Raw genomic sequence first — 50,556 nt, forward strand, 5'->3', positions numbered from 1 at the left:
TCACCACCAGGGTGAGCAGGGTGGAGACCAGGATCCCGAAGATCAGGCTGATGGCGAGGCCATTGAAGATGGGGTCATCCAGGATGAAAAGCGCCCCTATCATGGCCGCCAGCGCCGTCAGCATGATGGGTTTGGCTCGCACCTGCGCCGCCTCGATCACCGCCTGCTCGAACGCCATGCCACTCGCCCGCTGCTGCTCGATGAAATCCACCAGCAGGATGCTGTTGCGCACGATGATCCCGGCCAGCGCAATCATCCCGATCATCGAGGTGGCGGTGAACTGGGCCCCCAGCAGGGCGTGACCCGGCATCACCCCGATGAGGGTGAGCGGAATGGGGGCCATGATGATGAGCGGCACCAGATAGGAGCGGAACTGGGCCACCACCAGCAGGTAGATGAGGATCATCCCCACCCCGTAGGCCAGCCCCATGTCGCGGAAGGTCTCGTAGGTTATCTTCCACTCCCCGTCCCACAAGAGGGCCACCTCCCCCAGCTTGTCGGGCTGATGCACGTAATACTGTGGCAGCGAGATGTCGGCACCGGCGGCAAACATGCCGTAGAGCGGGCTGTCGGCATGGCCGCCCATGTCAGCCACCACCATCACCATGGGCTGCATGTTCTTGTGCATGAGGTAACTGGGGGCGACCTCGTCACGACGGCTCACCAGCTCGGAGACCCGCACCAGCTGGCCGCTCTGGCTGCGCACCTTGAGAGCCAGGATGCCGGTCAGATCCCGCTTGTCACCGGGGGCGAGCTCGATGCGGATCGGCACCGGATACTTGGCGCCTTGCCCTTGCAGCCAGCTCACATCCTGATAGCCCACGCCCCCGTTGAGGGTCGCCACCAGATCCCCGAGATCGACCCCGAGCAGGGCCGCCTGGGCGCGATCCACCACCAGCCGCCACTTGGGCTGGGGGGCGGTCAGATAGATGTCCACGTCCACCAGATCCGCCGTGGCCACAAAGCGGGCCTGTACGGCGCGGGCAGCGGCTTCACGGGCGGCCTGCGTCGGGCCATACACTTCCGCGACAATGGGCGACCAGACAGGCGGTCCCGGGGGCACCTCCACCACCTTGAGGTTGCCCCCTGCCGCACTGGCGATGGCCTGCAAGGGCGCACGCACCGACCGGGCAATCTCGTGACTGCTGCGATCCCGTTCATGCTTGTCCACCAGATTGACCTGAATATCACCCACGTTGGCGCCGCTGCGGATGAAGTAATGGCGCACCAGCCCGTTGAAGTTGATGGGGGCGGCGGTGCCGGCGTAGATCTGGTAATCCTTCACCTCGGGCACCCTGGCAAGCTCCCGACCCACCGCCAGCAGGGTGCGCTCGGTCTGCTCCAGGGTCGCCCCCTCCGGCATGTCGAGCACCAGCTGGAATTCCGACTTGTTGTCGAAGGGGAGCATCTTGAGCACTACCCACTGCACCATGGGCATGGCGGCCGCCCCCGCCACCAGCAACAGGATGGCCAGCCAGAGCTTGTGTCTCGCTCTTTTGGCACCCGCCCCCATCAGAAAGGGGGTCATCAGCCGGTGAAAGAGCCCGGCCTTGGCCTCCCCGTGGGCGACATGCCCCTCGCGCTTGAGCAGGTGATTGGCCAGCCAGGGGGAGAAGATGAAGGCCACCAGCAGGGAGATGAGCATCCCCATGCTGGCATTGATGGGGATGGGGCTCATGTAGGGGCCCATCAGGCCGCTGACGAAGGCCATGGGCAGCAGGGCCGCGATGACGGTCAGGGTCGCCAGAATGGTCGGCCCCCCCACCTCGTCCACCGCGCCCGGAATGAGATCCTTGAGGGACCCCTTGCCCAGGCCGCGATGGCGGTGGATGTTCTCCACCACGACGATGGCGTCATCCACCAGGATGCCGATGGAGAAGATAAGGGCAAAGAGGGACACCCGGTTGAGGGTAAAGCCCCACGCCCAGCTGGCAAACAGGGTCAGTGCCAGGGTGATGACGATGGCGACCCCCACCACCAGCGCCTCGCGCCACCCCATGCTCACCAGCACCAGCAGCACCACCGCCGTGGTGGCAAAAATCAGCTTGCCGATCAGGGTGTTGGATTTGGTCTCGGCGGTGACGCCATAGTCACGGGTCACCGTCACCTCGACCCCGGCCGGGATGAGCCGATTCCTGAGGCTCTCCACCCGTGCCTCCACCCGCTTGGCCACCTCCACCGCGTTCTGCCCCGGCTGCTTGCCGATGGCCAGGGTCACCGCCGGGTAGCTGGCTTGCCCCTGCCCCATCCAGCTGCGCTGCACCGGGGTCTCCTCCCCAAGGGACACCCGGGCCACCTCACCGAGATAGACGGGCTTGCCGTCGTGCAACCCCACCACCAGCTCGCGGGCCTCCTGCTCGCTTTGCAGGAACTGCCCCACCTGCACCTTGATTTCCCGGTTATCCTGCACCACGGCCTGCTCGCTGCCTACCCGGTTGGCGGCCGAGAGACGCTGGCTAAGTTCGCCCCAGCTGATGCCATGGGCGCTGAGGGCCGCCGGGTCCGGGATCACCCGCAGCACGGCGCTCTGGCTGCCCAGCGGGTAGATGTCGCGGGTACCGGGAATGCGCTTGAGTTCGGTCTCCAGCTCATGGGCAACCCGGGTTAGCTCGGGGGCCCCCAGCTGCTTGCTCCCCTCTTTGCTCCAATCCTTGCTCCATAAGGTCAGACTGACGATGGGCACATCATCGATCCCCCGGGGTTTTACCAGTGGCTGGCCGACCCCGATCCCCTGTGGCAACCAGTCGCGGTTGGAGTCGAGCTGGTTGTTGAGATCCACGATGGCCTGCTCCCGGCTCACGCCCACCTTGAACACCACCACCAGCAGGGCACCATCGGGTTGGGAGAAGGAGTAGAGGGTATCTATCCCCTTTATCTGGGAGACCACCTGCTCGGCAGGGGTGGTGACGAGGGATTCCACCTCTGCCGGGCTGGCACCCGGGAAGGGAATGTAGACGTCTGCGAAGGTGACATCGATCTGGGGCTCCTCCTCCTTGGGGGTCACCAGTACGGCAAAGAGGCCGAGCAAGAGCCCCACCAGCGCCAGCAACGGGGTGATGGCCGAGCCCTGAAACAGGGCCGCCAGCCGACCCGCCGGCCCCAGGCGGCCATGGCTGCCGTTCAGATCGCTACTCATGGGGCACCTCCTGTTGACGGGTCCAGGCATCGGGGGCCAGGGTGTCACCGCCCTTGAGACCCGCCAGGACCTCGCACAGCCCAGCCTCGCAGTGGCCGACCCGCACTGGGGTCAGGGCCCAGCCCTCCCCCTCTTTGAGGTAGACGCCGTTGAACTCCCCCTGCCGCAGCAGGGCGGGCTCCGGCACTTGCAACACCTGACGCTCACCCCGTTTGAGCTGCACCTTGAGCCACATGCCGGGCAGCACCCCTGCCGTGTTCGGCGGCAGATCGAGGCGCAGCCGGAAACTGTGGCTCTGGCTGTCGGCGTAGTTGAAGCGGGTCAGCTTGACGGGAGTCACGGCCTTGCCACCGGGCAGCAGCACCTGCACATCCGACGGTTGGCCGGCGAGAGCCAGTGCGGACTGGGGCAGCTCCAACTCCACCCTCAGCTCGCCCAGGGAGAAACCGGAGAGCAGCGGCGTGCCGGGGGCCACCGTCTCCCCCAGCTCCACCAGCCGCCTGGTCACCACCCCGGCGTAGGGGGCGAGGATACGGGTATAGCCGTAGGCTTCCCGGGCCTGGATGAGGGCGGCCTCGGCGGCATTGACCTCGGCGCGGGCGGCCCGATCCGTTGCCTGGGCGTTGTCGAGCTGGGCCCGGGTGATCACCCCCTTGGCGATGAGGGCCTGATAACGGGTGAGCTGGCGCTCGGCCTCCACCTGCTGGGCCTGGGCCCTGGCCACCCGCGCCTCGGCGCCGGTCACTGCGGCAGACTGCTCCTTGCCGCTTATCTCGAGCAGGGGCTGCCCGGCCTGTACCTCGTCGTTCACATCCACCAGCATGCGGGAGACGCGGCCACTGGTCTGGGCCGCGACCGTCCCCTGATGAATGGCGCTCACGGTACCGCTCAGGGTGAGCCAGTCGGTGACGCGCTGCGGGGTCAGCGTCAGCGGCCCCTTGACCTCCTCGGCCGCCACCAGGGTGGATGTCATGACCAGCAGGGTGGTCACCAGCAACCGGATTGTGTTCATCATGATTCTCCTTCCCTGGCTCATTGGCACCTTGAAAACTCAGGCAGTACGGTGCTGGCGAGCCTTCTCCAGCACCCTGTTCCAGACCTTGTCCACCAGCAGGATCCCGGCCGCCATGGCCCCGATGAACAACAATATCACGGGCTGTCCGCTGGAAATGAGACTCAAGGCAGGCCCTGGACAGATGCCGACCAGGCCCCAACCGATCCCGAACAGTGCGGCCCCGCCAATCAGGCGGCGATCCAGTACGGGAGCGGGAACCCGGGCCATGGGTTCCCCCAGCAGGCTCAGACGACGGGGCTTCACCAGCAGGAAGTAGCCCGGCATGAAGACAGCCAGGCCCCCCCCCATCACGAAGGCCAGGCTGGGATCCCAGGCACCGGCCAGATCGAGAAACCCGGTGACCCGCGCCGGATCCATCATCCCGGAGAGGGCCATTCCCAGCCCGAACAACAGACCCGCAAACACACTCGTCAGCAATTTCATGGCAATCAACCCGTCAAAACATGTGGTGAGTAAAGAACACGGTCACCACGCCCATCCCCATAAAGGTGAGCGTCGCCACCACGGAGCGCGTCGACAGCCGCCCCATGCCGCAGATGCCGTGACCGCTGGTGCAGCCATTGCCAAGGCGGGTGCCGATGCCCACCAGCAGGCCGGCCAGCAGCACCACGGGCCAGCCGGGCAAGGCATCAAAGGCGGGCATGGTGGCCCAACCCAGGGTCAGCGCCAGCCAGGCCCCCAGTCCCAATCCCAGCAGAAACAGCACCCGCCAGGGGGTCTTGTACTGCATTGCACCGGCCAGAATGCCGCTGATCCCGGCCACCCGGCCGTTGAACAACATCAGGATCAGGGCCGAGAGCCCCGCCAGCATGCCGCCCCCCAACGAGAGCAGCCATTGGCTTTCCATCATCGAATTTCCTCATCTGAGTGACAAAAATGGGTTTGCAGCGCCGCCAGCACATCGGCCGCCGCCTCGCTCACCAGGGAGTAGTAGATCTGCTGGGAGACTTTGCGCGAGCGGACAAGGCCCTGGCGCTTCAATACCGACAGTTGCTGGGAGAAGGCCGACTGCCCGAGCTGGCTGTGGGCCAGCAGCTCCCCGACCCCCTTCTCCCCTTCCACCAGCTGGCAGAGCACCATCAGGCGTTCGGGATGAGCCAGCGCCTTGAGCAGGCCGGCGGCGGCTGTCGCATGTCGGTTCATCTCGTCGAAGTGGCTCATAAGATTAAATTAGCAATTTCTGATATTTGTCCTATTGTATAAAACAACTCTAAATTAGCAATCACTAAACAAAAGGAGACGAGAAATGACCGTCGATAACGGAGTCAGAGTGGTCGCAGGTGGCATGTTGCTGCTGTCGCTGCTGCTCACGGCCTGGGTCCACCCGGGTTTTGTCTGGTTGAGCGTCTTTGTCGGGGTCAACCTGATCCAGAGCGCGTTCACCGGGGTCTGTCCCGCCGCCGCCGTGCTCAGGCGAATGGGGCTCAAATAGGCAGGTGGACATATTGGCTCACAGGAGCCGTGTAATAGAGCGGAGGCTCATTATGGCAACCATCATCATCATCGGGGCAGGGTTGGGGGGCATGTCGGCCGCCTACGAGCTCAAGGCCGAACTCGGCAAGCAGCACGACGTCATCCTGGTGAACGACAAACCCGACTTTGAATTCAACCCTTCGAACCCGTGGATTGCGGTCCGGTGGCGAGAGCGCAAGGATATCTCCCTCCCCATAGAGCCTCATGTGAAGAAGAAGGGGATCCGCTTCATCCACGCCGCCCTGACCGGGTTGCAACCCCTCGAACAGCAGATCCGCCTCTCCGATGGCCAGCACCTGCACTACGACTTTCTGGTGCTCTGCACCGGCCCCGCACTCGCCTTTGAAGAGGTGCAGGGAGCAGGCCCGACGGCGGGCGGCACCGCCAGCGTCTGCACCCTCTCCCACGCAGAGGAGTGCCTGCACAGTGTCAACGGGCTGCTCGACGAACCGGGTCCGGTGATCGTCGGTGCCATGCCCGGCGCCTCCTGCTTCGGCCCGGCCTACGAATACGCCTTCATCCTCGATCGTCACCTGCGCGACAAGAAGGTGAGAAAGAACGTGCCCATGACCTTCGTCACCAGCGAACCCTACATCGGTCACCTCGGCCTCAACGGCGTGGGGGATTCCAAGGGCATGCTGGAGAGCGAGCTGCGCATGCGCGACATGCAATGGATCTGCAATGCCCGCACCGTGGCAGCCAGGGATGGGGTGATGACGGTGGAGGAGCTGGATGAAGATGGCAACGTCAAGCGCACCCACAGCCTCCCCTACAAGCATGCCATGATGCTGCCCGCCTTCGCCGGCATCAGCCCCCTGCGGGGCCTCGAGGGGCTGGTCAATCCCCGCGGGTTCGTCATCGTCGACGAACACCAGCGCAACCCTGTCTTCCCGCAGATTTACGCCGCCGGGGTCTGCATCGCCATCCCGCCCCAGCACAAGACGCCGGTACCGACCGGGGTGCCCAAGACCGGCTACATGATCGAGGCCATGGTGCGCACCTTAAGCCACAACATCAAGGCGGAGCTGGACGGCCAACCCCCGGTCACCCGGGCGGTGTGGAATGCCATCTGTCTGGCGGACATGGGGGACACAGGGGCCGCCTTCGTGGCCATGCCGCAGATCCCGCCGCGTAACGTCGCCTGGTTCAAGAAAGGGAAGTGGGTCCACCTGGCCAAGATAGCGTTCGAGAAGTATTTCCTGCACAAGATGCAGGTGGGCGACACCGAACCCATCTATGAAAAACTGATGCTCAAATACCTGGGCATCGACAAGACCCGGTAACCCCCCAAGGACCCGCCGGTGAAGGGAAGAGGGCTCCCTTCACCGGTGCTTTCATCTCTTTTTTATTATGTTTCAATATGTTGCTATCAATGGTTCGGGGTTTACCCAGGCCGCCGTATCGGCTACCATGTCGCCTCTTTATCACTAGCGGAGACCATCGGTGGGCAACTCATCAAGTGACAGACGCACGCCGACCCTCGTCGTCGGCACCCTGGTCGCGAGCTAGCCGCAGGTTATTCTCTGCCGCGACTCGCCACCCTGCGAGAAGTGGATCCCTCTTTTCCCCGCTTTTCACACTTGACGTCAGGTGACGCGGACTCATCCCCCGACACCTTGCCTGCATAGTTTCTGCTTCCCAAAAGGAGGCTGCTATGCGCTTGATTTCAAACAACCCTGTCGCTGACAAATCCCCTTCCCTGCTGAGCAGACTGGGACGGGGCCTGCGACCACTCTGGCAACGTGGCAGACGGCGTCAGCACCTCTATCGGCTGCACATCCGCTGCGAAGACAGAGCCGACATGGAGCAGGTGCTGGCGGCGGTGAGCCACACCCTGCAACCGGCCGGACTCAGTCCTCTGCAGTCCATGCAGCCCGGGCGCGGTGAAGGCCGCGTGCTGGTGCTGAGCCTCTACTGCACGCCGCCCCAGCGCCGCTACCTGGTGCAGTTCATCCACCAGGTCGGGGCTATCCACCCGGTACGCTGGGAACTGCGCCCCCGCGCCGGGGACGACGCCACCAGGCATTGACCCTCGAACGAGGCGAGGTCCTTCCCGGGCAACCGTGAAGGGCCTCTTCCCTGTTCTGCGCCATCCCGCCCCGTCAGGAGGCGGGTCGCGCCCTTGCATTCACCACGATGTCGACCTTGCCCCCCGTCTCTCACGCAACCCGGGGGCGAAGGCTGGTCGGCATCCCCAGAAGGAGACCCTTCATGAGAATGTGGCAACAACTCGATTTTCTCGCCCTGCTCGACACCCTGTCCAGCCTGCTGCTCGCCTTCGTGCTGGGCAGCCTGGTCGGCCTCGAGCGCCAGTACCGCCAGCGCACCGCCGGCCTTCGCACCAACGTGCTGGTCGCCGTGGGGGCGGCCCTGTTCGTCAACCTGGCCCAGCGCATCTATGACCTGCATGGTGGCAGTTACGGGGTCCTCCACGTGGTGGCCTACATCGTCTCCGGCATCGGTTTTCTCGGCGCTGGCGTCATCATGCGCGAGTCCGGCAACATCCGGGGCATCAACACAGCGGCCACCCTGTGGGGCGTGGCCGCGGTCGGGGCCGCCTGCGGCGCCGGGTTCGCCCTGGAGGCCATCCTCGGCGCCCTCTTCGTGCTGGCCGCCAACACCCTGCTGCGCCCCCTGGTCAACCAGATAAACCGTGACCCGGTGGACAACATGGACACCGAAGTGACCTATCACGTGACCGCTCTCATCGGCCGCGCTCACCAGAAGGAGGTACTGCCCTGGCTCGAGCAGATGCTGGAGCAGGCCCACTACCCCCTGAGCGAGCTCGACATCACCCCCTTCGGCGATCAGGATCTCGAGATCTCGGCGGCGCTGCTCGCCACCGCCATCGATGGCACCAAGCTCGATGCCCTGATGAACACGCTCGGGGAGCACCCTCACATCAAGCAGATCTTCTGGCGGGCCAGCATCACCGATTGACGCCCTCATACCAGACGCAGCACAAAAAGCCCCGCCGGATCCGGCGGGGCTTTTTCACAGGAAAGGGAAGCCGTGTGCCTAACGGCGGCTGCGCCAGCGCACCCTGGGGTTAATGACCTGGGCGGTCTGGGCTGGGGGATTGCCCGCGATGAGTTGCTGCATCATCTCGAAGGCGGCCCGGGCCAGGGCCGGGCAATCCTGGGCCACGGAATCGATGCGCATGGGGATGCAGTCGAGCAGATCGTGATCGTCGAACGTACACAGGCGCATGCCGGTCTCCATCAGGCCCGCCTCGTTGAGGTAGCGCAGCACCCCCTCCAGCAGGGTGAAAGAGGCGGTAAACAGCCCCTTGGGCGGCGCCCCGAGTTCGTCCACCAGCTCAGACATCAGCTGATAACCCGAGCTCGGCTGGTAGTCACGGTGGCGGACCCGGTCTGAAGTGGCCTCCAGCCCGGCCCGGTGCAACCCGAGCTCGTAACCCGCCAGCCGGTGGCGGCTGGGGGAGAGATCCAGCAGACCGCCGAAGTAGTAGATCTCCTCCCCGCAATCCTCGGCCATATCCTGCACCAGCTCGGCGGTAGCCTTGCAGGCGTCCGAGATCACCATGGGCAGGCGCGACTCACCGATGTGGCGGTCGAGCTGCACCACCGGCAAGCGGTCGTGGATACGGGCATAGATGTCGTCACTGTGGCCGCTGGAGGCGACGATGAGGCCATCCACCTGACGGCTGATGAGGTTGTCCACCACCCGCTGCTCCAGGGTGGGGTCATCCTCGGAGCAGGCGATGAGCAGCTGGAGGCCCGCCTCCCGACAGCGGGCCTCCAGGGCACGGGCGATGCTGGCGAAGCCGAAGTTGGTGAGGTCGGGGATCACCAGCCCCCAGGTGTAGCTGCGCACCTCCCGCAGGGAGCGGGCGTGGATGCTCGGCTGATAGTGGCACTCGTCCGCCACCGCCTGGATCCGCTTGCGGGTATCGTCGGCGATGCGGTATTCCGCACTCTTGCCGTTGAGCACCAGGCTGGCGGTGGCCTTGGAGACCCCCGCAAGCGTGGCTATCTGGGCAATCGTGATCCGTTTCTTCTTCTCCACCTGACCTCCCGGCAAACTGACACCGGGCTATTGTACTAGGCAGGTCGCCAGCGGCCAGTGATCGAGACAAATTTTGCTGCCATCACCACCGCAACGTGCGGAAAGTACTGGGTTTTCGCCGGGGAAGTAACGGGTCGACAAGCTCTGGCGCCCGCCATCGACGAAGCACTCCAGGCTGGAGCGATCACACAAGACGGTGATCTTGCCCCCAAGCCAGGGGGCGCTTCGCTCCTCCCACTCCCCGCTCTGCCAGTTCTGGCGCCGCAGCACAAGACGCCCCGGCTGCCACACCAGCTCGACCACGGCCCCGAACCCGAGGCGCCCTTCACCGCACAGCGCCAGATCGAGCCAGGCCGAGTCGATGGCCAGGGCAGGCAGCTCGTCCGGCGCCCCCTCGAAGCGGGTCTGCTCCCCTTTCAGGGCGCCCAACTCTGCCACCGGCCGCTGGCAGAGCCACTCATCCTGCCAGAACAGCTCCCGCGGGCAGCTCATCTGGTGGATCCAGCCGTGCTCGAGAGTGGGCTGGCTCATCTCGTTCTCCTCCGGCAAGCCCAGCCAGCCGAACAGCAGGCGCCGCCCTTGGTTGTCCTGAGTGGTCTGCGGCGCATAGAACTCGAAGCCCCTGTCCAACTCGTGGAAAACCCCGTGGGCGAAATGCTCGCCGTCGAAGTCACCCGCCAGCCAGCCGCACTGGTAGAGGTTGCGATAATCCTCTCCCTGCGGGGCAATCCCCTGCGGGCAGCTGATCAGCACATGGCGATCTCCCAGGGGGAAGAGGTCCGGACACTCCCACATGTAGCCAAACTCCCCGAGACCGCCGCGCCCGCTGCCGGCGATGGGGCCCACCAGCGTCCAGACATCCAGGGTGTCACCGCGATAGAGCAGCACCTCACCCCGATCGTCCAGGGTGCGGGCCCCCAGCACCATCAGCCACTGCCGACCGTCGTGCCACACCTTGGGGTCGCGCACATGGCCGCTGTAGCCTGCGGGCAGGTCCAGCACGGGTCCCAGCTTGGCAAAGCCCCCCGCACCGTCGGCGTGGGCCAGACACTGATAGGCGGTGCGGCCGCCATCCGGGTATTTGACGTTGCCGGTATAGACGAGGGTCAGACGCCCCTGCTCGTCGCTCACCGCCGAGCCCGAATAGCAGCCGTGGCTCTCATAGGGCTCGGTGGGCAAGAGCGCCACCGGCTCGTGCTGCCAGTGCAACAGATCGGTGGAGGTGACGTGGCCCCAGCCCTTGTTGCGATGCTCGCAGCCGAGCGGGTTCCACTGGTAGAAGAGGTGATAGCGCCCGTCGTGCTCGATGAAACCGTTGGGGTCGTTGAGCAGCCCCACCGGGGCTGCCAGGTGCCAGCGGGGCCGATGGGGATCGGACGCCGCCTTGAGCTGTCCGGCCAGCAGGGACCGGACAATCTGGTTGAGGAATTGGGTTTCCTTCATCACTCCACCTTGTACTTGAGCAGGTAGGAGGCGACGAAAGCGGCGCCAAAGGCGATCACCAGACCGATGACGTAGTGGATGAGACTCATGGGCTGGACGATGGCCATGCCCGGGATGCCGGTCAGGCCCACCGCCGTCATGCCGACCTTGGCCGCCACCACGTAGGCGCCGCCGCAGGCCCCGCCGAACAGACCGGCCAGGAAGGGCTTGATGTAGCGCAGGTTGACCCCGAAGATTGCCGCCTCGGTGATGCCGAGCAGGCAGGACATGGCCGCCGGCACCGTGATGGCCTTGATCTTCACGTCCCGGGTCTTGAAGTAGACCGCGAGGCAAGCCCCACCCTGGGCCACGTTGGCCATGGCCCAGATGGGCAGCAGGAAGTTGACGCCGATGGCAGGGTTGGCCAGCAGCCCCGCCTCGATGGCGTGGAAGCTGTGGTGGATGCCGGTGATGACGATAAGGGAATAAGTCCCGCCAAACACCAGACCCGCCAGCCAGCCTGCCTGCTCATAGAGGGCGCTCAGACCGAACGAGATGCCATCCCCCAGCACCCGCCCGGCGGGGCCGATGAAGAGCAGCGCCACGAAGCCGGTGATGATGACGGTCAAAAACGGGGTGAGGATGAGATCCAGGGCGTCAGGGATGCGCTTGCGCAGCTGCTTCTCCAGGTGGGACATGAACCAGACCGCCAGGAGCACCGGGAAGACGGTGCCCTGGTAGCCGATCATGGCGACATCCAGGCCGAAGAAATCCATGGTCTTGAAACCCCCGGCCACGCCCCAGGCGTTGGTCAGGGCCGGGTGGGTGAGAATGCCCCCCAGCGTCGCCCCCAGATAGGGGTTGCCGCCGAATTCGCGCGCCGCCGTAAAACCGATGAGGATCGGCAGGATGATGAAGGCTGCCGAGCTGAACATGTCGAGCATGACGAACAGGGCGCTGTCGGCGTTGACCCAGCCGTAGGTGCGCACCATGCCGAGCAGCCCCATCAGCAGGCCGGAGGCGACGATGGCCGGAATGATGGGCACGAAGATGTTGGAGAGGGTCCGCGCCAGACGCTGGGCCACGTTGAGCTTGGCCGTCGCCATGTCGGTCAGCTCCGCCTTGCTGGCGGTGCCGGTCCCGGTCAGCGCCACGAACTCCGCATAGACCTTGTTGACCAGGCCGGTGCCGAAAATGACCTGGATCTGGCCGGCGTTGCTGAAGCACCCCTTGACCCCCTCCAGCTTGTCGATGGCGGCCTTGTTCACCTTGCTGTCGTCCGCCAGCACCAGCCGCAGCCGGGTGGCGCAGTGGGCGGCGCTGACGATGTTCTCCTTGCCCCCGAGCAGGGGCACCAGATCCTGGGCTATCGCACTGATATTCATATTCTTCCTCTTATGACCCGCCACGCTGGCGGGCCCTTGTCACATGAGAGTAGGGGCTGTCGAGCCGGGCTTCTAGCCGCAGATCAACAGCCGTCTGCGCCTGATCGCAAAAATTCATCCAGCCGGGTGCGGGTCGGCAGTGCCGTCATCGCCCCCTTGGCGGTGGTGGCGAGCGCCCCGCAGCCGTGGGCCTGGGCCAGAATGGCGGGCAGCTCGGCCAGCGTCGGCAGCGAGGTCCGTTCGGCCAAGGCCGCCAGCAGTCCGGCGACGAAGGCATCCCCCGCCCCCGTGGTATCGAGTGGCGTCACTTTGGGCCCCACCCACTCCAGCAACTCGCCACCCAGACGGGCCACCACGCCCCCCGCTCCCCGGGTCACCAGCACCAGTGCCGGGCCTGAAAGAGTGGCAAGCCCCGCGGCCAGGTCGTCCAGACCGCTCAGCAGTTGCAGCTCCTCCACCGAGAGCTTGACCACGTCTGCAAGGGCCATGGCCTCGCGCACCACGGGCAGCATCTCGGCAGGGTTGCCCCACACCTCTGGCCTCAGGTTGGGGTCGAAGCAGACCCGCCCCCCGACGGCCCGGATGGTCGCCATGGCTTGCAGGCAACTGCTGCGCACCGGCTCGTTGGCGAGCGCAATGGAGCAGGTCAGCAGCCACTGCCCGGCCTGGAAGACCGGCAGATCGGCGGGGCTCAGGAACTGATCGGCGCTCGGGCGCACCATGAAGGTGAAGCTGCGCTCCCCCGCCTCATCGAGATCCACCAGCACCGTGCTGGTGCGATGGGCCGGATCCTGGATCAGGTGGCGAATGTCGACCCCCTCCCTGGCCAGGGTCTCCCCCATGAAGCGGCCGAAGGGATCCGCGCCAACCCGGCCGATGAAGGCCGACTCCCCGCCGAGCCGGGCAACGCCCACCGCCACGTTGGCCGGTGCGCCACCCGGACACTTGAGGTAGTGCTGCTCCCCTTCCGGGATCAAGTCCACTACCGCATCCCCCATTACCCACACACGATTCGTCACCTTGTTGCTACTCCACTGCTGCACAGGATTTGCCGGGGTCAGCCCCGGGTTCTGGGTCCGCATTATCAGCTAAACCGTTTTAGCTAACCAACAGATCCCGGGGCCGCCTGCCATTTTTGTGATCGGGATAACGAACTAGAACCAGGTTTCCATCTGCACGCCGAAGTTCCACTCGCCCCCGGCGGTGAAGTTGCTCTGGCCCATGGCATCGGAGCTGGCGTAGTTGTCGAGCTCGGAGGACCAGTCCATCCAGGTGGCGAACACCCGAAGCTCGGGCCGCTCGAAGAAACCGGCGGTCTGCGCCTTGAAGGTCGGCGCGAAGGTGAGCTTGGTGAAATCGCCGCTCACCGCCTGACGACCCTTGTAGCCCTTGGGATCGAGGTCCATGTACTGCCAGGTCGCCTCGTAGACCAGCTCGACGTTCTGGCTCAGTACCTGGGCCAGGCGGCCATTGAGGGTCACCCAGCGGTACTCGTCCCCCTTCACGTAACGATCCTGGCTGTGCTCGGCCAGCAGGGCCGGGGCCACACGCCAGCGAGGCGCAAGATCGGTGGCACCAAACACGGCGACCCGCACCGCATCGGCATCCGGCAGCAGCTCGCTGTCGGAGCCCAGCCCCTTGAGCTCGGCACCCAGACCGTGACCATACAGCACCGCCGCCTTGGAGAAACCGGGGTTGATGCCAAAGAAGCTGTCGGCGTGGTAGGCCACCAGGGTGTGGGCCCCCTTGTTCGCCGCTTCGCTGCCCGCGCCGCCGTCATTGATGCGCGCCTCGTTGTCCTTGGCGGAGAGGCCGTTCAGCATCCACTGCCAGTTGCCAACGCGGTTGTTCATGGTGAGGATGTAGCTTTCGATGTCGGAGAGACCGCTCGCGCTGATGTCGCCGTAGTCGCGCCCGTAGAGGGAGAAGTTCGCCTTCCAGCTGTCGGCCAGCTGCACGTCGTAGACGCCGCCGCCGGTGCCGGCCAGGAAGACCACGTCCGAGTCGAGCCAGTGGATGTCGAAGTTGTCCCGGTCAAAGCGCTTGCCCGCCCAGAGCACCGAGTGCTGGAAAGGACCGCTGAAGCTCGCCAGATCGCCGATTTCGGCAAACACCTGGCGGGTGTTGAGACTGGAATCGCTGGCGGTCCAGTCGTTGCTGGTCTCCACCCCGTCCGCCAGCATCAGCTTGTAGCGGGCCCAGCTGCCATCGTCGAAGGTCTGGGTCTTCAGCAGGTTGGCCTCCATGTAGGTGTCATCCTCGTTGCCAAGGCGACCCACGGCGCCGCCCACCGAGCCGGCCGGGGTGATGTAGGGGCCGCCGCGGCCACCGTTGCCATTGCCGTTCACCAGCAGGCCCGAGCGGGCATAGCCGTGGAACTCGAAGCCCTGGGCCCCGGCGGTCTGCTTGTCCACCTTCTCGCTCTGGGCCTTGGCCACGGCGGCGGTCTCGCGGGCTTCGCTCGCCTTGCTCTGGGCCTCATCGGCCCGCGCTTCGGCAGCGGTGGCGCGCGCCTCGGCTGCCTGCACCCGCGCCTCCAGCGCCGCCAGACGAGCCTCGATACCACCATCCGCCGCCCACAGCGGGCTGCTCATTCCCAATCCCAGCGCCACGGCCAGCGCCAACTTGCTCTTGAACATCGTCATCGTCCTCACCTGTCTTCTGTCGCCCGTCCGGGCTCTGTTGTTGTTGACGAGCCGAGGATAGCTAAACCGCTTTAGCTGACTCAATACACCAGCTAAACCGTTTCAGCAGGAGTGTGAGCGGGATAACATTTGTACAGGGGGAATTGGTGGAAGTTGTGAGGAGGATCCCTCATCGGGATCCACTCAATAAGGGGGGATCCAGGCCAGATGGCGGGCAAAAAAAAGCCGGCACATCCGTGCCGGCTTGGGTAACGCGGGTCGCGTTTATTTGGTCAGGTCGTCGAAGAAGCGTTTCACCCCTTCGAAGAAGCCTTCGGATTTCGGCTTGTGGGTCTTGGCAGCGGCGCCGCTGAAGGAGTCGTCCAGCTGGCGCAGCAGATCTTTCTGGGTCTCGGTCAGCTTGACCGGAGTCTCGATCACCACCTTGCACATCAGATCCCCCACCTGGCCGGAGCGCACGGACTTGACGCCCTTGCCCCGCAGGCGGAACAGCTTGCCGGTCTGGGTCTCCGGGGTCACCTTGAGCTTGACCCGACCATCCAGGGTCGGCACTTCAATCTCCCCGCCGAGCGCCGCCGTGGTGAAGCTGATGGGCACTTCGCAGTAGAGGTCGTTGCCGTCACGGACGAAGATCTCGTGCTCGCGCACATGAACCTGTACGTACAGATCCCCCGCCGATGCGCCGGTTTCCCCCGCTTCCCCTTCGCCGGAGAGACGGATGCGATCCCCGGTATCGACCCCGGCCGGGATCTTGACCGACAGGGTCTTGGTCTTCTGGTAACGCCCTTCCCCATGGCACTTGCGGCACGGATCCTTGATGATCTTGCCGCGACCGTGACAGTGGGGGCAGGGCTGCTGCACCGCGAAGAAGCCCTGGCGCATCTGCACCTGGCCGGAGCCGTGGCAGGTGGGGCAGGTCTGGGCGGAGCTGCCGGTATGGGCACCGGAGCCGTTGCAGACTTCGCAGTGGACCTGGGTCGGGATCTTGATCTCCTTGGAGACCCCGCGCACCGCCTCTTCCAGCGTCAGCTCCATGTTGTAGCGCAGGTCAGAGCCACGGGCCGGGCCGCGACGACCGCCCCCGCGACCACCGAAGATGTCGCCAAACACGTCGCCGAAGATGTCGCCGAAATCGGCGCCACCGCCAAAGCCGCCGTGGCCGCCACCCTGGCTCGGATCCACCCCGGCATGACCGTACTGGTCATAACGGGCACGCAGGTTCTCGTCGGTCAGGACCTCGTAGGCTTCCTTGACCTCTTTGAACTTCTCTTCAGCCCCGGCATCACCCTGGTTGCGATCCGGGTGATACTTCATGGCCAGACGCTTGTACGCCTTCTTGATCTCGCGCTCGTCGGCACCTTTCGACACCCCGAGCACTTCGTAGAAATCGCGCTTCGACATACTCATCCTGTTGCTATATCAGCAGTTACGCAGACGGGCGTTGGTTACCCAACGCCCGTAAATTCATTGACGAATCTGCTCACACTCTTACTGCGAAGCCGTGATCAAGGCTCATGTGCTGCTCGGGATCCTCACGTATATCTGTACGCTCCGGTTCCTGCGCTGCTCTTTACCTTGCTGACGGCCTCTCGCGACAGACCGTGAACAGATTCTGAGCCGATGGGCGAAGCGGACTTCGCCCATCCGGGTCGGGCTTATTTCTTGTCGTCTTTCACTTCTTCGAACTCGGCGTCGACCACGTCGTCGTCAGCCTTGGCGGAAGAGGAGGACTGACCGGCGTCAGCACCGGCGGCGCCTTGCGCCTGAGCCTGCTGCTGGGCAATCTCCATCAGCTTCTGGGACGCTTCCAGCAGAGCCTGCTGTTTGGCTTCGATGGCAGCCTTGTCGTCACCCTTGATGGCGGATTCCAGCTCGCTCAGGGCCGTCTCGATCTTGGTCTTCTCGTCGGCAGGCAGAGCTTCACCGGCTTCGGTGACCTGCTTGCGCACGGAGTGGACCAGACCGTCAGCCTGGTTGCGGGCCTGCACCAGCTCTTCGAACTTCTTGTCCTCGGCCGCGTTGGCTTCGGCTTCGCGTACCATGCGTTCGATCTCGTCATCAGACAGACCGGAAGAGGCCTGGATGGTGATCTTCTGCTCCTTGTTGGTCTCCTTGTCTTTCGCGGAGACGTGCAGGATGCCGTTGGCGTCGATGTCGAAGGTCACTTCGATCTGCGGCAGACCGCGCGGTGCCGGACGGATGCCTTCCAGGTTGAACTGGCCCAGGGACTTGTTGTCGCTGGCGCGCTTGCGCTCACCCTGCAGCACGTGAATGGTCACGGCAGACTGGTTGTCTTCGGCGGTGGAGAACACCTGGGACTTCTTGGTCGGAATGGTGGTGTTCTTCTCGATGAGCGCGGTCATCACGCTGCCCATGGTCTCGATCCCCAGGGAGAGCGGAGTCACGTCCAGCAGCAGTACGTCGGTCTTGTCACCGGACAGTACGGCACCCTGGATGGCAGCACCCATGGCCACGGCTTCGTCCGGGTTGACGTCTTTGCGCGGCTCTTTGCCGAAGAAGTCGGCCACGGTCTTCTGAACCAGCGGCATACGGGTCTGACCGCCCACCAAGATGACGTCGTCGATCTCGCCAACGGCCAGACCGGAGTCTTTCAGGGCGACACGAACCGGCTCCAGGGAGTCTTTCACCATGTCTTCCACCAGGGATTCCAGCTTGGCGCGGGTCACCTTGATGTTCATGTGCTTCGGACCGGTGGCATCTGCAGTGATGTACGGCAGGTTGACGTCGGTCTGCTGGGCAGAAGAGAGCTCGATCTTGGCTTTTTCGGCGGCATCTTTCAGACGCTGCAGGGCCAGCTGGTCGTTGCGCAGGTCAATGCCCTGCTCGCGCTTGAACTCGTCAACCAGGTAGTTGATGACGCGGTTGTCGAAGTCTTCACCACCCAGGTGGGTGTTACCGTTGGTCGCCAGTACTTCGAAGGTGGTTTCCCCTTCGACTTCGTCGATCTCGATGATGGAGATATCGAAGGTACCGCCCCCTAAGTCATACACGGCAACCTTGCGCTCACCCTTGACCTTGTTGACGCCGTAGGCGAAAGCCGCGGCAGTCGGTTCGTTGATGATGCGCTTGACGTCCAGACCGGCGATGCGACCGGCATCCTTGGTGGCCTGACGCTGAGCGTCGTTGAAGTAGGCCGGTACGGTGATGACGGCTTCGGTCACCGGCTCGCCCAGGTAGTCCTCGGCGGTCTTCTTCATCTTTTTCAGCACTTCGGCAGAGATCTGCGGCGGTGCCATCTTCTTGCCTTTCACTTCAACCCAGGCGTCACCGTTGTCGGCCTTGGCGATGGCGTACGGCATGATTTTCAGGTCACGTTGTACTTCGTCATCTTCGAAACGACGGCCGATCAGACGCTTGATGGCGAACAGCGTGTTCTTCGGGTTGGTGATGGCTTGGCGCTTGGCCGGCTGACCAACCAGGATTTCGCCGTCATCGGCATAGGCAATGATGGACGGAGTAGTACGGTCGCCTTCCGCGTTCTCGATCACGCGAGCATGGTCGCCATCCAGAATAGCGACGCAGGAGTTGGTAGTACCCAGGTCAATACCGATGATTTTACCCATTTGACGAATCTCCAAATACTTTGAATAAACTGGCGAGGGGCTCGCCTTGATACGTTAACGGCTAGGTGGGGCCTGCCACTGTGGCTTTCAAGCTCCCGGCATCAAATTTTTTGTGCCGCCGTGGCCTTGCAACCTATATGGGGTCTCAAGTCGGCGCTTCAAGTCCGGCCCTGAAAAAACCTGCATACAGGCCACCTGACAGCCAAATGACGCCAGACACGTTTTTTTGGCGCCACATCCAACAAAAAGCCCGCCAAGCGGCGGGCTTGGTGAGAACAGCGTGATCAGTCAGCGGACTTGGAGACCATCACCATGGCCGGACGGATGACGCGGCCGTTGAGCTCGTAGCCCTTCTGCATCACGGCGATCACGGTGTTCGGCGCCACGTCGGCACTGGGCACCATGCTCATGGCCTGGTGGGCATTGGGGTCGAACGGCTGGTTGGTCGGGTCCAGCGCCACCAGGCCAAACTTGGCCACGCCGCTCTGCATGGATTTCAGGGTCAGCTCGACCCCTTCAATCATCGGCTTGAGGGTGTCGTTCTCCTTGTCCGCCAGCTCGATGGCGCGCTCCAGGTTGTCCAGCACCGGCAAGAGCTCTGCGGCGAACTTCTCCAGTGCAAACTTGTGGGCTTTCTCCACGTCCTGAGCGGCACGGCGACGCAGGTTCTCCATCTCGGCGACGGCGCGAATGGCGCGCTCGCGCTCTTCCAGGGAAGCCTGCTGGGCCGCCTCCAGCTGGGCCTCCAGCTCGGCGATGCGGGCCTGCTCGGCTGTCACTTCACTGTCTACATCGGTCGGCTCGATTGGCTGGGCTTCCACTTGCTCCATCGCTTCAACCTTTTGTTCTTCGTGGCTCATGACATCTCCAATATTCAGGGGTTGCGTGTGAGGGTGGCTGGCGTTCAGACAAGCGACACGCGCCAGCAGACCCTGTGTTGGCGCTATTATGGGGACACAGCCCCGGCTTTCAAGGGGAAAAGGGCAGATCGGGCACAATGGCGCCCATCCGCGTGCCAGGCAGCCCCTTTTCGGGGCCGATTGCACCAACCGCCACGGAGGCAGACAAATCCCCGGCAAAGCGCGGTATACTCCCCCCAAGACTCTCCCAGACCCGATAACCTATGGATTCTCCGTTCAAAACCGTTGCCCTCATCGGCAAGCCCCATCACGAGGGGGCCAACCAGACCCTGACCGGCCTGTACCAGTACCTGACCAGCCGCGGCTTTCGTGTGCTGCTGGAGAGCCGGGTGGCCCATACCCTGGGGCTGCTGGGGGAGAACGTGATGGATCTGGTGCAGCTCGGCGAGCAGGCGGATCTCGCCATCGTCGTCGGCGGTGACGGCAACATGCTGGGGGCCGCCCGGGTGCTGTCACGGTTCGATGTGGCGGTGATCGGGGTGAACCGGGGCAACCTCGGCTTCCTGACCGACCTCTCGCCCCAGGATTATCTGCTGCCCCTGGAGCAGGTGCTCTCGGGTCACTTCAAGAGCGAGCATCGCTTCCTGCTGGAGGCCGCCGTCTATCGCCACGGGGAGCGCAAGTCGAGCAACCTCGCGGTCAACGAGGCGGTGCTTCACCCGGGCAAGATCGCCCACATGATCGAGTTCGAGGTCTACATCGACGGCAGCTTCATGTACAGCCAGCGCTCGGACGGCATCATAGTGGCGACCCCCACCGGCTCCACCGCCTACTCCCTGTCGGCAGGGGGCGCCATTCTCACCCCCAAACTCAACGCCATCACGCTGGTGCCCATGTTCCCGCACACCCTGAGCAGCCGCCCCATCGTGCTGGATGCGGACAGCGAAGTGCGGCTGCTGGTCTCGCCGGACAACCAGGACGACGCCATGCAGGTGAGCTGCGACGGCCAGGTCACCCTGGCGGTCCACCCGGGGGACGAGATCCTCATCAAGAAGAGCAGCCACAAGCTGCATCTGGTGCATCCGCTGGATTACAGCTACTTCCACGTGCTGCGCAACAAGCTCGGTTGGGGCAGCAAGCTCTTCTAGCCAGGCAACACCGGTGGCGAGGGTCTACCCCTCGCTGCTTTCGACCAGCCGAGGCGGTGCCGGCTCGAATGCCAGATGCACCCCGTTTCTCCCCGCTTCCTTCACCCGGTACATGGCAGCATCGGCTTTTGTCAGCATCAGTGCCAGGTCAGCCTCGGCACTGGCGCACACGACCCCCATGCTCACCGTGACCCCCTCGCACGGCAGGCAGGCCCCCTGCCGGGAGCCCGTCTCTATCTGGCGGCGGATCCGGTCACAGATGTCGCGGGCCATCTGGCCGCTCACGCCCCCCATGATGATGGCGAACTCCTCGCCACCGATGCGCCCCACCAGATCATCCTTGCGTACCTCGGCCACCAGCACCCCGGCCACATAGCGAATGACCTCATCCCCGCAGCCGTGACCAAACTGGTCGTTGACCCGCTTGAAGTGATCGATGTCCAGGACCACCACGCAGCGCGTCTGGCCAGGCGTAGCCCCCTCTCCCTGCCTGAAGAGACCGCGCCGATTAAGCACCCCGGTGAGGGGATCCCGCTCCGAGAGCGCCAGCAATGCCTCCTCCGTCTCCACATAGGCCACCAGAGGCAGCAGCAACACCGAGCCGATGGTCAGCACCATGTGCATGAAGAAAATGAGATCGAGCCAACCTCCGTCTCCCATCCGCCCTTCGGCTCCCAGCAAGATCAGCCCCCCCTGACTCAGCAGGATGGTGAAATGCAGCAGGTAAATGAGCGCCACCACATGGAGCACCCGCTTCTGTTGCCGGCCGAGAGAGACGATGAGGCAGGCGCACCACAGGTACAACATCGACTCCATCAGAGCCAGCACAATGCGCACGGGGGCGAGGCTGGACAATCCCAGATAGAGCAGCAGCAACACCGCCACGCCTCCCCTCACGGCACGGGGATGCCATGCGCGCTCGTAAAGCGCACAAAAACCGGCGAGCAACAGCAGGATGCTCATGAGCGAGACCAGGCCGCCGACCCGGATGCCCAGCGCCGGATACCCTCCCAATACCCCCAGACTGAGCAGCAGGATGGAGAGGGAGAAGAGAAAAGCGGAGAGGGACCAGTACAGAAAGTTGCCTCGACCCGGCTTCAGGGAGTGGATGAACAGCATGATCAGCCCCGACATCAGGTTGATTGCCAGGGAGATCAGCAGCAGGGTTGGGGTATGGATCATCTTGACGCATCCTTGCGAAGAGGTCTGTACACAGCCCAGGCTCAACCAGGACTGTTTCGAGTGTGTCTCAGCCAGCCACTCACCACAAGAGAGCCCCTCAAGGTGGCTTCTCGCATCGCCTCAGCCCATGCCAGGTACGCAGGTTTATTTTGCAGGCCATCTGATCGGCGTCACACTCATGCCGCGGCCTTGACATCCTTGCCCTCCCCCTGTTTCGCAAAAATCCTCCCTGTCCACTTTACTGTATATAAGACCAGTATATACTGGATGCATACACAGTAATGTTGACCCATACAGGATGAGACCATGCTGACCCAGCTGACCGTCAACAACTTCGCCATCGTCAAGTTTCTCGAGCTCGATCTGCAACCGGGGATGACCTGCATCACCGGGGAGACCGGGGCGGGCAAATCCATCGCCATCGATGCTCTGGGGCTGTGCCTGGGGGAGCGCGCCGAAGCCAGCATGGTGCGCCCGGGCAGCGACAAGACCGAGGTGAGTGCCCGCTTCCTGCTGGAGGGTAATCCTGCCGCCCGGGCCTGGCTCGCCACCAACGAGCTTGAAAATGACGGTGAGTGCATCGTCCGGCGGGTACTGTCCGCCGAGGGGCGCTCTCGCAGCTATATTAACGGGGTTCCCGTCCCCCTCGCCCAGCTCAGGAACCTGGGTCAACTGCTGGTCAACGTCCACGGTCAGCACGCTCACCAGATGCTGCTCAAACCCGATTACCAGCTCGCCCTGCTGGACGGCTACGCCGGTCATCATCTGCTCCTCGACGATGTGCGCCGCCACTACCAGCAGTGGCGCCAGTTGCAAAACGAGCTCAACCGGCTCAAGGCCGAGCAGCAGCAGCGGGAAGCCCGCCGTCAACTCATCGAATACCAGGTGCAGGAGCTGGACGAATTTGCCCTTCAGCCGGGAGAGTTTGAAGAGATTGAAGAGGAGCATCAGCGGCTCGCCAATGGCACCGAGCTGATGCAGGAGTGCGGGTATTGCCTCGATCTGCTCTATGACAATGAAGAGACCACCATCGCCGGTCTGCTGCAGACGGCCGTGGACAGGGCCGAGACCCTGGTCGGCATGGACAGCCGGCTTGGCAACGTGCTCGGCATGCTCAACGAAGCCCTGATCGGCGTACAGGAGAGCCACAGCGAGCTGCGCAGCTATCTCGACCGGCTGGAACTGGATCCAGAGCGCTTCAACGAGCTGGAGAGCCGCCTCTCCAAGGCCATCAACCTGGCACGCAAGCACCATGTCAAACCGGCGGAGCTGGCCCTGCACCATCAGGAGCTGGCCGCCGATCTGGCCCGCCTCAACTCCGACGAGGAACGACTCGAGGGGATGGAAGACGAGCTGGCCTCGGCCCGCCAGGCCTTCGTGCAGGCCGCCGAGGCCCTGAGCCAGAGCCGCCAGCGCTATGCCGAGGAGCTGGGCGCAAAGGTAAGCGCCAGCATGCACGAACTGGCGATGCCAGATGGCCGCTTCGCCATCGAGGTGCGACCCGATGCCCAGAGCAGCCTCTCGCCCCTTGGCATCGATCGGGTGGAGTTCATGGTCACCACCAACCCGGGTCAGCCCATCCAACCCCTTGGCAAGGTGGCTTCCGGCGGCGAGCTGTCGCGTATCAGCCTCGCCATCGTGGTGATCAGTGCACGCAAGATCTCCACCCCGACCCTTATCTTCGACGAAGTGGATGTGGGGATCAGCGGCCCGACCGCCGCCGTGGTGGGCCGCCTGTTGCGCCAGCTCGGCGAATCCACCCAGGTGATGGTGGTCACCCACCTGCCCCAGGTGGCAGGCAAGGGTCACCAGCACATGGTGGTGAGCAAACACACCGACGGCAAGACAACGGAAACCCAGATGCAGGCGCTCACCCCGGGTGCCCGGCTCAACGAACTGGCCCGCCTGCTGGGGGGCGATCAGATCACCGACAACACCCTGGCCAACGCCCGTGAGTTGCTCGCAAGCTGACCACGGGGCGGGAGGGATGCCCTCCCGTCCATGTCGGCCCTTTCAGATTGACCGTGCCATCATCGCGCTGGCCAGTTGAAGCCTCTTGCCGACGGCGCCGACCTGGTTGGCCCATGCCGTGAGCCACAAGAAAGAGGGGGAGCCCGGGCTAATCCGCGGCACGTGTCTTGATGCTCAGTCTGAACCTGCCAGCCTGGTCATCACCCAGTCGGGTTTTCATCGCCATGGTCAGGACGCCACTCATCTTCGTTGCACTCATTCACATTTCGAACGGACACATCCCTTCATTTTCCATTCAACTCAGTCTGTTATGATGATGTAAACGGACTCGGTACCTTCAGTTGCCATCGACAGAAGGTGACGCTTGATGCAAACACACCGGGTTCGTTTGAGCTGACATTTCGCGGGAAGGGAGGATGGGAGCGCGCTTCCGCTGTCTGACCCGCACCTGCCAAGGAGAACTGCTTATGAGCCCGACCAATATTGTGCTGTTGCTGGAAGGCAAGGACTACGAGCAGGAGACACTGGCCAAGGCGAGCCGTCTGGCACAAGGGCTGGGCGCCAACCTGACCTTGTTGCACCTGACCCACAGCAGCAAGACCCGTCGCAATAGTCTGTCCCTGTCACAAGAGGAGCGCAGCCCCCAGGGCACCCTGGATGCCAAGGCGATCATCAGTGAACTCATCACCCAGCTGTCTCACCCAGTGGATTACCAGTGCCTGGTGGTGGATGACGTGGTACCGGATCTCCAGCGCTGGCTGACCGCTCACCCCGCCGACCTCTTGCTGGTCGGCAGCCGTCATCACTGGATGGAGGGCTCGCTGGCCCGTCTGCTCCTCTACAAACTGCCCCTCGATATCCAGATCTGCCACGAGCCTCACGCCGCCTTGCTCAAAGCCGTCGGTTGACACCACAAGACCCGCTCCCTGAGCGGGTCTTCTTGTTTCTGACGCCCCGCCGTCACCCTCCCCCAGCTTGACCTCCTCCACTGCGTCACCGCCAGAACCACACGATTTCTTACACATTGCTCGCTTCTTTTTGAGGGCCATTTGCTGCACGATATGGCCCTTGCACGCCTTCGCTCGTTTCGTTCAGGTGATAAATGAAAGCTCTTCGAAAACCCGGCAAGCTCACCCTGCTCGCCCTTGTGCTGATCCCTCTCGTCACCTGGCTGGCCTGGCCAGGCAACACACCGGACCCGGTACTGACCGCAACGGTTACCCGACAGGATGTGGAGCAGACGGTGCTCGCAAGTGGCGTACTGCAGGCCATCGAGCAGGTGGATGTGGGGGCCCAGGTCTCGGGTCAGGTCACCTATCTCGCGGTGGAAGCGGGTCAACAGGTCAAACAAGGAGAGCTGCTGGCGGAGATCGATCCCCTGATCGCCCAGAACAACCTCAAGACCGCCGAAGCTGAGCTGGCCAGCCGCCGCGCCCAGCTCAAGATCAAGCAGGCACAGCTCAAACAGAACGAGCTTGCCTGGCGCCGCCAGCAGCAGATGTTTCGGCAGGAAGCGAGCTCTCGTGCGGATCTGGAGAGCGCCGAAGCCCAGCTTGCCGTCACCCGGGCCGAGCTGCAAAGCGCCCAGGCCGACATCGACAACGCCATCATCAAGGTGGAACGCGCCAAGACGGAGCTCGGCTACAACCGCATTCAGGCCCCCATGGATGGTACCGTCGTCTCCATCGTCACCCGGCAGGGGCAGACCCTGGCCGCCAGCCAGACGGTACCGACCCTGCTCAAGCTCGCCAATCTCGACACCATGACGGTCAAGGCCCAGATCTCCGAAGCGGACGTCACCCGTGTCAAGGCAGGCATGCCGGTCTATTTCACCCTGATAGGGGATCCGGATACTCGCTACCACGGTACCCTTCGCACGGTCGAACTGGCCCCCACCAACATCAATGAGCAGACGGCCAGCACCACGGCCACCAGCAATGCGGCCATCTACTACTATGCCCTGTTCGATGTGCCCAACCCCGGCCATCAGCTGCGGGTCGCCATGACGACCCAGGTCACCATCGTGCTCGGCGAGCGCAAGCAGGTGCTGGCCATTCCCCAGACCGCCCTCGGCAAGAAGACTGGCGACAACGAGTACGAGGTCAGCCTGCTCAAGGCGGGGGACCAGAGAGAGATCCGCCGCATCAAGACCGGCATGAAGGATGACATCAAGATTGAGGTGGTGAGCGGCCTGACCGAGCAGGATAAGGTGATCCTGGAGCAGGGCAAGCCGGCCCTGCACGATGAAGGGGAGATGGAGCCGTGAGCGAGCCCCTGATCCGTCTCAAGGGCATCGAGCGGCGCTACCAGAGCGGAGAGCACGAAGTGACCGTGCTGCACCCGCTGGATCTCGCCATCGATGCCGGGGAGATGGTGGCCATCGTCGGCGCCTCCGGCTCCGGCAAATCGACCCTGATGAACCTGCTGGGCTGCCTCGATCGCCCGAGCGGCGGCCAGTATCTGTTTCGCGGCCAGGACACCGCGACCCTGGATGCCCTCTCCCTGGCACGGCTGCGCTGCCACCACTTCGGCTTCATCTTCCAGCGCTATCACCTGCTGCCCCATCTGGATGCGGCCGCCAACGTGGAGATCCCCGCCATCTATGCCGGCACCGCCCGCCTTGATCGCCAGGCCCGTGCCCGCTCCTTGCTGACCCGCCTGGGACTGCAGGATCGCAGCCACCACAGACCCGGCCAGCTCTCCGGCGGTCAGCAGCAGCGGGTCAGTATTGCCCGGGCGCTCGCCAACGGCGGCGAGGTGATCCTGGCGGACGAACCCACCGGCGCTCTCGACAGCCAGAGCGGCAAGGAGGTGATGGCCATCCTCAAGGAGCTGCACGCCCAGGGCCACACCATCATTCTGGTGACCCACGACATGGCGGTGGCAAGCCATGCGGATCGCATCATCACCCTGCGTGACGGGCGGGTAGTGGAGGACAGCGGCCATCGGGCGACCGATGACAACGCAGCCTCACCCTCCCTATCCGGGACGCCGGCCCACCCGCAGCCAGGTGACGGCAGCCAGCTGGCCCCTCCCTCTGTCGGGCAAGATGCACAGAGCACAGGCGCCGCCGTCCGCACCGCAAGCCGGGGCTGGGATCGCTACCGGGAGGCGGGGCGCATGGCCCTGCACGCCATGCTGGCCCATCGCATGCGCACCTTCCTCACCATGCTCGGCATCATCATCGGTATCGCCGCCGTGGTCAGCGTGGTGGCGCTGGGTCAGGGGGCGCGCGCCAAGGTGATCGACGACATCAACGCCATGGGCACCAACACCATCGACATCTTCCCCGGCAAGGACTGGGGAGACGAGAAGGCCGCCAGCATCCAGACCCTGAACGAGCGGGATCTCGACGCGCTGCTCGGCCAGCCCTATCTGGAGGGGGCCAGCCCCCAGATAGCGACGTCGGGCCAGCTTCGCTATCGCAACAAGACCAGCAGCGGCAGCGTGATCGGGGTCGGCAACGACTTTTTCCGGGTCAAGGGGATGACGCTCACCCAGGGGCGCCTGCTCGATGAGCGGGACATTCGAAACCGGACGGCAGTCGCCGTGGTGGATGGCAAGACCATAGAGAGCCTGCTCGGCAAGGTGGACCCGGTCGGCCAGGTGGTGCTGGTCGGCACCCTGCCGGTGCGCATCGTGGGGGTGGTCACCCAGGAGACCGGCTTTGGCCGCAGCAGCCAGTCGGTCAATGTCTGGCTCCCCTACAGCGCCGTAATGAGCCGTCTCCTCTCCCAGCAGCACTTCACCCAGATCACCATCCGGGTCAAAGACGGCGTCCAGCCCGCCCTGGCCGAGCAGGCGGCAGTCGCCCTGCTCACCCAGCGCCACGGCGTGAAGGACTTCTTCACCTTCAGCAGCGACAGCATCGTCAAATCGGTGGAGAAGACCACCGCCACCCTGACACTGCTGGTCTCCGCCATCGCGGTGATCTCCCTCATCGTCGGCGGCGTCGGAGTGATGAACATCATGCTGGTCTCGGTGGTGGAGCGCACCCGGGAGATAGGGATCCGCATCGCCGTCGGCGCCCGCCAGTCCGACATACTGCAACAGTTCCTCATCGAGGCGGTGATGGTCAGCCTGCTGGGGGGGCTGCTCGGTATCGGCCTCGCCCTGCTCATCGGCGCTCTCTTCTCCCTGCTCGTGGAAAGCTTCCAGATGCGCTTCTCGCTCTTCTCCATCCTGATGGCCTTCGGGTGCTCCTCCCTCATCGGGATCCTGTTTGGTTACCTGCCCGCCCGCAATGCGGCCAGGCTCGATCCGGTGGAGGCACTGGCGAGGGAATGACGATGCACAACCTATCAAGGCTCGGGCTAAGCCTGATGCTCACCGCCAGCCTCGGTGCCTGCAGCCAGCAGAGCACCTATCACAGACCCGATCTCGACGTGGCGCCAGCATGGCAGCAGGAGAGCCGGGGTCTCACCGCGCAGCAGGCAGGCCCCTGGTGGCAGGGATTCCAGGATCCCGCGCTCGATCGCCTGGTCGAGGCGGTGCTGGCCGCCAACCCGGACATGCGGGTGGCCGGGCTCAAGCTCAAGAATGCCCTGCTCGGCGCCGATCTGGCTGACACCAACCTCACCCCCTCGGTCAGCGCCAATCTCGGGGCCAGCGGCACCAAGAACATGAAAGATGGCAGCGCCAGCAGCAACCTGGGCCCTTCCCTCAACCTCAGCTACGAGGTGGATCTCTGGGGCAGACTGGCCGCGGCAAGGGATCAGGCAAGCTGGGAAGCACAGGCCAGCGAACAGGATCTGGCCGCCACCCGGTTGCTGCTCATCGGCAAGACCCTGGAGCAATACTGGCAACTGGCCTACCTCGGTTCAGCCATTACCCTGGGCACCCAGCAACTGGCCAATCTGGAGCGCATTGAGCGCCTGACCCGCGCCAAATACGAGGCGGGCGCCGTGACCCGACTCGATCTGGTACAGGCCAGCCAGCAGAAGGCAGGCAAGCAAGCGGAGCTCGCCACCCTCACCCAGCAGCGGGCACAGGCGGGCAATGCTCTTCGCCTGCTGCTGGGCCGCAGCAGCGGGCCGCTCGCTGACGCTCCCGACGCCCTGATCATGGGCCCGATCCCGTCCCTGGCGGCCGGCATTCCCGCCGATGTGCTGGCCCGGCGGCCCGATGTGCGCGCCGCCGAACTCAGGCTGCGCAAGACCCTTGCGAGGGGAGACGAGATCCGCACCGGCTTTTATCCCACCCTGAGCCTGACCGGCGGTGCCAGCACCACCTCGGATACCCTGACCCAGGTGCTGCAAAATCCGGTCGGCACCCTGGGCGCCACGCTGGCGCTCCCTTTCCTCGAGTACAACAAGACCCGGCTCTCCATCGCCAGCGCCGACATCGACTACCAGATTGCCGAAACCGAGTTTCGCAAGCAGCTCTATACCGCGCTGCTGGAAGTGGAGGATGGCCTGGCAGCCCGTCAGCAAGGGGATCAGCGGCTGCGCTATCTGGAGCAGCAGAGGGCCTATGCCCGGGAGGCCGAGAGGCTGGCAGGCGCCCGTTTCCTGGCCGGTGCCACCGGGGTGCAACCCTGGCTGGATGAGCAGAACCGCCTGTGGGATGCCGAGCTCGCCCTGCTGGCACAGCAGCAGACCCAGCTCAACAACATGGCAGGCATCTATCGGGCGCTGGGGGGAAGCGATCGAACCTGACCCAGGCAGAGAGTGTGGGATCGCGATGGACATCCAGAGGAGGTCAATCGCGACCCATTCTGCCCACAAACCAATTGATAATAATTTTCATTTCATCAAGAATGGGCGCCATCATCAGCCAGGAGTATGCCCATGTCTCAACCCGCCCCGGCCAATCGCCCCCGCCTGCTCACCGTCAAGCATGTTCAGGATGTGAGCCCGCACCTGCGCCGAATCTGCCTGACCAGCCCCGAGCTTGTGGACTACCCCTTCAGCTGTGGCGGTGCTCATGTCAAGATCATGCTGCCCCGACCGGATCAGCGCGAGATAGTGTTGCCCACCCCCACCGACAAGGGGCCTCGCTGGCTCGATCCCGCCCAGAAACCCGTCATTCGCACCTTCACCATACGTGCGTTTCGCCGGGAGGCGCTGGAGCTCGACATCGACTTCGCCCTGCACGGCGAGGCCGGCCCCGCCAGTCGTTTCGCCCTGCACGCCAAACCGGGTGACAGGCTCGCCATCTCGGGCCCGGGCGGCCCCGACCCCATGCTGCAAATGGCCGAGCACTATTACATGGCGGGGGATCTCACCGCCCTGCCCGCCATCAGCGCCATGGTGGAAGTGATGCCAGCCCATGCCCTCGGCCATATCGCCCTGCTGGTCCCCCATCAGGACGACGTGCAGGATCTGTCGCTGCCGGCCGGCGTCGACCTGCGCTGGTTCGTGGGCAATCCGGAACAGGCCGCGACCCTGGTGGCGCATTTCACCGCCCAGCCCATGGTCGCCGAGGGGAGCTATTTCTGGTTTGGCGGGGAAGAGAGCCTGGTCGTGCCGCTACGCCGCCACGTCAGACGCACCCTGGATGCCGAGCGCCAGCGGGTCTACGCAGTCCCCTACTGGCGCAGCGGCAAGGATGAAGACGCCTACCACCAGGACAGGCACGCCGTGATGGACAGCTGACCCCCTCTTTATCTTGTGACTGGCGGGCTTCTTCCCTCGGGGAGCGGCCTGCTTTTGCTGCGGTTCCCCCGCCATCGTTCTCTCTACCCCCATCTTCGCCTGGCGATTTCATTGCGCTTGCATTTGAGACAAACACCAAGATAATGACAATCATTCTCAATAACTGCGATAAGCCGTGAACCTGTCTGCTCCCAACAGGATGCCGCATACGGGTTCCCCATCGCACACATGCACAGCAAGGTAACTCCAGATGGCAGTTTTGAATTCGGTCATGCGCGCCTTCGCCATAGAGGCGCTCCCCACCCCTGCCGAGCTGCTGGCGCAGCACCCCTGTCCGGCCGACATGGCCCGGCACATCGACAACCAGCGCCATCAGGCACGCCGGATCCTGGCAGGTGAAGACGATCGCCTCCTGGTCGTGATTGGCCCCTGCTCCATCCATGATCCCGTCGCGGCCCTGGACTATGCCGGGCGGCTGGCACGACTCGCCACCGCCTATGAAGACAGCCTTCAAATAGTCATGCGCGCCTATTTTGAAAAGCCGCGCACCACGGTGGGCTGGAAGGGGCTGGTCTTCGATCCGCACCTGGACGGCAGCAACGACATCAATCGGGGATTGCATCTGGCACGCCAGGTGCTGCTCGACATCAATGGGCTGGGGCTCGCCACCGCCACCGAATTCCTCGACACCACCAGCTTTCTCTATCTCGCCGATCTCGTCAGCTGGGGCGCCATCGGGGCACGCACCACGGAGTCTCAGGTCCACCGGCAATTGGCCTCGGCCCTGCCCTGCCCCGTGGGATTCAAGAACGGGACGGACGGCAATATCCGGGTCGCCATCGATGCTATCCAGGCCAGTACCGCCTCCCACCTCTTCACCGCCCCCGGCAGCCAGGGCGGCATGGTAGTGATCAAGAGCGAAGGCAATCCCGACGGCCATATCATTCTGCGTGGCGGCACCCTGCCCAACTACCACCAGAGCGATGTGGCGGAGGCAGCAGACCGCCTCACCCGTCAGGGACTCCCCCCTCGCCTGATGGTGGATTGCAGCCATGGCAACAGCCAGAAGCTGCACACAAACCAGCTGAAGGTCGCCAAAGAGCTCTGTCGCCAGCTGAGCGAAGGGAGCCAAGCCGTCGCCGCCGTCATGGTCGAGAGCTTCTTGCTGGGAGGAAACCAGAAACCGGCTCCTCTGGGTGAGCTGCAATACGGTCTGTCAGTGACCGATGCCTGCCTCTGCTGGGAAGAGAGTGAACACCTGCTTGCCATGCTGGCAGAGGCGGTCCAGGCCCGTCGTCGCACCCGGAGAAAATACGCACACGCCGTTCAGTCTGAACTCGATCAACCTGTCATCTAGCATTCGGTTTATTTGTTTGCCACCAATCCGTGTCTGCCTCATCCGCACGCTGTCCGGCATCGTGCGGATATATCGCAGAAGAGTGGTGTCAAACAGACCATAAATAGAGGGGATAAATTAATAGGCGGTGGGCGTCATGCATCAGCAAGAAAAAGTGACGGGCCGCTCAGGCGTACAGATGAGGATCCACCGCCGCTATTTCATTCTGTCACAGCAGGTATCCATGTTCGTTTCTCACAAGGGACGAAGAAACACGGGCTGTATGAGTCCTCAGTGCGTATAAGTGGCGAGGTGGCGTGGAAGATGATGCGCCATCTTTATTGGGCACATGGTGGTTATGGCTATTCCAGACGAGGCTCTCCAATTAACCGGAGTAACCTGCGCAATTGGGTTTTACTGCGACATCATCTGAACCCTGAAAATAATAATGCCGCCCTGCAGGCGGCATTATCGAGAACCGGATCCGGCGATCAGATCAGGAAATCGTTCAGATCCTTGCCCAGCGCAACTTGCTCGGCGATGGCCTTGGGCATACGACCCTGACCGGTCCAGGTCTTCTCCTGACCGTCTTCCTGATACTTGTATTTCGCAGGACGGGGAGCACGCTTGCTCTTGGTGGTGCCCGCCGCAGCCGGAGCCGCCACGCTGCCGATCAGCTCACGGGGATCGATACCAGCCTGTTGCAGCATTTCGGTGAATTCATTCAGTTTGCGCTGACGCTCTTCCTGTTCGGCACGTTCCTGTTCAACGGACTCGGCACGCTCGTTATATACCAGGTCAAACTTTTCTTTCGCTTCTTGCAGTTGCTCAAACGGCAGTTCACGAATGGCAGCGCGCAAGCTGCGAATGTTCAGCAGAACCTTCAGAAACTCGTTCATTACTTCCTCACAGAATTATTTTTGTATGTCACAGGGATAACACGATTTGAGAATAGCATGCCCATTGGATAACAACATAATGTTTTTATACCATCCGGCAAAGCGCTGACACCATATGGACATTATTCACCGTGGTTAATTCCCTGCCTGATACTTATTGGGAATACTCTCACAGACTTTATTTCCTATTTTCCCCGGTTAATCTCAGGCTCACCTCATCCGTTGCACACGGTGTTATCTCTTACCCGCGTCGCTCTGCGCCAGGTCATTTAGCAGCAGTGCTGGCCCTTATTGTACAAATAGTGCGCTCATGGCCATGACCTTCGCAGACAATAAACCAGGTCCCGTTTCAGGATGCCCCTTGCGCCTGATCCTGTATCCAGCGGATGAATGCCTGGATCTTGGGACACTGGCGGTGAGGGAGGGTCGCCAGGTAATAACGCGGCTCGCAGCGCACCGCCATATCCGGGAAGGGCATCACCAGCGCTCCGCTCGCCAGCGCCTGGCTTGCCAGTTGCCTGCGCCCCATGGCGACACCGGCGTGGTGGGTGGCGGCAAGGATCGCCAGATCCGCCCGATCAAATCCCATGTGCGACGCGCAAGCCTCCAGGGAGAGATCCCAGTGACCCCCCCAGGTGCGCCACTCGTCGCTGTCGGTGTCCTGGCCCCAGGCCTGCCTGTCATGGAGCAGGCGGCACTGCTGCAGATTCCTCACCGCCCCCATCAGACCGTGGTCGCTGGCGTATTGCGGGCTGCACACCGGCACCATGTATTCATCCATCAGGGGGTGGATGGCCAGGCCCGTCGGGGTTCTGGCATCGAAGTTGAGGGTCAGATCGATGCCGTAGCCGTGCAGGTTTATGTGCTCGTTGCCCGTCAGCAGGTTGAGCTCGATGTGAGGATGCAGACGGGAAAAATCGGCGAGCCTTGGCACCAGCCAGCACTGGGCGATGGAGGGGCGCGAGTGCAGCGTCAGGGATCCCGACAGCGCCTGCTCCCTGATCTCCAGCACCTCCTGATTGATGAACTCCAGGGAGGAGGTGAGGGCCCAGAAGATGCGCTGCCCCTCCGTGGTCAAGGCCACCTTGCGGTGAAAGCGCTGGAACAGCAAAAAACCGAGCGCCTCTTCCAAGGCCGAGATGCGGTGGCTCACCGCGCTTGGGCTCAAGGAGAGCTCGTCGGCGGCGAGCGCAAAGGAGCCGTGGCGGGCCGCCGCCTCGAAGGTGTGGAGCCTGGCGAGCTGATGGCTGCTGAGCAGCTTGCTCCTCACCCCCGGGTGCTCATCGCGTTGCATGGTTGGGCCTCCCTCTCTTTTATCTGGCAGATGATACCAGAAGGGCGAGGTTTGCATTCACCAGGAAGACTCAACTCACCCGTATGCGAAGACACAGCAGGGTAGATGACCATTTGCATCAACTGGGCTCATCCAAGCCACCCGTTTTATCATTTGTCACGGCAACGCTGGCGCCGTTCAATGGGATGATTCCGTCACCACCCCGCGAGGCTTTCATGACACACACCAACATTGCCGGGCTCATCACCCGCTTCCCCCTGCTCGAACCGCTGATCGCCCTCACCCCTGTGACCTGGTTCAATCCGAGGGCCACCTCCCTCGCGGAAGGATTGCCCCATGTGGGGCTCACTCGGCACGATGTGGCCGCCGCCTCCGCCCGGCTCGCCCGCTTCGCCCCCTACCTGTGCGAGGCCTTCCCCGAAACCCGCGCCAGCCACGGCATCATCGAGTCCGGGATCGCCGCCATCCCGACCCTGCAGGGGACCCTCAATGGGCGCTACGGCGTCAAACTCACCGGCAGCTTGCTGCTCAAACAAGACAGCCACCTGCCCATCTCCGGCTCCATCAAGGCGCGCGGCGGCATCCACGAAGTGCTGGCCCATGCCGAACACCTGGCCATCCAGGCTGGGCTGCTGCGCGAGACGGATGACTATCGCACGCTGTTCTCGGACGAGTTCCGCCACTTCTTCAGCCAGTACAGCATCGCGGTGGGGTCGACCGGCAACCTCGGCCTCTCCATCGGCATCATGAGCGCCCGCCTCGGCTTTCGCGTCACCGTCCACATGTCCGCCGATGCGCGGGAGTGGAAGAAGCGCAAGTTACGCGAACATGGCGCCATCGTCGTGGAATATGCTGACGATTACGGGGTGGCGGTGGAGCAGGGACGCAAGGAGGCCGAGCGCGACCCCAACTGTTTTTTCATCGATGACGAGCACTCCCACACCCTGTTCCTCGGCTATGCGGTGGCGGGCGAGCGGGTGAAAAAGCAGTTCGACGAGATGGGCATCAGGGTGGACGCCGACCATCCGCTCTTCGTCTACCTGCCTTGCGGCGTCGGTGGTGGCCCGGGCGGAGTGGCCTTTGGTCTCAAGCTGGCGTTCGGGGACAACGTGCACTGCTTCTTCGCCGAGCCCACCCACTCCCCCTGCATGCTGCTCGGGGTCCACACCGGCTTGCACGATGCCGTTGCGGTGCAAGACCTTGGCATCGACAACCTCACTGCGGCCGACGGCCTCGCGGTGGGACGCGCCTCCGGTTTTGTCGGCCGCGCCATGGAACGCCTGCTTGCGGGCTTCTACACCCTGAGGGATCAGGAGATGTACGACCTGCTGGGGCTCCTGGCCCGGGATGAAGAAATCCGGCTCGAGCCCTCGGCACTGGCGGGCATGGCAGGCCCCTGGCGAGTGGCCGCCAACCTTGAGTGGCAGAGTGGGCAGGGACTGGATGCAGCCAAGATGGCCGGGGCCACCCACCTGGTGTGGGCCACCGGCGGCGGCATGGTGCCCGCCGAGGAGATGGAAAAATACCTGGCCTGCGCCCGGATCTGATCTTTTTTTCGCCCCCGTGACCCGCCGACCTGGCGGGTTTTTCTGCTGCGAGATCAGCAAGATGGCACCTCAGCCCTCGCCCCCATGACACAGACGGCCAGACTGCTGGACAGCCTGATTTGTCATCCAGCCCCACCGACTGGTTATTTTGTGATACGATAGAGACCGTTTTTTGACATCTGCGCCCCGTTGTCCCCTTTTTCCGGTGAGATAACCACCGGATCCGGCGACCAACACCTGCCGGGCGCAGCACAACATGTGCCCAGTTCGAATCGCTCCTGCGCGACCTTGACGCCAGGAGCACTCCCCTCTGGGCACCTTAGATAAGGAGATCGGGCGATGAAACAATATCAAAGCTGGTTGGGACAATATCTGATGAGCCGCCGTGACGGAGACCACGCCATGGCATCCGAGCTCGCCAGCTCCATCTGCGAATTCTGGCAGGCCCGTGGAGATGAGGCCGAGACCAGCAAATGGCAGCAGATCTACGAGCAGCACGTGGAAAAAACCACCTGACGACCTGCTCTCCTCCATAAAAAAACCGGCGCTCATGGCGCCGGTTTTGCATTTCAACGACCCGGATCACATCTGGTCGATCATGTCCTGGGCGAACTGGGAGCAGGAACGCAGGGTGGCCCCTTCCATCAGACGCTCGAAGTCATAGGTGACGGTCTTGTTGGCGATGGCCGCTTCCATCCCCTTGACGATGAGGTCAGCCGCCTCGGTCCAGCCCAGGTGGCGCAGCATCATCTCGGCAGAGAGGATGAGGGAGCCCGGGTTGACCTTGTCCTGGCCAGCGTATTTCGGCGCGGTGCCGTGGGTGGCTTCGAACAGGGCAACGCCGTCGCCGATGTTGGCGCCCGGCGCGATGCCGATGCCGCCGACCTGGGCCGCCAGCGCGTCGGAGATGTAGTCGCCGTTGAGGTTCATACAGGCAATGACGTCATACTCGGCCGGACGCAGCAGGATCTGTTGCAGGAAGGCATCGGCGATGACGTCCTTGACCACGATGGTCTTGCCGGTTTTCGGGTTCTTGAAGGAGCACCAGGGGCCGCCGTCGATGAGCTGGGCATCGTACTCTTTCTGGGCCAGGGCATAGCCCCAATCCTTGAAGGCACCCTCGGTGAACTTCATGATGTTGCCCTTGTGCACCAGGGTCACGGAGTCGCGATCGTTGTCGATGGCGTACTCGATGGCGGCACGGACCAGACGCTCGGTTCCGGCCTTGGACATGGGCTTGATGCCGATGCCGCAGGACTCGGGGAAGCGAATTTTCTTCACGCCCATCTCGTTTTGCAGGAAAGCGATCACCTTCTTGGCTTCATCGCTGTCCGCCTTCCACTCGATGCCGGCGTAGATGTCTTCGGCGTTCTCGCGGAAGATCACCATGTCGGTCAGCTCGGGGTGCTTGACCGGGCTCGGGGTCCCTTCGTAGTAACGGACCGGGCGCAGGCAGACGTAGAGATCCAGCTCCTGGCGCAGGGCCACGTTGAGGGAGCGAATACCGCCGCCGACCGGGGTGGTCAGCGGGCCCTTGATGGCCACGCAGTATTCACGAATGAAATCCAGGGTTTCGGCCGGCAGCCAGGCACCTTCGCCATAGACATGAGTCGATTTCTCGCCGGTATAGATCTCCATCCAGGCGATCTTGCGCTCGCCTTTGTAGGCTTTCTCGACCGCAGCATTCACCACATTCAACATGGCCGGGGTCACGTCCACACCGATACCATCCCCTTCGATAAACGGAATGATGGGATTGTGGGGAACCTGCAGCTTGCCGCTGGCATCGACTGTGATTTTCTGGCCCTGGGTCGGGATAACTACTTTGCTTTCCATCGGCATCTCCTAACTTCCGTTTGTTATCAATCTGATCGTTGCGCGCGGCCATCTTAAGCCCATCCATTTGCATAATCAAATAGCGGGCGTGCATGTCAGACCATAGTCGGGGAGTGGATCACAGTGCGCCTGAGGATCCCCTCCTCCCTCGCCGCCCTCAGGTCCTGACGAGGCGCAGGCCCCGTCCATCCGGGCCTCTTCCTCTCTTGATGACAGCGTCTCCCTGCCCTCGCCGCCCCGAGGGCGCCACTCCCCCAAATCCCGTTCGCCTTTACATCGTCGTAACCCCTTTGGCGAGGCAAGGCGCGCCGGGGGACAGGCTGCCGGATCCGGACTAGGCTCTTTGCCAGTGATCGGGGCGCCCGGGGCGTGGCCGGTCATGAAGAGAGCACGACAACAAGGAGAACACCATGTTTATCGTCACCAACCGGATGGTCAACGAGCAGGGCAAGACCCCCAGCGAGATCTTTGGCGAAAAACCCGCAGAGGGCCCCAACGAACTGCGCCTCGCCGAGGCCCGGCGTCAGGGCAAGCAGTGGCAGCTGGACCTGCTGCCGGATCAGATCACCGCCGAGATGGCCGCCAGCGTCGGCCTTGACCCCGACCTCCCCCACCCGGCCAGCGCCTATGTGGCGCGCAAGCTGCTGGAGCGCTGCGCCGGGACCGGCAGCACGGCCAAGCAGAAGCTCAAGACCGGCAAACACCTGCTGCTGTTCGTACACGGCTTCAACAACGATCTTGACGATGTGCTGGAGCGAGCCGCGGGGCTCGAGGCCCGTTACGGCGTCGAGGTGCTCTGCTTCAGCTGGCCCGCCAATGGCGGCGGCGCCCGGGGCGTGCTGAGCTACAAGAGCGACAAGCGCGATGCCCTGGCCTCGGCCGGGGCCCTTGACCGGGTGCTGGAGAAGATGAAGGGGCTGCTCGACGAGTTCAACGGCCAGTATGTGACGCAACTGGAAGAGAAGGCCCAGAAGAAGTTCGCCGACAACGGCGAGGCCTGGGATCGCTACTTCGCCAAGGAGGTGAACAAGCGCTGCCCCTTCACCATCAATCTGCTGCTGCACAGCATGGGCAACTACCTGTTCAAGCACCTGCTGGGCAGCACCACCTACCACGCCAACCAGCTGCTGTTCGACAACATCATCATGGCCGCCGCCGACACCAACAACGAGCTTCACGCCCAGTGGGTCGATCGCATCCAGTGTCGCAACCGCCTCTACATCACCATCAATGAGCGCGATGGTGCCCTGATGGCATCGCGCATGAAGATGGGGGAGCAGCAAAAGGCGAGGCTCGGCCACTACACCCGGCGGCTGGACGCCAGAACGGCCACCTACGTGGACGTGACCAATCAGCCCCATGTGGGGGACTCTCACGCCTACTTCGAAGGGGATGCCCTCGCCAACGAGAAGGTGCTGCGCTTCTTCCACACCGTCTTCAACGGCGGCACCGGCGAGAGCGCGGAGCTGTTCGATGCAGCCCAGAACCTCTATCGCCTCTAGCCACTGCGCAAAAAAAACCACCGCCCCGAACAGGGCGGTGGTTTATCATTATGCGCTCACTCGGTGGCCACAAGGCCGCCAGGGGCTAGTGTTCTGCCGCTTCCGGCTGGGGCGCTTCGCTGCGCTCCCGTTGCAGTTCATCGACCCTGGCCTGCCATCTGTCCTGGGCCTGTTTTTGCCCCTGGGACTCGAACTCCTGGCGCATGGTGTCGATTTTTTGGTCAAGTTTTTCCATCAGGATGTCTCCTTACATCTCGGGTTACACACTGGCTGACGGCACTGTTTGGCCAACCTGCTCACCCGATTGGACACCAGGTTTTCCCCAATTGTCCAACAAAATAAACGATTGATTATGCAAAAACCAATCTAGAAAATGGGTTGAAGCTCCTTATGAAACCCCATCGGTCACCCTGAAAACGCCTGATAAAAACACTATTTTTACCATTGATATCAATATCTTGATATTTATCACTCGCTCAATGACTCCCTTGAGATCGGCATGACGAGTGTATGCACATTTTTTTTCACAAAAATGCCCCGCTCTCCGGGCTTTGCGACCGGAAAGGCCCCCTTGTCCATCCAAAAATGCGATGGGTTATGACACAACCCATCTCTTTAATGGATAGACAATCCCCAACCCCGGCCCTGCGGCTTGCCAACCCGACCACTAGCAGGTTCGCTTGTTACCCATCCGGGCATATCCCACCCCACTCCCGCCCCGATAAAATGAAGCCGCACCACGCCTGCTGAGCGGGTTGTTGCCGCCCTCATCCCCTCTCGTCGGAGTCATGACATGGATCTCTTCTGGTGGTTTGCCCTGCCCGTCGCCGCAGGCACCTTCTATGGGTGCTATTTCTGGAACCAGCGCCATGCCCAGCCCGACTGGCTGCGCCTGCCCACCCGCGCCGACTACCTGCACCAGCATCCCGAATGCGCCATCGACGATGAACTGGGGGCGCGCTGCTGCGCCTGCGGCTCCGACAAGGTGCTGGGCCACCCCCAGACCGGCTGGCCTGATCATCGCTTTCGCCACACCTGCCTCGCCTGCGGCAAGGCGCTCTTTCGCACCGAAGAGCCCCCTGTATAAGCATCCACATTCGCCCTTTTTGTATGGCGATGTATGGCGATGTATGGCGATGGCAGATACTGACACCCGCAAAGCTGCAAAGAGCACATGCTCGGGACAGGGGGATGGCGCAGGCGTCCTGAGAGAGAGCGCAGACCAGGTCAGAATGGGTTGTCGTTTGTGACCCTCTTTCGTACTATTGCCCGCCACTGCAAAACCCTTTTCCGGCCCGGGCATCACGCACGGCGCGGGCCCACAAACGGATAGCGATCCCATGACATCTCTGACCCACTGCTCGGTGCTGGCGATGACGCTGGTTGCACTGCCCGCTCTCGCCTCCGGTGACGGTGACGGGTGCGGCTTCTGGCTCACCGACTGCCCTCTCCCCACCTATCCGCTCTATCTCAACGAGAACGACACCCGGGGCAACCTGCTGATGCTGCTGGGGGATGCCCAGCATCACCCCCTCCCCTTCACCCTGCCGGCGGATCCGCTGAACGAGCGCAGTCAGCCGCTGTTCTACCTCACCCGCCTCCCCCAGCCGGAGGAGGTGGAGGACCCGGCGCTGCGCGAGCAGCTCGGCAGCCGGCTGGCCGCCTACGACCCGTCTCTCCCCCCGCTGCTCGAGCACTACGCGGGCCACGACTCCCTCTACGGCCACGCCATCTCCAACTCCCTCTCCTCGGTCAGTGCGTTTCTGGACGCCCTCGAGCAGAGCGAGGTGCCCGACCCAGAGCGCACGTCGCTGCTGCGAAGCCGTCTGCTGATCCTGGGGCAGCAGGAGAGCCCGGCCCCCGCTACCGAAATGAGCGGTGCTGCCCTGGAGTGGCAGGGGTATCTGCAGGCCGCCCGGCACTTCTACGAGAGCCGCTTCGAGGAGGCCCGCGCAGGCTTTGCCGCCTTGCAGCAGGCCAAGGCCCCCTGGGTGGCCGAGAGCGCGACCTACATGGTGATGCGCACGGAGATCAACCTCGCGATGAAGGAGGCGAAGGACGAATACGGCGATCAGGACGTGACCAGGAGCGACAAGGAGGCCCTTCGCCGCGCCATGGCCCAGGGTCAGGCCTATCTGGCGGCCTACCCGCAAGGGCGCTACGCCAGCTCGACCAGAGGGTTGTTCAGACGCATCCAGTGGATGGCCGGTGATCTCGGCGCCCTGCGGGATGCCTATGACGAGGCCATGGCAACCCGCCAGCCCTTGCCGGCGCTGGAGGCCCTGGTCAACGAGATCGATCTCACCCTGCTCAGTGGCGATGCCTATCGCCATCAGGCGGCCTATCAGGACTCGGCCCAGCCGACGCTGCTGTTCGTCAATGCCCTGCGGGGTCTCAGACCGACCTATGAGCGGCCGCGGGACTGGCAAGATGCCCAGTTGGACGACGCCATCGCGCACCTGCAAAAAACCGGTCACCAGGCGCAGGCGGCCTATCTCAAGGCCTACGCCCTCTTTTTGGACAAGCAGTTCGAGCAGGTGCTGGCCCTGCCCTCCCCGGGGCAGGAGGATGCCACCCTGGCATTCAGCCACCAGATGCTGCGCATCTGGGCCTGGCAGGGCATGAAGGCCTTCGACAAGGCCGAGCAGGCCCTGATGGCACTGGTGGCCTCCCCCCTGGGTCAGGCCCAGCAGGCGTTCGTGGAGAACGTGCTGGCGGATCACTGGGTGCGCACCGGCAACACGGCCGCCATCTTCCAGCCGGGCAGCCCCATCACCCAGCTGCGCATCCGCGCGGCCGTGCTCAAGCAGGAGGCCGAACCCGCCCTGTTGCGCCAGCAAGCCAGTCAGGGCCCGAGCGCGGCGGAGCGGCAGATTGCGCTCCATACCCTGCTGGTGCGGGATCTCATCGCCAGCGACCCGGCCACCTTCTTGCAGGATGTGGCCCTCATCCCCGCCGATTACAAGGAGGCGACCCCTCCCGCCGACGCGCCCTGGGAACCCGTGCCCAACGGGGATGTGCGCCTCTCGGCGTTCCAGTGGCGCGGAGAGGGGACGCCCCAGGGCTACCACTGCCGGGATCTGACCCAGACCCTTGGCACCCTGGTGCAGCGCCCCGACGATGGTCATGCCCTCAACTGCTTCGGGGAGTATCTGCGCAGCCGGGATCCCCATATCGACCTGTGGCAGGATCGCGAGATGATCTGGGGGCTGGCGCAAGACGAGCGCCCCACGTTCCCGAGTCGCCTCGCCCTCTATCAGGCCGTGATGGCCAACCCCAAGGCGGAGCCCGAAGACAAGAGCTATGCCCTCTATCGCGCCATCCAGTGCTATGCCCCCTCCGGCTACAACAGCTGCGACAGCCAGGAGATCCCCAAACGCACCCGGCAGGCCTGGTTCAACACCCTCAAGCAACGCTATGGCAACTCGGTGTGGGCCAGATCCCTCAAATACTACTGGTGAGCCATGAGCAGACCCCCTGAACGCGCCCTGCTGGCGCTGCTGCTGACGGCCCTGGCCACCCCCCTTGAGGCCAGTGTCGATGCCAGCGCCTATCACGGGTTCTGGCTCTGGTCCGCCACCCGCCACCAGCCGGTACTGGAGCAGGCCAGCACCCTCTATCTGCATCAGGGGGAGATCCTGGACAGGCCCGGCGGCCCCCGCTTCGCCAAGCTGGGGCGGGTTCCCTCCCCCCTCAAGGCCGGGCAGGTCTGGCTGGTGGTGCGTGTCAACGCCCTCCCCCTCTCCCCCGCACACGAGCAGGTGCTGGTGCGCCTCTACGAGGGGTGGCGCGCGGCCGGGGCCAGGGTGGCGGGCATCCAGATCGACTTCGATGCGGCGACCCGCCAGCTCGATCGCTATGGCAACGCCCTGCAACAACTGCGGCGCGCCCTGCCTCCCGGGTGCAAGCTCAGCGTAACGGGGCTGCTCGACTGGGCGAAAACGGGGGACGTGGCAGAGCTCAATCGCCTGCCCGTGGACGAGCTGGTGATCCAGACCTATCAGGGCACGCGCACGGTGCCGGGCTATCAGGCCTATCTGCCCGCCATGGCGCACCTGACCATCCCGTTCAAGGTAGGGCTGGTGCAGGATGGGGAGTGGGATCCCGCCTGGCAGACAACACTGGCCGCCTCCCCCCACTACCGGGGCGAGGTGGTCTTCCTGCTCAACCGCCCGGCGCCGATCCCGGGGACCAGCGCCCCTGTTCCCCGGCATGATGCCCACTGAGACGCGGATGAACCCTATCGGGGCACAGGGGCAAGAGTGTGCCCACAACAAGCAGCAGTGGCAGACCCTGATCCGGCTGTTGGCATCCGCACCGGGCGAGATGCCGTGCGAGAGGAACGCCGCCCAAGCCACCACATCGGTCAAGCCCGCCATCGTGCTGCGCGGCGCGCGCCGTCACAAACAGGAAGAGAAACAAGGATGACGTTTGTCGAGATGAACCCCACCCACCTACCGCTGGCCCTGCTGCTGGAGGCCGATCCCGCCGCGTCGCGCATCGCCGCCTACCTGCCCGGGGCCTGGGGCTTTGCCGCCCTGGCGGACAACGAGGTCGTGGGGGCCTGCGTGGCGGGCCTGATGGGGGAGCAAACCGCCGAGATCTTCAACATCGCCGTTGCCCCCAACCGCCAGCAGCAGGGCATCGGCTCCGGCCTGCTGCGCTTCGTGCTGGAGAACCTGGCCGGGAAGGGGATAGGCCGCGTCGAGCTCGGTACCGGCAGCTTCGGCCACCAGCTCACCTATTACCAGCGCCACGGCTTTCGCGTCCATGCCGTCGTGAAGGATCACTTCCTCATCCACTATCCCGAGCCCCTGATTGAGCACGGCATCCAGCACAAGGACATGCTGCGCCTCTCCCTCGCACTGGCGCCGGGCACCGCCTCCCCCTGATCCGAGAGGGAAGCCCCGCTCTCCCACTGATGGCCGCCCCCTGTGGTACACTCCGCCATCCCCTGTTTTTGGTAGGCATGCGATGAAATCAGCCCGTCCCCGTCTCTCCCTCTCCGCCCGCCCTGACGCAGGCCGCACGGCCAGCGGGCCCACCACGGTGCCCCCATCCCAACGCCGGGAGGCCCGGCACACAGGGAGCGTCAACGAGCGCAAACCGGCCCCCGCCCCGGCGGATCGCAAGCTGCTGCTCCTGAACAAGCCCTACATGGTGCTCTGCCAGTTCACCGACGAAGGGGGCCGCGAGACCCTCAAGGATTACATCAAAGAGCCCGGCATCTATGCCGCGGGCAGGCTGGATCGAGACAGCGAAGGGCTCTTGCTGCTCACCAACGACGGCAAGTTGCAGGCACGCCTCACCCAGCCGGGAGAGAAGACCCCCAAGACCTACTGGGTGCAGGTGGAAGGCATCCCGAGCGAGGAGAAACTGGCCGCCCTTCGCGCCGGTGTGGAACTCAACGACGGCATGACCCTGCCCGCCGGGGCGCGCATCATGGATGACCCTGCGGTATGGCCACGCAACCCGCCCATTCGCGAGCGCAGGGAGATCCCCACCTGCTGGCTGGAGATCAAAATAGTGGAGGGGCGCAACCGCCAGGTGCGGCGCATGACCGCCCACATCGGCCACCCCACCTTGCGCCTCATCCGCTACGCCATCGGGGAGTGGACCCTCGATGGGCTCTCGCCGGGAGAGAGCCGCGCCCTGCCCGCCCCCGAGCTGGCACCCGCGCCACGACCAGCCGCCGCAGCCGGGGGCACTGGCCGCAGCGTCCCCCGCACCGCCCGGCCAACAGATCAGGATCCACCCCAGGGGCGGGAGCGCCGCGGGGCAGACCCGCGCCAGGCCAATCGCAGCGGCGGGCGCACCACCGCCCGCCGTCCGGCTCGCACCAAGCCCTCTGAATGAAGGCGACAACGGATCTGCATCGAGCGCCCCTACCGGGGCACAGCCAACAAGACAAGGAGTCCTTATGAGCGATCACCCACCGCTGCCCACCCGCCTCACCGTGGCCGCCCTGGTGCACTGGCAGGGGCGTTTCTTGCTGGTGGAAGAGGAGATTGCGGGCAAGCGCCGCTTCAACCAGCCCGCCGGCCACGTGGAGCCGGGAGAAGATCTCATCCAGGCGGCCTGCCGCGAGCTGAAGGAGGAGACCGGACTCACAGCCACGCCCACCGGCTGGCTCGGGGTCTACCTCTTCAAACCGGCGGACAGCGAGGCCACCTTTGTGCGCACCGCCGTCATCTTCGACCTTGAAAAGTCGCCCGGTCAGCACCATCCAGAGGATCCCGACGGTGACGTACTGGCCTGTCACTGGCTCAGCCTGGAGGAGATTGCCGAGTGCAAGCCCGCCCTGCGAAGCCCCCTGGTGTGGCAGTGCATCCAGGACTATCTGGCAGGCACCAGGCTGCCGCTGTCGGCCCTCAAGGCCTTTATCTAAGCGCCATTGGACGCTCTTTTTGACGCTATGGGGCCGAGACAAGAAAAACGATTTCCCGCCGCCGGGCTTCCGAGGGGAACGGCGGCAGGGAGATGTGACCGGGGGCGCAAAACTCTGGTAGAATACGCCCCGTTTAAACGAACTGGTAACTTCGACTAATGACAGACAACAGCCAAATCAAGGTGATCGTCGGCATGTCCGGCGGCGTGGATTCTTCCGTCTCGGCCTACCTGCTCCAGCAGCAGGGCTATCAGGTCGAAGGCTTGTTCATGAAGAACTGGGAAGAAGACGACACGGACGAGTACTGCTCTGCCGCCCAGGATTTGGCTGATGCCAAGGCCGTCTGCGACAAGCTGGGGATGAAACTCCACACCATCAACTTCGCCGCCGAATACTGGGACAACGTGTTCGAGCACTTCCTGGAAGAGTACAAGGCGGGTCGCACCCCGAACCCGGACATCCTGTGCAACAAGGAGATCAAGTTCAAGGCGTTCCTGGAATTTGCCGCCGAAGAGCTGGGTGCCACCTACATCGCCACCGGCCACTATGTGCGCCGTGACGACAGCACCGGCCGCCCGCGCCTGCTGCGCGGCCTCGATACCAACAAGGATCAGAGCTACTTCCTCTATACCCTGAGCGAAGCCCAGGTGGGTCAGAGCCTGTTCCCGGTCGGGGATCTGGAAAAACCCGAGGTGCGCCGCATCGCCGAGCAGCTGGATCTCATCACCGCCAAGAAGAAAGACTCCACCGGCATCTGCTTCATCGGTGAGCGCAAGTTCAAGGACTTCCTGGCCAAATTCCTGCCCGCCCAGCCCGGTCCCATCGAAACCGTGGACGGCAAGATCATCGGCGAGCATCAGGGGCTGATGTACCACACCCTGGGCCAGCGCAAGGGGCTCGGCATCGGCGGTCGCAAAGATGCCACCGAAGAGGCCTGGTACGTGGTGGACAAAGAGGTGGAGCGCAACACGCTCGTGGTGGCGCAAGGGGAACACCCCCGCCTCTACTCCGACGGCCTGGTCGCGAGCCAGCTCCACTGGGTGGATCGCACCCCCATTCGCGCGCCGCGCCGCTGCACCGTCAAGACCCGTTATCGTCAGGAAGACATCCCCTGCCTGATCCAGCCCATCGACGATGAGACCATCCGGGTCATCTTCGACGAGAAACAGGCTGCGGTGACCCCGGGCCAGTCCGCCGTTTTCTACGACGGGGAAGTGTGTCTGGGCGGCGGCATCATCGAACAACGTTTCAGCCATCCGGTCTAAGGGCTGGGCGCTCACGAGCGTCCGCGCTGTACTCCCTTCTCCCCTCGCGGGAGAAGGGTTGGGGATGAGGGGGTAACCACCCTCACCCTGACCCTCTCCCTGAGGGAGAGGGGACAAAGAAAAACAGTACCAGGCAGCGATACATGATTGGCAACGTCCAGGCCGGATCATGGCATCGGCCGGTGAATGAACAGAACAGGGCTGTGAAGACATGGCCGACACATTCCAGGCCGGATAATGGCATCGGCCGGTGAAAGAACAGAACAGGGCTGTGAAGATATGAGCGACAAATTCCAAGACAGAACCATGGCCTTCGCAGGCATCTGCCAGGCCGCCTATCTGGTGCAGAAAGTGGCCCGTGACGGCTCCTGCGACGAAGCCTCCCTGCGCGAGAGCCTGCAAAGCATTCTGGTCACCAACCCCACGCAGCCGCTGGAAGTGTTCGGCAGCCACCTGGCCATTCGCGACGGCTATCGCGCCCTGGTGGAACAGCTGGGGGCCGACGGCAGCCAGAAGAATGCCGAGCTGACCCGCTACGTGGTGAGCCTGATCGCGCTGGAGCGCAAGCTTGCCAAGCGCAAGGACATCCTCAACATGCTGGGGGAGCGGATCAGCCAGATCGGCCGCCAGCAACAGCATTTCGATCTGCTCGACGAGCAGATCCTGGCCAACATGGCGAGCATCTACAGCGACCTTATCAGCCCCATCGGGCCGCGCATCCAGGTGGCGGGCACCCCGCTCTTCCTGCAGCAGCCCCTGGTGCAGCACAAGGTGCGCGCCCTGCTGCTCGCAGGCATCCGCGCCGTGGTGCTGTGGCGCCAGCTCGGCGGCAGCCGTACCCAGATCATCTTCGCCCGCAAGAAGATGGTGGAACTGGCCAAACGATTTTAACCCCCACACCAATCATCAGGAGTTCACCCCATGGAGCTGTCCGCGCTGACTGCCGTTTCCCCGATTGACGGTCGTTATGGCGACAAGGCCGATGCCCTGCGCCCTATCTTCTCCGAATTCGGTCTGCTGCGTTTTCGCGTCGAAGTCGAGGTGCGCTGGTTGCAAAAACTGGCCAGCCACGCCGGGATCCCGGAAGTCCCTGCCCTGAGCGAGGCAGCCAATGCCGTGCTTGACGGCATCGTCAGCAACTTCAACGAGCAGGATGCCGCCCGCATCAAACAGATCGAGCGCACCACCAACCATGATGTGAAAGCGGTGGAGTACTTCCTGAAAGAGAAGGTGGAAGTGAACCCGGAGCTGGCCGCCGTCAGCGAATTCATTCACTTCGCCTGCACCTCGGAAGACATCAACAACAACTCTCACGGCCTGATGCTGAAAACCGCCCGGGAAGAGGTGATCAAGCCTTATTGCGAAAAGCTCATCGGCGAGATCAAGCGCCTGGCCGTCGAGTACCGCGACATGCCGCTGCTGTCACGCACCCACGGTCAGCCGGCGACCCCGAGCACCATGGGCAAGGAGATGGCCAACGTCGCCTACCGTCTGGAGCGCCAGCTCAAGCAGATCATGGCGGTGGAGCTGCTGGGCAAGATCAACGGTGCCGTGGGCAACTACAACGCCCACATCAGCGCCTACCCGGATGTGGACTGGCACCAGTTCTCCGAGGAGTTCGTCACCTCTCTCGGCCTGACCTGGAACCCCTACACCACCCAGATCGAGCCCCACGACTATATCGCCGAGCTGTTCGACGCCCTGGCCCGCTTCAACACCATCCTGATCGACTTTGACCGTGACGTCTGGGGTTACATCTCCCTGGGTCACTTCAAGCAGCGCACCATCGCCGGCGAAATCGGCTCCTCCACCATGCCCCACAAGGTCAACCCCATCGACTTCGAGAACTCCGAAGGCAATCTGGGTCTGGCCAACGCCGTGTTCCAGCACCTGGCGAGCAAACTGCCCATCTCCCGCTGGCAGCGTGATCTCACCGACTCGACCGTGCTGCGCAACCTGGGTGTGGCGGTGGGTTACTCCCTGATTGCCTATCAGGCGACCCTCAAGGGCATCTCCAAGCTGGAAGCCAACGCGGACGCCATGGCCGCCGATCTGGACGCCAACTGGGAAGTGCTGGCGGAACCCATCCAGACCGTGATGCGCCGCTACGGCATCGAGAAGCCCTACGAGAAGCTCAAAGAGCTGACCCGTGGTCGCCGCGTCGACGCCGAAGGGATGCGCACCTTCATCGACACCCTGGCACTGCCGGAAGCGGTCAAGGTCGAGCTGAAGAAGCTGACCCCGGCCAACTACATCGGCGACGCCCAGCGTCTGGTCGATCTGCTGAAATAAGTGATGTAACCGAACCGGCGGGGGCTCTGTCATGACGGCAGGGCCCCCGTTGATTTTGGCCCATTTGATATGATCACCCTCTATCGGGCCATTTCAGAGCCCTTGCCCAAGCCCGCCTTGGGCAAGCCCTCTCACAAGATACGAGAAGCACCATGTACCAACTCAATCTGGATATCGCTCACTTCCTCGAGCACTACTGGCAGAAGCGCCCGCTCCTCATCAAGGGCGGTTTCATCGACTTTCAGGATCCCATCAGCCCGGACGAGCTGGCGGGTCTGGCCATGGAAGAGGTGATCGAATCGCGCCTCGTCACCCGCTTCAACAACAAGTGGGAGGCGGCCCACGGCCCCTTCGAATCCTACGATCACCTGGGGGAAGAGAACTGGACCGTGCTGGTGCAGGCGTGCAACCACTGGGTACCCGAGGTGCACGAGCTGGCGGTGCCCTTCCAGTTCATCCCGGGCTGGCGCTTTGACGATGTGATGGTGAGCTTCTCCACCCCTCACGGCGGTGTCGGCCCCCACATCGACAACTACGATGTCTTCATCACCCAGGGTCAGGGCAAGCGCCACTGGCGGGTCGGCGATGCCAAGCCCTTGAACGAGTTTGCCGCCCACGCGGCCCTGCTGCACTGCGAGCCGTTCGAGGCGATCATCGACGTCATCATGGAGCCGGGCGACATCCTCTACATCCCGCCCGGATTCCCCCACGAGGGCTACGCCATCGAGCCCTCCCTGAACTTCTCGGTGGGCTTCCGCGCGCCGGACGCCAAGGCCCTTGTCTCCTCCTTTGCCGATCACCTGATCGACAACGAGATCCGCACCGAACGTTACGGCGACCCGGACCTCCAGCCCCGCACCCGCCACGGGGAAATCCAGCCCCATGAGCTGCACCGCCTGCGGGAATTGATGCAACAGGCCCTCGACGACGAGACCCTGTTCAAGGAGTGGTTCGGCACCATGATCTCCGAGGCCAAGCACGATCTGGACGTCAATCCGGTGGAGCCGGACTACAGCGCCGACGAGGTGGCCGACCTGCTGAGCCAGGGGGAGCCCGCCATCAAGGTGCCGGGGTTGCGCAGCGTCTGGTTCAGCGGCGAGAGCCGCACCTGCTACATCGACGGCGAAGCCTGGACCCTGCCAAGCGAGGATCCGGCCGCCATCGCGCTCCTGTGCGACAAGGACATCATCACCCAGGACGCGCTGGTGGAACTGGCCGATCAGGCGGGCTTCTTGCAACTGCTGACCCGGCTGGTCAACCGCGGCTACTGGTTCTTCGGCTGATCCAGGGGGCTGCCGCCCCTCCCGGCGTGCCGGGAGGGGCGGCGTTTTTTCCGCTGTAGGCCAACCGGCTCCTGCCTTGCACTGCTTCGCCCTGACGCCGCGGGAGGGAGTGACTACACTGGATGACGGCCAACGGCATCGGGCCGGATCGCCCCGGCAAGGGGGCCCTGTTATTTGTCATTTAACAACATGGGAGCGGGCAGGATGCGGGGCCAGAAATGGGAACCAAATGACCTCAGTTGCGGAAAATCAATTATTTTAGCCCCTAAAATGAGCTGTGAGCGAAAACGTTATCTTTCAAATTGAGGCCGTTTTCGCTCAAAACGTTGTTTCTGGATCATAAAAAGTATCCAAAAACTGGTGTATATTGCACGGCGGAAATTCCTTAACCATGAAGACTGACATGAA

The 50,556-nt window shown here is 63.5% G+C and carries 44 protein-coding genes (1 of these 44 running past the window's edge); 26 read left to right on the forward strand and 18 right to left on the reverse strand.

Features of this window, described 5'->3' with window-relative positions; translation table 11 throughout:
* The 5 genes in view from BN1120_RS00280 to BN1120_RS00300 are tightly spaced (at most 39 nt apart) and all read right to left on the reverse strand, a layout consistent with a single transcriptional unit that may run on beyond the window.
* A protein-coding gene (locus tag BN1120_RS00280) for an efflux RND transporter permease subunit (RefSeq protein WP_042014231.1) crosses the window boundary here: on the reverse strand, positions 1-3,136 show its 5' portion. The gene continues 47 nt to the left of window position 1, outside the view; 3,136 of the gene's 3,183 nt are visible here — the first part of the coding sequence; the start codon lies at positions 3,134-3,136; the stop codon falls past the left edge of the window.
* Positions 3,129-4,148 carry an efflux RND transporter periplasmic adaptor subunit gene (locus BN1120_RS00285; RefSeq protein WP_042014232.1) on the reverse strand — a complete coding sequence of 340 codons (1,020 nt, stop codon included), beginning with the start codon at positions 4,146-4,148 and terminating at the stop codon, positions 3,129-3,131. The genes BN1120_RS00280 and BN1120_RS00285 overlap by 8 nt, the downstream gene beginning before the upstream one ends.
* A gap of 39 nt (positions 4,149-4,187) precedes the next feature.
* Positions 4,188-4,634, reverse strand: a complete 447-nt coding sequence (locus tag BN1120_RS00290) for a YeeE/YedE family protein (protein WP_042014233.1) — start codon at positions 4,632-4,634, stop codon at positions 4,188-4,190.
* A gap of 13 nt (positions 4,635-4,647) precedes the next feature.
* Complete coding sequence (locus BN1120_RS00295) at positions 4,648-5,061, reverse strand: YeeE/YedE family protein (protein ID WP_042014235.1); 414 nt, start codon at positions 5,059-5,061, stop codon at positions 4,648-4,650.
* A complete protein-coding gene (locus tag BN1120_RS00300; RefSeq protein ID WP_041214807.1) occupies positions 5,058-5,372 on the reverse strand; it encodes an ArsR/SmtB family transcription factor in 315 nt (104 codons plus the stop codon). Before BN1120_RS00300 ends, BN1120_RS00295 begins: the two co-directional genes overlap by 4 nt.
* An 85-nt stretch (positions 5,373-5,457) precedes the next feature.
* Between BN1120_RS00300 and BN1120_RS00305 the strand changes: the two genes are divergently transcribed.
* The 4 genes from BN1120_RS00305 to BN1120_RS00320 all read left to right on the forward strand — a co-directional run bounded on the left by BN1120_RS00305 (position 5,458) and on the right by BN1120_RS00320 (position 8,624).
* Positions 5,458-5,643, forward strand: coding sequence for a YgaP family membrane protein (locus BN1120_RS00305; protein WP_041213243.1), 186 nt, complete (start codon positions 5,458-5,460; stop codon positions 5,641-5,643).
* Positions 5,644-5,695: 52 nt separating this feature from the next.
* On the forward strand, positions 5,696-6,967 hold the full coding sequence (locus BN1120_RS00310; protein WP_042014236.1) for an NAD(P)/FAD-dependent oxidoreductase: 1,272 nt from the start codon (positions 5,696-5,698) through the stop codon (positions 6,965-6,967).
* A 371-nt stretch (positions 6,968-7,338) separates the two neighbouring features.
* Positions 7,339-7,713: a hypothetical protein gene (locus BN1120_RS00315; RefSeq protein ID WP_042014237.1), complete on the forward strand. Its 375-nt coding sequence runs from the start codon at positions 7,339-7,341 to the stop codon at positions 7,711-7,713.
* 182 nt (positions 7,714-7,895) lie between these two features.
* Positions 7,896-8,624, forward strand: coding sequence for an MgtC/SapB family protein (locus BN1120_RS00320; RefSeq protein ID WP_042014238.1), 729 nt, complete (start codon positions 7,896-7,898; stop codon positions 8,622-8,624).
* A gap of 78 nt (positions 8,625-8,702) precedes the next feature.
* Here BN1120_RS00320 and BN1120_RS00325 read toward each other — a convergent pair whose 3' ends face one another.
* The 8 genes from BN1120_RS00325 to grpE all read right to left on the reverse strand — a co-directional run bounded on the left by BN1120_RS00325 (position 8,703) and on the right by grpE (position 19,609).
* Positions 8,703-9,713 (reverse strand): substrate-binding domain-containing protein, encoded by a 1,011-nt coding sequence (locus tag BN1120_RS00325; protein ID WP_042014240.1) that lies wholly within the window; start codon positions 9,711-9,713, stop codon positions 8,703-8,705.
* Between the two features lie 27 nt (positions 9,714-9,740).
* Positions 9,741-11,156 carry a glycoside hydrolase family 32 protein gene (locus BN1120_RS00330; RefSeq protein WP_042014241.1) on the reverse strand — a complete coding sequence of 472 codons (1,416 nt, stop codon included), beginning with the start codon at positions 11,154-11,156 and terminating at the stop codon, positions 9,741-9,743.
* Complete coding sequence (locus tag BN1120_RS00335) at positions 11,156-12,520, reverse strand: sucrose-specific PTS transporter subunit IIBC (RefSeq protein ID WP_042014242.1); 1,365 nt, start codon at positions 12,518-12,520, stop codon at positions 11,156-11,158. Before BN1120_RS00335 ends, BN1120_RS00330 begins: the two co-directional genes overlap by 1 nt.
* Before the next feature lie 83 nt (positions 12,521-12,603).
* The gene (locus tag BN1120_RS00340) at positions 12,604-13,563 is read right to left on the reverse strand and encodes an aminoimidazole riboside kinase (RefSeq protein WP_080767827.1); all 960 of its coding nucleotides are present in this window, start codon (positions 13,561-13,563) and stop codon (positions 12,604-12,606) included.
* A gap of 111 nt (positions 13,564-13,674) precedes the next feature.
* A complete protein-coding gene (locus BN1120_RS00345; protein WP_080767822.1) occupies positions 13,675-15,165 on the reverse strand; it encodes a carbohydrate porin in 1,491 nt (496 codons plus the stop codon).
* 264 nt (positions 15,166-15,429) lie between these two features.
* On the reverse strand, positions 15,430-16,566 hold the full coding sequence (gene dnaJ, locus BN1120_RS00350) for a molecular chaperone DnaJ (protein ID WP_041214802.1): 1,137 nt from the start codon (positions 16,564-16,566) through the stop codon (positions 15,430-15,432).
* A gap of 254 nt (positions 16,567-16,820) precedes the next feature.
* A complete protein-coding gene (dnaK, locus tag BN1120_RS00355; RefSeq protein WP_010673646.1) occupies positions 16,821-18,749 on the reverse strand; it encodes a molecular chaperone DnaK in 1,929 nt (642 codons plus the stop codon).
* Positions 18,750-19,033: 284 nt separating this feature from the next.
* Positions 19,034-19,609, reverse strand: coding sequence for a nucleotide exchange factor GrpE (gene grpE / locus BN1120_RS00360; RefSeq protein ID WP_042014244.1), 576 nt, complete (start codon positions 19,607-19,609; stop codon positions 19,034-19,036).
* A gap of 263 nt (positions 19,610-19,872) precedes the next feature.
* Between grpE and nadK the strand changes: the two genes are divergently transcribed.
* Entirely contained in the window at positions 19,873-20,757 is an 885-nt protein-coding gene (nadK, locus tag BN1120_RS00365) for an NAD(+) kinase (RefSeq protein WP_010673644.1), read from the forward strand.
* Positions 20,758-20,781: 24 nt separating this feature from the next.
* Here nadK and BN1120_RS00370 read toward each other — a convergent pair whose 3' ends face one another.
* Positions 20,782-21,939: a GGDEF domain-containing protein gene (locus tag BN1120_RS00370; RefSeq protein WP_042014246.1), complete on the reverse strand. Its 1,158-nt coding sequence runs from the start codon at positions 21,937-21,939 to the stop codon at positions 20,782-20,784.
* A gap of 306 nt (positions 21,940-22,245) precedes the next feature.
* On the opposite strand from BN1120_RS00370, the gene recN reads away from it, so the two are divergent.
* The 7 genes from recN (at position 22,246) to BN1120_RS00405 (ending at position 31,863) form a co-directional block, all read left to right on the forward strand.
* Positions 22,246-23,910, forward strand: coding sequence for a DNA repair protein RecN (recN, locus tag BN1120_RS00375; RefSeq protein WP_042014248.1), 1,665 nt, complete (start codon positions 22,246-22,248; stop codon positions 23,908-23,910).
* 467 nt (positions 23,911-24,377) lie between these two features.
* On the forward strand, positions 24,378-24,818 hold the full coding sequence (locus BN1120_RS00380) for a universal stress protein (protein WP_041213254.1): 441 nt from the start codon (positions 24,378-24,380) through the stop codon (positions 24,816-24,818).
* A gap of 194 nt (positions 24,819-25,012) precedes the next feature.
* Positions 25,013-26,176: an efflux RND transporter periplasmic adaptor subunit gene (locus BN1120_RS00385; RefSeq protein WP_042014249.1), complete on the forward strand. Its 1,164-nt coding sequence runs from the start codon at positions 25,013-25,015 to the stop codon at positions 26,174-26,176.
* Positions 26,173-28,197 carry a MacB family efflux pump subunit gene (locus BN1120_RS00390; protein ID WP_042014250.1) on the forward strand — a complete coding sequence of 675 codons (2,025 nt, stop codon included), beginning with the start codon at positions 26,173-26,175 and terminating at the stop codon, positions 28,195-28,197. Before BN1120_RS00385 ends, BN1120_RS00390 begins: the two co-directional genes overlap by 4 nt.
* Positions 28,194-29,567 carry an efflux transporter outer membrane subunit gene (locus BN1120_RS00395; protein WP_042014252.1) on the forward strand — a complete coding sequence of 458 codons (1,374 nt, stop codon included), beginning with the start codon at positions 28,194-28,196 and terminating at the stop codon, positions 29,565-29,567. The genes BN1120_RS00390 and BN1120_RS00395 overlap by 4 nt, the downstream gene beginning before the upstream one ends.
* A gap of 132 nt (positions 29,568-29,699) precedes the next feature.
* Positions 29,700-30,506, forward strand: coding sequence for a siderophore-interacting protein (locus BN1120_RS00400; RefSeq protein ID WP_042014253.1), 807 nt, complete (start codon positions 29,700-29,702; stop codon positions 30,504-30,506).
* Positions 30,507-30,756: 250 nt separating this feature from the next.
* Positions 30,757-31,863 carry a 3-deoxy-7-phosphoheptulonate synthase gene (locus tag BN1120_RS00405; RefSeq protein ID WP_042014254.1) on the forward strand — a complete coding sequence of 369 codons (1,107 nt, stop codon included), beginning with the start codon at positions 30,757-30,759 and terminating at the stop codon, positions 31,861-31,863.
* Between the two features lie 470 nt (positions 31,864-32,333).
* On the opposite strand, the gene BN1120_RS00410 is transcribed toward BN1120_RS00405, so the two are convergent.
* Both BN1120_RS00410 and dsdC read right to left on the reverse strand, forming a co-directional pair.
* A complete protein-coding gene (locus BN1120_RS00410) occupies positions 32,334-32,741 on the reverse strand; it encodes an H-NS family histone-like protein (RefSeq protein WP_010673634.1) in 408 nt (135 codons plus the stop codon).
* 349 nt (positions 32,742-33,090) lie between these two features.
* Positions 33,091-34,035 (reverse strand): DNA-binding transcriptional regulator DsdC, encoded by a 945-nt coding sequence (dsdC, locus tag BN1120_RS00415; protein ID WP_042014255.1) that lies wholly within the window; start codon positions 34,033-34,035, stop codon positions 33,091-33,093.
* Positions 34,036-34,250: 215 nt separating this feature from the next.
* On the opposite strand from dsdC, the gene BN1120_RS00420 reads away from it, so the two are divergent.
* On the forward strand, positions 34,251-35,582 hold the full coding sequence (locus tag BN1120_RS00420) for a D-serine ammonia-lyase (RefSeq protein WP_042014256.1): 1,332 nt from the start codon (positions 34,251-34,253) through the stop codon (positions 35,580-35,582).
* A gap of 339 nt (positions 35,583-35,921) precedes the next feature.
* A complete protein-coding gene (locus BN1120_RS21495) occupies positions 35,922-36,098 on the forward strand; it encodes a hypothetical protein (protein ID WP_010673631.1) in 177 nt (58 codons plus the stop codon).
* Between the two features lie 66 nt (positions 36,099-36,164).
* Here the strand turns inward: BN1120_RS21495 and icd are convergent, their stop codons facing one another.
* The gene (icd, locus tag BN1120_RS00425) at positions 36,165-37,418 is read right to left on the reverse strand and encodes an NADP-dependent isocitrate dehydrogenase (protein ID WP_010673630.1); all 1,254 of its coding nucleotides are present in this window, start codon (positions 37,416-37,418) and stop codon (positions 36,165-36,167) included.
* 410 nt (positions 37,419-37,828) lie between these two features.
* Between icd and BN1120_RS00430 the strand changes: the two genes are divergently transcribed.
* Positions 37,829-38,920, forward strand: coding sequence for an alpha/beta hydrolase (locus tag BN1120_RS00430; RefSeq protein WP_039039248.1), 1,092 nt, complete (start codon positions 37,829-37,831; stop codon positions 38,918-38,920).
* An 85-nt stretch (positions 38,921-39,005) separates the two neighbouring features.
* On the opposite strand, the gene BN1120_RS21500 is transcribed toward BN1120_RS00430, so the two are convergent.
* Complete coding sequence (locus BN1120_RS21500; protein WP_010673628.1) at positions 39,006-39,155, reverse strand: hypothetical protein; 150 nt, start codon at positions 39,153-39,155, stop codon at positions 39,006-39,008.
* Positions 39,156-39,713: 558 nt separating this feature from the next.
* On the opposite strand from BN1120_RS21500, the gene BN1120_RS00435 reads away from it, so the two are divergent.
* From BN1120_RS00435 to BN1120_RS00485, 11 genes are all read left to right on the forward strand, one after another.
* Positions 39,714-40,007 carry a hypothetical protein gene (locus tag BN1120_RS00435; RefSeq protein ID WP_042014257.1) on the forward strand — a complete coding sequence of 98 codons (294 nt, stop codon included), beginning with the start codon at positions 39,714-39,716 and terminating at the stop codon, positions 40,005-40,007.
* Positions 40,008-40,260: 253 nt separating this feature from the next.
* A complete protein-coding gene (locus BN1120_RS00440; protein ID WP_042014258.1) occupies positions 40,261-42,381 on the forward strand; it encodes a hypothetical protein in 2,121 nt (706 codons plus the stop codon).
* 3 nt (positions 42,382-42,384) lie between these two features.
* A complete protein-coding gene (locus BN1120_RS00445) occupies positions 42,385-43,146 on the forward strand; it encodes a DUF3142 domain-containing protein (protein ID WP_042014259.1) in 762 nt (253 codons plus the stop codon).
* Positions 43,147-43,153: 7 nt separating this feature from the next.
* The gene (locus BN1120_RS00450) at positions 43,154-43,348 is read left to right on the forward strand and encodes a MerR family transcriptional regulator (RefSeq protein WP_052455387.1); all 195 of its coding nucleotides are present in this window, start codon (positions 43,154-43,156) and stop codon (positions 43,346-43,348) included.
* A complete protein-coding gene (locus BN1120_RS00455; protein WP_042014260.1) occupies positions 43,345-43,812 on the forward strand; it encodes a GNAT family N-acetyltransferase in 468 nt (155 codons plus the stop codon). The genes BN1120_RS00450 and BN1120_RS00455 overlap by 4 nt, the downstream gene beginning before the upstream one ends.
* A gap of 82 nt (positions 43,813-43,894) precedes the next feature.
* The gene (locus BN1120_RS00460) at positions 43,895-44,776 is read left to right on the forward strand and encodes a pseudouridine synthase (RefSeq protein WP_042014262.1); all 882 of its coding nucleotides are present in this window, start codon (positions 43,895-43,897) and stop codon (positions 44,774-44,776) included.
* A 64-nt stretch (positions 44,777-44,840) separates the two neighbouring features.
* Positions 44,841-45,308: an NUDIX hydrolase gene (locus BN1120_RS00465; RefSeq protein ID WP_042014263.1), complete on the forward strand. Its 468-nt coding sequence runs from the start codon at positions 44,841-44,843 to the stop codon at positions 45,306-45,308.
* 158 nt (positions 45,309-45,466) lie between these two features.
* Positions 45,467-46,573, forward strand: a complete 1,107-nt coding sequence (gene mnmA / locus BN1120_RS00470) for a tRNA 2-thiouridine(34) synthase MnmA (protein WP_010673619.1) — start codon at positions 45,467-45,469, stop codon at positions 46,571-46,573.
* 279 nt (positions 46,574-46,852) lie between these two features.
* On the forward strand, positions 46,853-47,464 hold the full coding sequence (gene hflD, locus BN1120_RS00475; protein WP_010673618.1) for a high frequency lysogenization protein HflD: 612 nt from the start codon (positions 46,853-46,855) through the stop codon (positions 47,462-47,464).
* Positions 47,465-47,494: 30 nt separating this feature from the next.
* A complete protein-coding gene (gene purB / locus BN1120_RS00480; RefSeq protein ID WP_042014264.1) occupies positions 47,495-48,865 on the forward strand; it encodes an adenylosuccinate lyase in 1,371 nt (456 codons plus the stop codon).
* A gap of 152 nt (positions 48,866-49,017) precedes the next feature.
* Positions 49,018-50,148: a ribosomal protein uL16 3-hydroxylase gene (locus BN1120_RS00485; RefSeq protein WP_041214786.1), complete on the forward strand. Its 1,131-nt coding sequence runs from the start codon at positions 49,018-49,020 to the stop codon at positions 50,146-50,148.
* Positions 50,149-50,556: the final 408 nt, after the last annotated feature.

It is taken from the genome of Aeromonas caviae (assembly GCF_000819785.1).
Lineage (GTDB): Bacteria > Pseudomonadota > Gammaproteobacteria > Enterobacterales > Aeromonadaceae > Aeromonas > Aeromonas caviae.

What these genes read in the sequence shown, in the direction of transcription:
- BN1120_RS00320 (WP_042014238.1), top strand. Translation starts at nt 7,896, where the DNA reads ATGAGAATGTGGCAACAACTCGATTTTCTCGCCCTGCTCGACACCCTG.
- BN1120_RS00290 (WP_042014233.1), bottom strand. Translation starts at nt 4,634, where the DNA reads ATGAAATTGCTGACGAGTGTGTTTGCGGGTCTGTTGTTCGGGCTGGGA.
- BN1120_RS00445 (WP_042014259.1), top strand. Translation starts at nt 42,385, where the DNA reads ATGAGCAGACCCCCTGAACGCGCCCTGCTGGCGCTGCTGCTGACGGCC.
- mnmA (WP_010673619.1), top strand. Translation starts at nt 45,467, where the DNA reads ATGACAGACAACAGCCAAATCAAGGTGATCGTCGGCATGTCCGGCGGC.
- BN1120_RS00385 (WP_042014249.1), top strand. Translation starts at nt 25,013, where the DNA reads ATGAAAGCTCTTCGAAAACCCGGCAAGCTCACCCTGCTCGCCCTTGTG.
- BN1120_RS00295 (WP_042014235.1), bottom strand. Translation starts at nt 5,061, where the DNA reads ATGATGGAAAGCCAATGGCTGCTCTCGTTGGGGGGCGGCATGCTGGCG.
- BN1120_RS00285 (WP_042014232.1), bottom strand. Translation starts at nt 4,148, where the DNA reads ATGAACACAATCCGGTTGCTGGTGACCACCCTGCTGGTCATGACATCC.
- BN1120_RS00410 (WP_010673634.1), bottom strand. Translation starts at nt 32,741, where the DNA reads ATGAACGAGTTTCTGAAGGTTCTGCTGAACATTCGCAGCTTGCGCGCT.
- grpE (WP_042014244.1), bottom strand. Translation starts at nt 19,609, where the DNA reads ATGAGCCACGAAGAACAAAAGGTTGAAGCGATGGAGCAAGTGGAAGCC.
- hflD (WP_010673618.1), top strand. Translation starts at nt 46,853, where the DNA reads ATGAGCGACAAATTCCAAGACAGAACCATGGCCTTCGCAGGCATCTGC.
- BN1120_RS21495 (WP_010673631.1), top strand. Translation starts at nt 35,922, where the DNA reads ATGAAACAATATCAAAGCTGGTTGGGACAATATCTGATGAGCCGCCGT.
- BN1120_RS00395 (WP_042014252.1), top strand. Translation starts at nt 28,194, where the DNA reads ATGACGATGCACAACCTATCAAGGCTCGGGCTAAGCCTGATGCTCACC.
- BN1120_RS00450 (WP_052455387.1), top strand. Translation starts at nt 43,154, where the DNA reads ATGAACCCTATCGGGGCACAGGGGCAAGAGTGTGCCCACAACAAGCAG.
- BN1120_RS00370 (WP_042014246.1), bottom strand. Translation starts at nt 21,939, where the DNA reads ATGATCCATACCCCAACCCTGCTGCTGATCTCCCTGGCAATCAACCTG.
- BN1120_RS00380 (WP_041213254.1), top strand. Translation starts at nt 24,378, where the DNA reads ATGAGCCCGACCAATATTGTGCTGTTGCTGGAAGGCAAGGACTACGAG.
- BN1120_RS00460 (WP_042014262.1), top strand. Translation starts at nt 43,895, where the DNA reads ATGAAATCAGCCCGTCCCCGTCTCTCCCTCTCCGCCCGCCCTGACGCA.
- BN1120_RS00405 (WP_042014254.1), top strand. Translation starts at nt 30,757, where the DNA reads ATGGCAGTTTTGAATTCGGTCATGCGCGCCTTCGCCATAGAGGCGCTC.
- BN1120_RS00330 (WP_042014241.1), bottom strand. Translation starts at nt 11,156, where the DNA reads ATGAAGGAAACCCAATTCCTCAACCAGATTGTCCGGTCCCTGCTGGCC.
- icd (WP_010673630.1), bottom strand. Translation starts at nt 37,418, where the DNA reads ATGGAAAGCAAAGTAGTTATCCCGACCCAGGGCCAGAAAATCACAGTC.
- BN1120_RS00440 (WP_042014258.1), top strand. Translation starts at nt 40,261, where the DNA reads ATGACATCTCTGACCCACTGCTCGGTGCTGGCGATGACGCTGGTTGCA.
- BN1120_RS00345 (WP_080767822.1), bottom strand. Translation starts at nt 15,165, where the DNA reads ATGACGATGTTCAAGAGCAAGTTGGCGCTGGCCGTGGCGCTGGGATTG.
- BN1120_RS00435 (WP_042014257.1), top strand. Translation starts at nt 39,714, where the DNA reads ATGGATCTCTTCTGGTGGTTTGCCCTGCCCGTCGCCGCAGGCACCTTC.
- BN1120_RS00455 (WP_042014260.1), top strand. Translation starts at nt 43,345, where the DNA reads ATGACGTTTGTCGAGATGAACCCCACCCACCTACCGCTGGCCCTGCTG.
- BN1120_RS00315 (WP_042014237.1), top strand. Translation starts at nt 7,339, where the DNA reads ATGCGCTTGATTTCAAACAACCCTGTCGCTGACAAATCCCCTTCCCTG.
- purB (WP_042014264.1), top strand. Translation starts at nt 47,495, where the DNA reads ATGGAGCTGTCCGCGCTGACTGCCGTTTCCCCGATTGACGGTCGTTAT.
- BN1120_RS00400 (WP_042014253.1), top strand. Translation starts at nt 29,700, where the DNA reads ATGTCTCAACCCGCCCCGGCCAATCGCCCCCGCCTGCTCACCGTCAAG.
- dnaJ (WP_041214802.1), bottom strand. Translation starts at nt 16,566, where the DNA reads ATGTCGAAGCGCGATTTCTACGAAGTGCTCGGGGTGTCGAAAGGTGCC.
- BN1120_RS00310 (WP_042014236.1), top strand. Translation starts at nt 5,696, where the DNA reads ATGGCAACCATCATCATCATCGGGGCAGGGTTGGGGGGCATGTCGGCC.
- nadK (WP_010673644.1), top strand. Translation starts at nt 19,873, where the DNA reads ATGGATTCTCCGTTCAAAACCGTTGCCCTCATCGGCAAGCCCCATCAC.
- BN1120_RS21500 (WP_010673628.1), bottom strand. Translation starts at nt 39,155, where the DNA reads ATGGAAAAACTTGACCAAAAAATCGACACCATGCGCCAGGAGTTCGAG.
- dsdC (WP_042014255.1), bottom strand. Translation starts at nt 34,035, where the DNA reads ATGCAACGCGATGAGCACCCGGGGGTGAGGAGCAAGCTGCTCAGCAGC.
- dnaK (WP_010673646.1), bottom strand. Translation starts at nt 18,749, where the DNA reads ATGGGTAAAATCATCGGTATTGACCTGGGTACTACCAACTCCTGCGTC.
- BN1120_RS00305 (WP_041213243.1), top strand. Translation starts at nt 5,458, where the DNA reads ATGACCGTCGATAACGGAGTCAGAGTGGTCGCAGGTGGCATGTTGCTG.
- BN1120_RS00430 (WP_039039248.1), top strand. Translation starts at nt 37,829, where the DNA reads ATGTTTATCGTCACCAACCGGATGGTCAACGAGCAGGGCAAGACCCCC.
- BN1120_RS00465 (WP_042014263.1), top strand. Translation starts at nt 44,841, where the DNA reads ATGAGCGATCACCCACCGCTGCCCACCCGCCTCACCGTGGCCGCCCTG.
- BN1120_RS00485 (WP_041214786.1), top strand. Translation starts at nt 49,018, where the DNA reads ATGTACCAACTCAATCTGGATATCGCTCACTTCCTCGAGCACTACTGG.
- BN1120_RS00335 (WP_042014242.1), bottom strand. Translation starts at nt 12,520, where the DNA reads ATGAATATCAGTGCGATAGCCCAGGATCTGGTGCCCCTGCTCGGGGGC.
- recN (WP_042014248.1), top strand. Translation starts at nt 22,246, where the DNA reads ATGCTGACCCAGCTGACCGTCAACAACTTCGCCATCGTCAAGTTTCTC.
- BN1120_RS00300 (WP_041214807.1), bottom strand. Translation starts at nt 5,372, where the DNA reads ATGAGCCACTTCGACGAGATGAACCGACATGCGACAGCCGCCGCCGGC.
- BN1120_RS00420 (WP_042014256.1), top strand. Translation starts at nt 34,251, where the DNA reads ATGACACACACCAACATTGCCGGGCTCATCACCCGCTTCCCCCTGCTC.